61 protein-coding genes and 7 pseudogenes (1 of these 68 cut by a window edge) are annotated in these 55,598 nt (G+C 56.3%); 49 read left to right on the top strand and 19 right to left on the bottom strand.

Annotation, left to right across the window (positions count from 1 at the left end):
* Positions 1 to 97: 97 nt before the first annotated feature.
* Both guaA and VDP79_RS09835 read left to right on the top strand, forming a co-directional pair.
* A complete protein-coding gene (gene guaA, locus VDP79_RS09830; RefSeq protein ID WP_323018088.1) occupies positions 98 to 1,690 on the top strand; it encodes a glutamine-hydrolyzing GMP synthase in 1,593 nt (530 codons plus the stop codon).
* A gap of 307 nt (positions 1,691 to 1,997) precedes the next feature.
* Positions 1,998 to 3,200 carry a tyrosine-type recombinase/integrase gene (locus VDP79_RS09835; RefSeq protein WP_323018026.1) on the top strand — a complete coding sequence of 401 codons (1,203 nt, stop codon included), beginning with the start codon at positions 1,998 to 2,000 and terminating at the stop codon, positions 3,198 to 3,200.
* Here the strand turns inward: VDP79_RS09835 and VDP79_RS09840 are convergent.
* Together VDP79_RS09840 and VDP79_RS09845 are read right to left on the bottom strand one after the other, a co-directional pair.
* A complete protein-coding gene (locus VDP79_RS09840; protein ID WP_416233097.1) occupies positions 3,187 to 3,369 on the bottom strand; it encodes a helix-turn-helix transcriptional regulator in 183 nt (60 codons plus the stop codon). The two genes, VDP79_RS09835 and VDP79_RS09840, sit on opposite strands and share 14 nt — an antisense overlap.
* Before the next feature lie 182 nt (positions 3,370 to 3,551).
* Complete coding sequence (locus VDP79_RS09845) at positions 3,552 to 4,676, bottom strand: hypothetical protein (RefSeq protein WP_323018027.1); 1,125 nt, start codon at positions 4,674 to 4,676, stop codon at positions 3,552 to 3,554.
* Positions 4,677 to 4,753: 77 nt separating this feature from the next.
* Here VDP79_RS09845 and VDP79_RS09850 point away from each other — a divergent pair, with 77 nt between their 5' ends.
* Positions 4,754 to 5,626, top strand: coding sequence for a replication protein RepA (locus VDP79_RS09850; protein WP_323018028.1), 873 nt, complete (start codon positions 4,754 to 4,756; stop codon positions 5,624 to 5,626).
* Between the two features lie 535 nt (positions 5,627 to 6,161).
* On the opposite strand, the gene VDP79_RS09855 is transcribed toward VDP79_RS09850, so the two are convergent.
* Positions 6,162 to 6,371: a hypothetical protein gene (locus VDP79_RS09855; protein ID WP_323018029.1), complete on the bottom strand. Its 210-nt coding sequence runs from the start codon at positions 6,369 to 6,371 to the stop codon at positions 6,162 to 6,164.
* Positions 6,372 to 6,670: 299 nt separating this feature from the next.
* On the opposite strand from VDP79_RS09855, the gene VDP79_RS09860 reads away from it, so the two are divergent.
* From VDP79_RS09860 to VDP79_RS09870, 3 genes are all read left to right on the top strand, one after another.
* Entirely contained in the window at positions 6,671 to 7,042 is a 372-nt protein-coding gene (locus VDP79_RS09860; protein ID WP_323018030.1) for a plasmid mobilization protein, read from the top strand.
* Between the two features lie 81 nt (positions 7,043 to 7,123).
* Positions 7,124 to 7,396 (top strand): DUF1778 domain-containing protein, encoded by a 273-nt coding sequence (locus VDP79_RS09865; protein WP_323018031.1) that lies wholly within the window; start codon positions 7,124 to 7,126, stop codon positions 7,394 to 7,396.
* A 3-nt stretch (positions 7,397 to 7,399) separates the two neighbouring features.
* Positions 7,400 to 7,882: a GNAT family N-acetyltransferase gene (locus VDP79_RS09870; RefSeq protein ID WP_323018032.1), complete on the top strand. Its 483-nt coding sequence runs from the start codon at positions 7,400 to 7,402 to the stop codon at positions 7,880 to 7,882.
* A 171-nt stretch (positions 7,883 to 8,053) separates the two neighbouring features.
* Here the strand turns inward: VDP79_RS09870 and VDP79_RS09875 are convergent, their stop codons facing one another.
* A complete protein-coding gene (locus VDP79_RS09875; protein ID WP_323018033.1) occupies positions 8,054 to 8,476 on the bottom strand; it encodes a hypothetical protein in 423 nt (140 codons plus the stop codon).
* 120 nt (positions 8,477 to 8,596) lie between these two features.
* Between VDP79_RS09875 and VDP79_RS09880 the strand changes: the two genes are divergently transcribed.
* The 3 genes from VDP79_RS09880 (at position 8,597) to VDP79_RS09890 (ending at position 11,554) form a co-directional block, all read left to right on the top strand.
* Positions 8,597 to 8,788, top strand: coding sequence for a hypothetical protein (locus VDP79_RS09880; RefSeq protein WP_323018034.1), 192 nt, complete (start codon positions 8,597 to 8,599; stop codon positions 8,786 to 8,788).
* A 512-nt stretch (positions 8,789 to 9,300) separates the two neighbouring features.
* On the top strand, positions 9,301 to 10,269 hold the full coding sequence (locus VDP79_RS09885) for an SDR family NAD(P)-dependent oxidoreductase (RefSeq protein ID WP_323018035.1): 969 nt from the start codon (positions 9,301 to 9,303) through the stop codon (positions 10,267 to 10,269).
* Positions 10,270 to 10,403: 134 nt separating this feature from the next.
* Positions 10,404 to 11,554 (top strand): IS3 family transposase gene (locus tag VDP79_RS09890; RefSeq protein WP_323016337.1). Its coding sequence is split into 2 segments (ribosomal slippage): positions 10,404 to 10,653 and positions 10,653 to 11,554, totalling 1,152 coding nucleotides; the frame shifts between segments, so codons are not numbered across the junction.
* Between the two features lie 43 nt (positions 11,555 to 11,597).
* Here VDP79_RS09890 and VDP79_RS09895 read toward each other — a convergent pair.
* The gene (locus VDP79_RS09895; protein WP_323018036.1) at positions 11,598 to 12,509 is read right to left on the bottom strand and encodes a LysR family transcriptional regulator; all 912 of its coding nucleotides are present in this window, start codon (positions 12,507 to 12,509) and stop codon (positions 11,598 to 11,600) included.
* Between the two features lie 91 nt (positions 12,510 to 12,600).
* On the opposite strand from VDP79_RS09895, the gene VDP79_RS09900 reads away from it, so the two are divergent.
* Positions 12,601 to 13,284: a glutathione S-transferase family protein gene (locus tag VDP79_RS09900; RefSeq protein WP_323018037.1), complete on the top strand. Its 684-nt coding sequence runs from the start codon at positions 12,601 to 12,603 to the stop codon at positions 13,282 to 13,284.
* A 37-nt stretch (positions 13,285 to 13,321) separates the two neighbouring features.
* Positions 13,322 to 14,314 (top strand): MBL fold metallo-hydrolase, encoded by a 993-nt coding sequence (locus VDP79_RS09905; RefSeq protein ID WP_323018038.1) that lies wholly within the window; start codon positions 13,322 to 13,324, stop codon positions 14,312 to 14,314.
* A 52-nt stretch (positions 14,315 to 14,366) separates the two neighbouring features.
* Here VDP79_RS09905 and dbpA read toward each other — a convergent pair whose 3' ends face one another.
* Positions 14,367 to 15,764, bottom strand: coding sequence for an ATP-dependent RNA helicase DbpA (gene dbpA / locus VDP79_RS09910; protein ID WP_323018039.1), 1,398 nt, complete (start codon positions 15,762 to 15,764; stop codon positions 14,367 to 14,369).
* A 197-nt stretch (positions 15,765 to 15,961) separates the two neighbouring features.
* Between dbpA and VDP79_RS09915 the strand changes: the two genes are divergently transcribed.
* On the top strand, positions 15,962 to 17,128 hold the full coding sequence (locus VDP79_RS09915; protein WP_323018040.1) for a GGDEF domain-containing protein: 1,167 nt from the start codon (positions 15,962 to 15,964) through the stop codon (positions 17,126 to 17,128).
* 29 nt (positions 17,129 to 17,157) lie between these two features.
* On the opposite strand, the gene VDP79_RS09920 is transcribed toward VDP79_RS09915, so the two are convergent.
* From VDP79_RS09920 to VDP79_RS09965, 10 genes and pseudogenes are all read right to left on the bottom strand, one after another.
* Positions 17,158 to 17,520, bottom strand: coding sequence for a hypothetical protein (locus tag VDP79_RS09920; protein ID WP_323018092.1), 363 nt, complete (start codon positions 17,518 to 17,520; stop codon positions 17,158 to 17,160).
* 110 nt (positions 17,521 to 17,630) lie between these two features.
* A pseudogene (locus tag VDP79_RS09925) lies at positions 17,631 to 17,861 on the bottom strand (DNA-3-methyladenine glycosylase I); the annotation flags it as partial.
* Positions 17,862 to 17,936: 75 nt separating this feature from the next.
* A complete protein-coding gene (gene rfbC / locus VDP79_RS09930; RefSeq protein ID WP_323018041.1) occupies positions 17,937 to 18,482 on the bottom strand; it encodes a dTDP-4-dehydrorhamnose 3,5-epimerase in 546 nt (181 codons plus the stop codon).
* Positions 18,479 to 19,357, bottom strand: coding sequence for a glucose-1-phosphate thymidylyltransferase RfbA (gene rfbA / locus VDP79_RS09935; protein ID WP_323018042.1), 879 nt, complete (start codon positions 19,355 to 19,357; stop codon positions 18,479 to 18,481). Before rfbA ends, rfbC begins: the two co-directional genes overlap by 4 nt.
* A gap of 63 nt (positions 19,358 to 19,420) precedes the next feature.
* The gene (locus VDP79_RS09940; protein ID WP_323018043.1) at positions 19,421 to 20,701 is read right to left on the bottom strand and encodes a TIGR02679 family protein; all 1,281 of its coding nucleotides are present in this window, start codon (positions 20,699 to 20,701) and stop codon (positions 19,421 to 19,423) included.
* Positions 20,691 to 22,316 carry a TIGR02680 family protein gene (locus VDP79_RS09945; RefSeq protein ID WP_323018044.1) on the bottom strand — a complete coding sequence of 542 codons (1,626 nt, stop codon included), beginning with the start codon at positions 22,314 to 22,316 and terminating at the stop codon, positions 20,691 to 20,693. The genes VDP79_RS09940 and VDP79_RS09945 overlap by 11 nt, the downstream gene beginning before the upstream one ends.
* 14 nt (positions 22,317 to 22,330) lie before the next feature.
* The gene (locus tag VDP79_RS09950; RefSeq protein ID WP_323018045.1) at positions 22,331 to 23,197 is read right to left on the bottom strand and encodes an NYN domain-containing protein; all 867 of its coding nucleotides are present in this window, start codon (positions 23,195 to 23,197) and stop codon (positions 22,331 to 22,333) included.
* 205 nt (positions 23,198 to 23,402) lie between these two features.
* Positions 23,403 to 24,490, bottom strand: a protein-coding gene (locus VDP79_RS09955) for an IS3 family transposase (RefSeq protein WP_323016664.1) whose coding sequence is annotated in 2 segments (ribosomal slippage) — positions 23,403 to 24,238 and positions 24,238 to 24,490 — 1,089 coding nt in all. Because the reading frame shifts where the segments join, the coding sequence is not laid out codon by codon here.
* A 96-nt stretch (positions 24,491 to 24,586) separates the two neighbouring features.
* Complete coding sequence (locus VDP79_RS09960) at positions 24,587 to 25,531, bottom strand: nucleotidyl transferase AbiEii/AbiGii toxin family protein (RefSeq protein WP_323018046.1); 945 nt, start codon at positions 25,529 to 25,531, stop codon at positions 24,587 to 24,589.
* Complete coding sequence (locus tag VDP79_RS09965) at positions 25,524 to 25,928, bottom strand: hypothetical protein (protein ID WP_323018047.1); 405 nt, start codon at positions 25,926 to 25,928, stop codon at positions 25,524 to 25,526. The genes VDP79_RS09960 and VDP79_RS09965 overlap by 8 nt, the downstream gene beginning before the upstream one ends.
* Positions 25,929 to 26,325: 397 nt before the next feature.
* Between VDP79_RS09965 and VDP79_RS09970 the strand changes: the two genes are divergently transcribed.
* The 34 genes and pseudogenes from VDP79_RS09970 (at position 26,326) to VDP79_RS10120 (ending at position 48,717) form a co-directional block, all read left to right on the top strand.
* A complete protein-coding gene (locus VDP79_RS09970) occupies positions 26,326 to 26,568 on the top strand; it encodes a helix-turn-helix transcriptional regulator (protein ID WP_323018048.1) in 243 nt (80 codons plus the stop codon).
* 299 nt (positions 26,569 to 26,867) lie between these two features.
* A complete protein-coding gene (locus VDP79_RS09975; RefSeq protein WP_323018049.1) occupies positions 26,868 to 27,134 on the top strand; it encodes a hypothetical protein in 267 nt (88 codons plus the stop codon).
* A 252-nt stretch (positions 27,135 to 27,386) separates the two neighbouring features.
* Positions 27,387 to 27,692: pseudogene (locus tag VDP79_RS09980) on the top strand (transposase); the annotation flags it as partial.
* A gap of 280 nt (positions 27,693 to 27,972) precedes the next feature.
* Positions 27,973 to 28,200 carry an NTP transferase domain-containing protein gene (locus VDP79_RS09985; RefSeq protein WP_416233098.1) on the top strand — a complete coding sequence of 76 codons (228 nt, stop codon included), beginning with the start codon at positions 27,973 to 27,975 and terminating at the stop codon, positions 28,198 to 28,200.
* Positions 28,201 to 28,464: 264 nt separating this feature from the next.
* Positions 28,465 to 28,779: a hypothetical protein gene (locus tag VDP79_RS09990; protein WP_323018051.1), complete on the top strand. Its 315-nt coding sequence runs from the start codon at positions 28,465 to 28,467 to the stop codon at positions 28,777 to 28,779.
* A gap of 51 nt (positions 28,780 to 28,830) precedes the next feature.
* Positions 28,831 to 29,211, top strand: coding sequence for a hypothetical protein (locus VDP79_RS09995; protein WP_323018052.1), 381 nt, complete (start codon positions 28,831 to 28,833; stop codon positions 29,209 to 29,211).
* Positions 29,208 to 29,876 (top strand): hypothetical protein, encoded by a 669-nt coding sequence (locus VDP79_RS10000; protein ID WP_323018053.1) that lies wholly within the window; start codon positions 29,208 to 29,210, stop codon positions 29,874 to 29,876. The genes VDP79_RS09995 and VDP79_RS10000 overlap by 4 nt, the downstream gene beginning before the upstream one ends.
* A gap of 2 nt (positions 29,877 to 29,878) precedes the next feature.
* Positions 29,879 to 30,499, top strand: a complete 621-nt coding sequence (locus tag VDP79_RS10005) for a DUF711 family protein (RefSeq protein WP_323018054.1) — start codon at positions 29,879 to 29,881, stop codon at positions 30,497 to 30,499.
* Positions 30,500 to 30,519: 20 nt separating this feature from the next.
* Positions 30,520 to 30,771 (top strand): DUF711 family protein, encoded by a 252-nt coding sequence (locus tag VDP79_RS14950; RefSeq protein ID WP_416233089.1) that lies wholly within the window; start codon positions 30,520 to 30,522, stop codon positions 30,769 to 30,771.
* Positions 30,705 to 31,010, top strand: coding sequence for a DUF711 family protein (locus VDP79_RS10010; protein WP_323018090.1), 306 nt, complete (start codon positions 30,705 to 30,707; stop codon positions 31,008 to 31,010). Before VDP79_RS14950 ends, VDP79_RS10010 begins: the two co-directional genes overlap by 67 nt.
* A gap of 4 nt (positions 31,011 to 31,014) precedes the next feature.
* Entirely contained in the window at positions 31,015 to 31,146 is a 132-nt protein-coding gene (locus VDP79_RS10015; protein WP_323018055.1) for a hypothetical protein, read from the top strand.
* Positions 31,143 to 31,388, top strand: a complete 246-nt coding sequence (locus VDP79_RS10020; RefSeq protein ID WP_323018056.1) for a hypothetical protein — start codon at positions 31,143 to 31,145, stop codon at positions 31,386 to 31,388. Before VDP79_RS10015 ends, VDP79_RS10020 begins: the two co-directional genes overlap by 4 nt.
* Complete coding sequence (locus VDP79_RS14955) at positions 31,337 to 31,609, top strand: class I SAM-dependent methyltransferase (protein ID WP_416233090.1); 273 nt, start codon at positions 31,337 to 31,339, stop codon at positions 31,607 to 31,609. The genes VDP79_RS10020 and VDP79_RS14955 overlap by 52 nt, the downstream gene beginning before the upstream one ends.
* Complete coding sequence (locus tag VDP79_RS10025; protein WP_323018057.1) at positions 31,609 to 31,842, top strand: hypothetical protein; 234 nt, start codon at positions 31,609 to 31,611, stop codon at positions 31,840 to 31,842. Before VDP79_RS14955 ends, VDP79_RS10025 begins: the two co-directional genes overlap by 1 nt.
* 79 nt (positions 31,843 to 31,921) lie before the next feature.
* The gene (locus VDP79_RS10030; RefSeq protein ID WP_323018058.1) at positions 31,922 to 32,155 is read left to right on the top strand and encodes a hypothetical protein; all 234 of its coding nucleotides are present in this window, start codon (positions 31,922 to 31,924) and stop codon (positions 32,153 to 32,155) included.
* A gap of 28 nt (positions 32,156 to 32,183) precedes the next feature.
* Complete coding sequence (locus VDP79_RS14960; RefSeq protein WP_416233091.1) at positions 32,184 to 32,414, top strand: hypothetical protein; 231 nt, start codon at positions 32,184 to 32,186, stop codon at positions 32,412 to 32,414.
* Positions 32,377 to 32,907 carry a hypothetical protein gene (locus tag VDP79_RS10035; protein WP_323018059.1) on the top strand — a complete coding sequence of 177 codons (531 nt, stop codon included), beginning with the start codon at positions 32,377 to 32,379 and terminating at the stop codon, positions 32,905 to 32,907. The genes VDP79_RS14960 and VDP79_RS10035 overlap by 38 nt, the downstream gene beginning before the upstream one ends.
* 182 nt (positions 32,908 to 33,089) lie before the next feature.
* Positions 33,090 to 33,569: a hypothetical protein gene (locus VDP79_RS10040; RefSeq protein WP_323018060.1), complete on the top strand. Its 480-nt coding sequence runs from the start codon at positions 33,090 to 33,092 to the stop codon at positions 33,567 to 33,569.
* A 635-nt stretch (positions 33,570 to 34,204) separates the two neighbouring features.
* Positions 34,205 to 34,611, top strand: a pseudogene (locus VDP79_RS10045) (sugar 3,4-ketoisomerase).
* Positions 34,612 to 34,703: 92 nt separating this feature from the next.
* On the top strand, positions 34,704 to 36,347 hold the full coding sequence (locus VDP79_RS10050; protein WP_323018061.1) for an HAD-IIIC family phosphatase: 1,644 nt from the start codon (positions 34,704 to 34,706) through the stop codon (positions 36,345 to 36,347).
* Between the two features lie 11 nt (positions 36,348 to 36,358).
* Positions 36,359 to 36,499: a hypothetical protein gene (locus VDP79_RS10055; RefSeq protein WP_323018062.1), complete on the top strand. Its 141-nt coding sequence runs from the start codon at positions 36,359 to 36,361 to the stop codon at positions 36,497 to 36,499.
* A gap of 212 nt (positions 36,500 to 36,711) precedes the next feature.
* On the top strand, positions 36,712 to 36,879 hold the full coding sequence (locus VDP79_RS10060) for a hypothetical protein (protein ID WP_323018063.1): 168 nt from the start codon (positions 36,712 to 36,714) through the stop codon (positions 36,877 to 36,879).
* Between the two features lie 347 nt (positions 36,880 to 37,226).
* A complete protein-coding gene (locus tag VDP79_RS10065; protein WP_323018064.1) occupies positions 37,227 to 37,643 on the top strand; it encodes a VOC family protein in 417 nt (138 codons plus the stop codon).
* Complete coding sequence (locus tag VDP79_RS10070; protein WP_323018065.1) at positions 37,636 to 38,103, top strand: class I SAM-dependent methyltransferase; 468 nt, start codon at positions 37,636 to 37,638, stop codon at positions 38,101 to 38,103. Before VDP79_RS10065 ends, VDP79_RS10070 begins: the two co-directional genes overlap by 8 nt.
* Positions 38,081 to 38,353 carry a hypothetical protein gene (locus tag VDP79_RS10075; protein ID WP_323018066.1) on the top strand — a complete coding sequence of 91 codons (273 nt, stop codon included), beginning with the start codon at positions 38,081 to 38,083 and terminating at the stop codon, positions 38,351 to 38,353. Before VDP79_RS10070 ends, VDP79_RS10075 begins: the two co-directional genes overlap by 23 nt.
* 13 nt (positions 38,354 to 38,366) lie before the next feature.
* A pseudogene (locus VDP79_RS10080) lies at positions 38,367 to 38,579 on the top strand (DegT/DnrJ/EryC1/StrS family aminotransferase); the annotation flags it as partial.
* An 85-nt stretch (positions 38,580 to 38,664) separates the two neighbouring features.
* A pseudogene (locus tag VDP79_RS10085) lies at positions 38,665 to 38,988 on the top strand (DegT/DnrJ/EryC1/StrS family aminotransferase).
* A pseudogene (locus VDP79_RS10090) lies at positions 38,928 to 39,503 on the top strand (DegT/DnrJ/EryC1/StrS family aminotransferase); the annotation flags it as partial. The pseudogenes VDP79_RS10085 and VDP79_RS10090, both read left to right, overlap by 61 nt.
* 42 nt (positions 39,504 to 39,545) lie before the next feature.
* Positions 39,546 to 43,928, top strand: a complete 4,383-nt coding sequence (locus tag VDP79_RS10095; RefSeq protein WP_323018067.1) for a glycosyltransferase — start codon at positions 39,546 to 39,548, stop codon at positions 43,926 to 43,928.
* A gap of 522 nt (positions 43,929 to 44,450) precedes the next feature.
* Positions 44,451 to 44,930 (top strand): annotated as a pseudogene (locus tag VDP79_RS10100) (glycosyltransferase family 2 protein).
* 536 nt (positions 44,931 to 45,466) lie between these two features.
* Positions 45,467 to 45,895: a hypothetical protein gene (locus VDP79_RS10105; protein WP_323018068.1), complete on the top strand. Its 429-nt coding sequence runs from the start codon at positions 45,467 to 45,469 to the stop codon at positions 45,893 to 45,895.
* Positions 45,896 to 46,054: 159 nt separating this feature from the next.
* Positions 46,055 to 47,416 carry a hypothetical protein gene (locus VDP79_RS10110; protein WP_323018069.1) on the top strand — a complete coding sequence of 454 codons (1,362 nt, stop codon included), beginning with the start codon at positions 46,055 to 46,057 and terminating at the stop codon, positions 47,414 to 47,416.
* Between the two features lie 13 nt (positions 47,417 to 47,429).
* Complete coding sequence (locus tag VDP79_RS10115) at positions 47,430 to 47,666, top strand: hypothetical protein (protein ID WP_323018070.1); 237 nt, start codon at positions 47,430 to 47,432, stop codon at positions 47,664 to 47,666.
* A gap of 34 nt (positions 47,667 to 47,700) precedes the next feature.
* A complete protein-coding gene (locus tag VDP79_RS10120) occupies positions 47,701 to 48,717 on the top strand; it encodes a CDP-glycerol glycerophosphotransferase family protein (RefSeq protein ID WP_323018091.1) in 1,017 nt (338 codons plus the stop codon).
* Positions 48,718 to 48,734: 17 nt separating this feature from the next.
* On the opposite strand, the gene ispD is transcribed toward VDP79_RS10120, so the two are convergent.
* From ispD to VDP79_RS10135, 3 genes are read right to left on the bottom strand one after another with little or no spacing between them, the layout of a single operon-like run.
* Positions 48,735 to 50,108, bottom strand: coding sequence for a 2-C-methyl-D-erythritol 4-phosphate cytidylyltransferase (ispD, locus tag VDP79_RS10125; RefSeq protein WP_323018071.1), 1,374 nt, complete (start codon positions 50,106 to 50,108; stop codon positions 48,735 to 48,737).
* A 33-nt stretch (positions 50,109 to 50,141) separates the two neighbouring features.
* A complete protein-coding gene (locus VDP79_RS10130; RefSeq protein WP_323018072.1) occupies positions 50,142 to 51,419 on the bottom strand; it encodes an ATP-grasp domain-containing protein in 1,278 nt (425 codons plus the stop codon).
* A complete protein-coding gene (locus VDP79_RS10135; RefSeq protein WP_323018073.1) occupies positions 51,416 to 52,534 on the bottom strand; it encodes a DegT/DnrJ/EryC1/StrS family aminotransferase in 1,119 nt (372 codons plus the stop codon). The genes VDP79_RS10130 and VDP79_RS10135 overlap by 4 nt, the downstream gene beginning before the upstream one ends.
* A gap of 146 nt (positions 52,535 to 52,680) precedes the next feature.
* On the opposite strand from VDP79_RS10135, the gene VDP79_RS10140 reads away from it, so the two are divergent.
* The 3 genes from VDP79_RS10140 to VDP79_RS10145 all read left to right on the top strand — a co-directional run.
* Positions 52,681 to 53,331: a class I SAM-dependent methyltransferase gene (locus VDP79_RS10140; protein WP_323018074.1), complete on the top strand. Its 651-nt coding sequence runs from the start codon at positions 52,681 to 52,683 to the stop codon at positions 53,329 to 53,331.
* A gap of 53 nt (positions 53,332 to 53,384) precedes the next feature.
* Positions 53,385 to 53,540, top strand: a complete 156-nt coding sequence (locus tag VDP79_RS14965) for a glycosyltransferase family 2 protein (protein ID WP_416233092.1) — start codon at positions 53,385 to 53,387, stop codon at positions 53,538 to 53,540.
* A 476-nt stretch (positions 53,541 to 54,016) separates the two neighbouring features.
* Positions 54,017 to 55,598, top strand: the 5' portion of a protein-coding gene (locus tag VDP79_RS10145; RefSeq protein WP_323018075.1) for a glycosyltransferase. 1,409 nt of this gene lie beyond the right edge of the window; 1,582 of the gene's 2,991 nt are visible here — the first part of the coding sequence; it begins with the start codon at positions 54,017 to 54,019; its stop codon lies beyond the right edge, outside the window.

A 55,598-nucleotide genomic window follows, 5' to 3' on the forward strand; every position in this document is an offset into this window, starting at 1 on the left:
TTGCGGACCCGACTACTGTAACGGTTGCAGGGGCTTCAGGCCAAGCCTGTCCATGGGTTACATTAACGCCTTGAACAGCCCTTCGATATTACCCGCCATGCATCAGCGCATCCTCATCCTGGACTACGGTTCACAGGTCACCCAGCTCATTGCCCGCCGTGTTCGTGACACAGGCGTCTTTTGCGAGATCCATCCAGGCGACGTGAGCGACGCCTTTATCCGTGAACAGCAAAACCAGGGTCTGAAGGGCATCATCCTGTCGGGCAGCCATGCCTCGGCCTATGCCGACGAGTCCCTGAAAGTACCTGGCGCGGTCTTTCAGGCAGGCGTGCCGGTGCTGGGCATCTGCTACGGCATGCAGTCCATGGCGGTTCAGCTGGGCGGCCAGGTCGAATTTTCGGATCACCGCGAATTCGGCTACGCTGAAGTCCGCGCCCATGGCCATACCCGGCTGCTGGACGGTCTGCAGGATTTTGCCACCCCCGACGGTCACGGCATGCTGAAAGTCTGGATGAGCCATGGCGACCGCGTCACTGCGTTGCCGCCCGGTTTCGTCCGCATGGCGTCCACCCCTTCGTGCGACATCGCCGGCATGGCCGACGAAGCGCGCGGCTTCTACGCTGTGCAGTTCCACCCCGAGGTCACTCATACGGTCCAGGGGCAGGCGATCCTGCAGCGTTTCGTCACCGAGATCTGCGGCTGCGCCGGCGACTGGAACATGCCTGACTACGTGACCGAAGCCGTTGCCCGCATCCGCGAACAGGTCGGCGCCGACGAAGTCATCCTGGGCCTGTCCGGCGGCGTGGATTCCTCTGTAGCCGCCGCCTTGATCCATAAGGCCATCGGCGACCAGCTGACCTGCGTGTTCGTCGATCACGGCCTGCTGCGCCTGAACGAAGCCAAACAGGTCATGGACACCATGTCCCGACACCTGGGCATCCGTGTCATCCACGTCGATGCCAGCGAACAATTCATGGGCAAGCTGGTCGGTGTCGCCGACCCTGAAGCCAAGCGCAAGATCATCGGCCGCGAATTCGTCGAAGTCTTCCAGACCGAATCCGCCAAGCTGAAATCCGCCCGTTGGCTGGCCCAGGGCACCATCTACCCGGACGTGATCGAATCGGCTGCATCCAAGACCGGCAAGGCGGTCGCCATCAAGTCCCACCACAACGTCGGCGGCTTGCCCGATACTCTGAACCTGAAGCTGTTGGAACCCTTGCGCGAACTGTTCAAGGACGAAGTCCGCCATCTGGGTCTGGCCCTGGGCCTGCCGCCCGAAATGGTCTTCCGCCATCCTTTCCCCGGCCCCGGCCTGGGTGTGCGCATCCTGGGCGAGGTCAAGCAGGAATACGCCGATCTGCTGCGTCGCGCCGACGATATCTTCATCACCGAGCTGCGCGATACCATCGATTCGGCGTCCGGTAAATCCTGGTACGACCTGACGTCACAGGCTTTCACCGTCTTCTTGCCCGTGAAATCCGTGGGTGTGATGGGCGATGGCCGTACTTACGATTATGTCGTGGCCCTGCGGGCTGTGCAGACGACCGACTTCATGACGGCGGACTGGGCGGAACTGCCGTATGCGCTGTTGAAGAAGGTCTCGTCGCGCATTATCAACGAGGTACGCGGGATCAATCGGGTCACGTATGACGTGTCGAGCAAGCCGCCCGCGACGATTGAGTGGGAATGATTCCGCGTCTGGCAAGGACTAGCACCACATAGCAAGAAATTTTCATAAGCCCGTGTTATCACGGGCTTTTTTCGCATCTCTCTTGGCAGTGTCTGGCATTGTCGGGTAGCTACAAGTACAAATTTTTCATGGTACGAACGATGGTATTATCGACGGCGATACCATGATCCGTGCGCGATACCATGATTCCATGTTGTGGATACATCATGGTATCAAGTTTATAAAAATCCATTGGATTCAATGCGTTATAGATAATTTTTAGGCCAATTCTCATCATGGTATCGCAGCTACGATCAGGAAGCCCGCCATGTTGACCGATACCAAGCTTCGTAACCTCAAGCCGCAGGACCGGATGTACAAGCTGCCCGACCGTGACGGCCTGTATGTTGCCGTCACCAAGGCGGGGGCGATCTCCTTTCGCTATAACTACCTGATCAACGGGCGACAGGAGACGATGACCTTCGGCCAGTACGGCGTAGGGGGTATCACGTTGTCAGAGGCGCGAGAGCGCCTTGCAGAGGCCAAGCAGCTGTTGGCCGAAGGAAAGTCACCGGCACGAGAGAAAGCCCGCGAGAAAGCCCGTGACAAGGACGCAAAAACGTTTGACGCCTGGGCGGAGAAGTGGCTGCGGGGCTACCAAATGGCGGATTCCACCCGTGACATGCGTCGGGCAGTCTACAACCGCGAATTGAAGGCCAAGTTTGGAAAGCTGAAGCTGGCCGAAATCACCCACGAGGACTTGCGCATCCTGACAGATGCGATTGTGGCGCGTGGTGCACCAGCGACGGCTGTGCATACCCGCGAGGTGGTGCTGCAGGTGTATCGCTGGGCCATCGAGCGTGGGCAGAAGGTCAAGAACCCCGCAATGCTGGTGCGTCCGACCAGCATTGCCCAGTTTGAACCACGGGATCGGGCACTGACATCGGACGAAATTAGCCTGATGTATCAGTACATGGAGCGGATCGGCACCACGCCGTCGATTCGAGCGGCGGCAAAGCTGTTGCTGCTGACCATGGTGCGGAAAAGTGAACTCACCAACGCAACTTGGGATGAAGTCAATTTCAACGAGGCGTTATGGACCGTCCCCAAAGAGCGGATGAAGCGCCGTAACCCTCATTTGGTGTTCCTGTCCCGACAAGCACTGGACATCTTCATTGCCTTGAAGACCTTTGCCGGAGGATCGGACTATGTCCTGCCATCACGGTATGACTCAGACCGGCCCATGAGCAGTGCGACGCTGAATCAGGTGCTGACGCTGACTTACCGGCTGGCCCAGAAAGAGGGCAGGTCGCTGGCCAAGTTTGGCCCGCATGATCTGCGGCGGACGGCCAGCACCTTGCTGCACGAGGCGGGATACAACAGCGACTGGATCGAGAAATGCCTAGCCCATGAGCAGCGGGGCGTGCGGGCCATCTACAACAAGGCAGAATACCGGGAGCAGCGAACTGGCATGCTGCAGGACTGGGCGGACATGATCGACGAGTGGACAGGCCGCACTACGATGCCATAGGCGTTGCGCCGGGTCGCGTGGCCTGGGCGCCGCTGGTTCTGCGATGTTCGATCCAGTCTTCGACTTCGCTCAAATCCCAGGCGACGCTGCGGCTGGACAGGGCGATTCGTTGTGGAAATTCGCCCTTGCGTTCCAGGTTGTAGATGGTGCGGTCGCACAGCGGCACCATGGCCAGCAGGTGCTTGCGATTGATCAGTACGCGTCCAAGTGTAGAGGGCCGCTGGGCTGGCAGGCCGAGTGAGCTGTTCAGGCCGTCGTGCGGATTCGGACTTTGCATTGCCGTCATTCCATGTGTTCTGCGATGGAGACAGAATGCCGGATAGTGCCAGACGGTACAGCCTATTAAGTTTCCTATTTGGTTGTCATCCTCAAGGTATTGAGTCGGTATTCGTCTGGGATGGCTTGCAATGCCTTGGAAACTGCTTGTCGGCTGGTGTTCAGTGTGGCGGCGACCTGGGACTGGTTCAGGCCCTGAGCCAGTAGCGCGACAATCTCCTTCTTCCGGTCGGTCATACGCCAGTCCACCAATTTCCGGGCTTCGGCATGCAGGGGGCCATCCAGCGACTGCACAGCTTCGTTTGTCGTTTGTTCCTCGTGGTGCAGCTTTCGTTGAGCGACAAGCATTCTGATGAATTCGTCAACCAATGGGTTGCCGGATCGGGCGTAGGTGGCAGTATGTCCACCGATGCTTTGGCTATGCAGCCTTTTCAGTTCCGCACTGAACGCGCCTTCGCTGCGCTTGGCACGTTGGTAGGCCAGTCTCATAGCGGGTGATGTCGGACCCTTCGATTTGTGGCGACTGCAATATTTGGCGCTCAGTCGCGTGTTGTCAGGAAGACCGCGCAGTGCTTCGCTGCCCCGTGCATGAAAGTCGGCGGCTTCGGTGGGATGACCGCAGAATCGACAGACGGAACTCTGATGCCGGTTGGTCAAGCGCCGGTCTGGTCGCCGCTTGGGCAGTTTAAGGCTGCAGGCCTCGGCAAGATGGCGCAGTACGTCGATGGTCTCAATGACGGCCTGGTCAGCCAAGGTTTGGCTGTGCTTGCTGGGGCTGGTGCGCTGCACGAAAAACAGAAATCGCTCCAGCCGATCCATGCGGTAGTGATGGGCGATTGTGGAAAGTGCGCTCCAGTCCTTGGGTCTGCTGCGCTGCGTGAACAGCTGTACGGCTTCTGCGTTTGAGCCTTGGACGATGTCCCCATCGTTGCCGGGGATGGTGCCGGGCTGCAAGGCGCTCAAGGTGTACTTGGTCCAGGCGAGTTCCATGATGTTGGTGGACAGGCTGCGTGGGTTGCGTTGCACCAGTTCCCGCCATGCCGGATCTATGTGCTCTCGGAATAGGCGGTAGATCGAGAATTTGCTTCCCTTCTCGGTGTAAGGCCCCCATTCCAACAAAAACGTATGAGTAGCGTCGGCGACAGCGGGGTCACAATGTGACTCGGTCAGGAGATGCCGTAAGACGGCAATGTCAACCATAGAAGATACTTTGTAGACTGCATTGTCAGGCACTATCCGGCATTCTCGGTGCTGTTGTCAAGCACCTGAGCCGGTTAATGTCCGACGCCGATAGCGCCCTGATTGAACGATCTATAGAAATCGCCAGCATTCCCCCGGCTGGCGACGATATGGCGTTCACGCATGCGATTCTCTGTCAGGTTGGCTTGCCTCGGGCAAAGGTGCAAGGCCATGAGTTCATGCGCCGGTCAGGCGCGGCCTGGGTTAGCGTGCAGGCGGGATGGTTGGACGAGGGCAGGGGGCCGGTGCAGCAGTTGGTTCCGTACGGGGCGATGCCGCGTTTGGCGTTGGCATGGATTTCGACCTATGCCGTACGGCACGGGACACGGGAGATTCCGATTGGCGATAGCGCGTCTGCATTTCTGCGTTCAATGGGCACGGATATGGGCGGTCGCCGCTATCGGACATTGCGCGCGCAAATGCACGCCTTGGCAGCCTGCCGCTTGCAACTGGGCTTCAAGGGCCGAACCTTCAACGACCAGCCCGTGGAACAGTTTGATGCCTGGATCGCTGACCGGGACAGCACACAGCGATCGCTGTGGCCGGGTTTGATGGTTCTGTCAGAGTCGTACTACCGGGAGTTGCGGGAAAGCGCGGTGCCACTCGACAACAGGGCATTACAGGCCCTCAGAGGCTCCGCATTAGCTTTGGACGTCTACGCATGGCTCGCCCATCGTTTGCATCGTCTGGAGGGTCATAGGGCCCTCCTGCACTGGAAACCGCTGCGAGAACAGTTCGCCCAGGAATACACCGGGAAGACGGCCGCAACCGATTTCAAGAAAAGTTTCCTGGCGGCGCTGCAGAAGGTGTTGGTGGTGTACCCCCAGGCCGAAGTGCGTGTCGTGCGCGGTGGCGTACAGCTGGCTCCTTCGCCCGCTCCGGTGTCGCGTCGCTGCTTTCCGGTCGGATAGCCGTCCGGCTACCGGAGTGCCAAAGATAGCCCTGTGCTTGTCCCCTGGCCGAGGATGCTGATTCGGGTGTGGGCATGTCTGTGGATTGGCCAAGTTATCCCCGTGCAATCGCCCCTACCCCTTTCGTGCGATCACCCCTACCTTTTCGTGCAATCACCCCTACTTTTTTCGTGCAATCGCCCCTACCCTAAAACCGATACCTTTACCTGTAATTCTTACCTATACCTTTTTACTGGTAAGAAGAGCACGAAAAATGTGGATAACTGCCCTGCAGCAGTGCTGAGGGGAGGGCGTTTCGTAGGCCTGGAAGGCAGGATGAGCACCAAAAGAAGAAGCACGGCGTTCGTCGCTCGTGAAAGCGGGTGTGTAAAGTACGGCTGCAGGTGCGTCTGGGACGCTGCGCAAGGCTCGAAATAGCTGCGGCGGCGCCGATATGGGGTAAATTCCCCCGGATTCGTCTCAGCGTCCGTACATTACCCACCGGGCAGTGACGCTTTCATTTTGTTTGTTTTCGGGCGTGTACCTGGGGCCGGTCTTAGCGTTCCGATTTGTCGGCAGAGGCATCATCCTTCGACAGGTGGCTTGTCAGGGATCGCCACCGAGCGCGTGCCCGTTCTGCGTCTTGTCGCGCTGCGGCCATCACCGACGGGTCGCCGTCTTCCTCTGCAGCCGCCAGATAGGCTGCAATATCGGCTTCGGTTGCAAGGTAGTCCACTGTGTCGTATCCGCTGAAGGTGATCGTCATATCTGGCCCCCGCTAGGCAATTTTGCGCAATTCTGCGCAAATGTAGGTGATTATTTTGGTGCTTTTGATTGTTTTGTGCAATTCAACGCAATTCAAGGAAATTTAGCGCAACTTAGGGCAATTTTTCCCGATGCCCATAGCGATTATCGTTAAGTTGCACCATACTGGATGGCAAGATGTGTAATGTACCGGTACACGCTGCGCATGAGCCCGTACATTACCGCCTCTTACTCGCCTGTGGCTCGACGGAATCTTGCTCTGCAAGGCACACTGTCGCCGCCGCGACCAGGATCAGAAGCATGGCAAAACAAGAAACAGGTACGAAGGAAAAAAGGGCGGGGCGACCCCGCCGAGAACGGATAGAAGTGTGGGCCACAGGGGAGGAAAAAGCGGCGATCACCGAGTCAGCAGAGGCAGTGGGCATGACCGCGTCAGCCTACCTTCGGGCGCTGGCCCTGAACACACCGATCCGATCCAAGGCCGACTATCAGGCGATTGCCGACCTTGTAAAAGTGACTGGTGATCTGGGCCGGGTGGCGGGTTTGTTGAGGCTCTGGCTTGCTGAAAAGCGCGGACAGGGGGCACACCCGTCTGATGTCGAAGCGATGATGCTGGGCTTCCGTAAGCTGCAGCGTGAGGTGAGGCAGGCGACCGCTCTAGTGATGAAGTGAAGATGCTCGGCGGTTGATTTGAAATATGTTCTTGGCTCAGAAAATTGTACGGTATAATAGCGTACAAATCGGAGATGAATTATGACTACTGCCGCTGCCCGTCTAGACCTGCGCCTTGAGCCGCGTGACAAAGACCGTATCACCAAGGCCGCCGCCTTGCGCGGCCTACCTGTGTCGTCGTTCGTTCGCGATGCTGTCTTGCGCGAAGCCGATGCCGCCATTGCAGCCGATACAGTCGTCACTTTGTCCGCTGCGGAGTCACGTCGCTTCCTGGCAGCGCTGGATACCCCATTTCAGCCCAATGCTCGCCTGAAGGCAGCAATGGATGCTGCCGCCTCTGTGGCACAGCGTTGATCCATGTCGCTGGCCTTTGTTGTCCTGGATGGGCATCGGCATGACCGCGCCGGGTTTTCCTGTGGTGTCGCAGCCCTGGATGACTACCTACGCCGTCGGGCCGGACAGCATCAGCGCGACGGTATCGCTACCACGCATGTCCTGGTAGACGACACTGATCCTACACGCATTCTTGGCTATTGCTCTCTGTCAGCGGCACAACTCTACCTGCACGAGATGCTTGAGCAAGATCGCAGGCGACTACCGGCATATCCCGTGCCCGCCATACGGGTAGGGCGCTTGGCCGTGTCCCAGGAGCTGCAGGGCAAAGGGTATGGTCAACTGCTATTGGGCCATGCAGTGAATCTTACTGTGGCTGTGCGGCAAACCATAGGTGTGCGGGTGTTGATCGTGGATGCAAAGGATGCAAAGGTAGCCGCGTTTTACGAGAGTTTTGGCTTTCGGCGCACGGTCAGTGCTGCGCTGACGCTCTATTTGCCGATATAGGGCTGACGCTGTCATGCAGGTACCTATCGTGTGCCGTCATTTAAACACGGAGAACGCTGAGCTCGGAAGGATAAAATGAGGACAACGTCAGCGCGGTATCGTGTGCCGCAATGTTCAAGATGAAACGGCTGCTGCGCGTGGCTGCCCGAAAGGGCTCTGCCGAACAGTAAGTCAAGAGACCCTGCGAGCAACTATAGAAACGCCTTCCGTGTAGCTATAGCCGTAGCCAAACCCATAGCTTGCCCCACCACTAACCTTCTCCGTATCTCCTAGAGCTCGTTGTGAACTCGAAATGCCCTGCGCTTGATATTTATAGGCATATTTTCCGGAGATTATTGGGAGTATGGAAACGACTTCGTAGCCTTCCCGGTTCAGAGAATCTATCGCTGTCGAAAGGTCCTCGGAAAGCTTTTCCCCGTCGATTTCGCAGTCTGACCACCCTGTTTGCTCCCATCGTGACTCCTTGGAGAGGACGTCCTTCTCTTTGCCAAAAAAACCCTTTTTCTTCTCTCCGGTGGGTACCTTAATTGTTACATTTTTCCCCACGGGCTTGAAGGGTGCTTTGATATAGACGATTTTGTTGGAGGGCAGCATTACAATCTATTCCTGCGGAATTCAGCAAATTTCTCTTCGATGGTCCATAAAGGCATCTTATCAGATAGCTTTTGATCAAGCTGATATCGTCCATCGGCACCTACACAACGAGGCAGGCCTATGAAGCCCCAATATGATGAAGACACGCGCAAGGCGCTGGAAAGCCTGCGCAGCTCCGTGGCCAAGGCACTGGATCGCAAGCGGCGCTTGGGCCAGTACGCCGTGGTGTGGAAGGATGGCAAATCAGTCTACATCGGGCCGAATCCGCCCGATTCAAAAGAGCCGACCCGCAGCGCCACCGAGCGGCGTTAAACGGATGTTCTGGCAGCGTCTGGCATTGTCGGGCACGATCAGGCGTTATGCTGAACATGGTATTTTCAATGGTGCTGTCGCTACATTGATTGAAAATTTCTATTTAAATCAATGAAGTATGTTGCTCATTGACAATCGAGTGGGAGTGATTTCCCGCCTGGCAGCCTGATGCGATAACCCGCATCAGAACTCGGAGAGCCCCTGCTTTGGTGGCTCTCCATTTTTATGCCTAATGCATCGGCTACTTTTCAGTAGCTGCCTGACGTCAGCACAGCTTTCTTAAGTCTTAAGCGTGGTTACAGGCGGATTTCCGACAAATTGTTCTATTTTTATAAATAGTGATGGCATGTTTTCCATGTTTATGAATTTACATGGAACAGATAGAGTGAAGGCTCGCCTCATTGGTGATGTGCTCGGCGCGCGCGACGACTGGATCAAGCGCAAGCGCGTGTGACCAGCAAGGGTCCGCAGCGCTGCCCAATCCTGCTTTTTTCTCAATTAAAAATACATCTATGACTCAACAATTTGGTTCCAAGACAAGCGCCGACGAAGTGCTGGAAGGCATTGATCTCAAGGGCAAACGATTTTTTATTACGGGTGCATCTTCGGGAATTGGGTTTGAAACTGCCCGCACGCTGCTTGCTCATGGCGCCAGCGTGATTGCTGCGGTCCGAGACCCTGTTGCGGCTGATCCAGCCACCGCAGCGATCCGTGAGCTTGCATCTCAAGGGGTCGGCAGCCTGATGTTGGTCGAGCTTGACCTGGCATCCTTGCAAAGCGTTCGCGCCTGCGCGGATCAACTGCTCAGCGGCGGCCAGTCGCTGGACGTCATTATTGCCAACGCCGGTGTGATGGCGATTCCATTCGGTCGGACGGTTGATGGTTTCGAAGCTCAGTTCGCAATTAACTATCTTGGGCATTTCGCCTTGACCAATCGAATCGAGCCGCTGCTGGTCGATCATGGGCGCTTGGTCGTGCTGTCGTCTCAGGCGCATCGCATTGCGGATGTGAATCTGGATGATCCCAATTTTGAACAGCAGGCCTACGATCCATGGATCGCCTATGGTCGCTCAAAAACTGCGGCTTGTCTTTTTGCCGTGGAATTTGATAGGCGACATCGTGAGCGCGGTATCAGGGCCGTATCCGTGATGCCCGGCAACAGTTTCACGAATCTTGTTCGCCACTTTTCGCAGGCGGATCTGCAGGGGCTGTTCGAGATGGTTGGCAGTGCGCGCCTTGAAGCGGGCCTTCCCCCTGCAGAGCTGAAGGAAATCCCACAGGCGGCGGCCACGTCAGTCTGGGCTGCGGTAGTGGCGGACAAAGACGCAGTCGGCGGTCGCTATCTTGAGGATTGCGCGGTCGCGCCGATCAATGACGCGCTCAATCCATTTGCCGATGGCGCCAGGTCATATGCGTTCGATGCACACAAGGCCAGACAGCTTTGGGAAAAGAGTGAAGCATTACTAAACGCTGTTTCGTGAAGGCAATCGGATGATCGATGTGGCATCACCCCGATGGCCAAAGCATCGGCTATCGGGGTGAATCGGCCCGGAACCTCTAGACACCCATATGCCTCATAATGGGGCGATGAGGAGTCATCATGAGCACGAAGGCCATGCAGAAGCGTTTTTCCGAAGAGTTCAAGATCGAGGCTGTGCGCCAGACGACCGAGCGCGGCCACAAGGTGGCCGATGTTGCAGCGCGTTTGGGGATCAGTACCTGGAGCCTGTATCAGTGGCGTAAACAGTACGCTGGTGACGAGGGCAGCCGCCGCGAGGCCGGTGAACAGGCTCAGGAAGTTCGGCGCCTGAAGGCCGAGCTGCGGCGTGTGACCGAGGAGCGCGACATCTTAAAAAAAGCGGCGGCGTACTTCGCGAAGCAGTCCCAGTGAAGTACGCCTTCGTTCGGGACCACACGACCGTCTTTCCGGTGCGACGTATGTGCGCGGTGCTCGGTATCCATCCCAGCGGCTACTACGCCTGGCGCCGTTCTCCACACAGCGCTCGCACTCTGGAGGATCAGCGGCTCGTAGGGCTCATTCGTCAGAGCTGGCAGGACAGCGAGTACATCTACGGCTATCGCAAGGTGACCCACGACCTACGGGATCTGGGCGAGATCTGTGGCAGGCACCGGGTGGCGCGGATCATGCGCGAGCATCACCTGCGTTCTCAGACGGGTTACAAGCGCCGGCGGCCGGGTAACCGAGGCGGGCACCCCAGCTTGGTGGCTGAGAACCTCTTGCAGCAACAGTTCGACGTGGCTGCGCCCGATCAGGCGTGGGTGACCGACATCACCTATATCCGCACTCATGAGGGATGGTTGTATCTGGCGGTGGTGATCGACCTCTTTGCGCGCACCGTGGTCGGGTGGTCCATGGGCAGTCGCATCGATAGCGATCTGGTGCTCAACGCCTTGTTAGCGGCCGTCTGGCGCCGCCGTCCGAAGACTGAGGTCATCATCCATAGCGATCAGGGCAGCCAGTTCGGTAGCCACGATTGGCGTGATTTCTTGAAGTCCCATCGGCTCAAACCAAGCATGAGTCGGCGCGGCAATTGCCATGACAACGCCGTGGCCGAGAGCTTCTTCCAGCTGCTCAAGCGCGAACGGATCCGCCGTCGCGTCTACGCCACCCGGGAGCAGGCCAGGGCTGATATCTTCGATTACATCGAGATGTTCTACAACCCGAAACGGCGCCACAGCCATGCCGGTGATCTCTCACCGGTAGAATTCGAGAACCAGCATTTTTTGAAGACCGGGACCGTCTAGAAAACCCGGGCCGATTCAGGGTGAGGTTTAGCGCAATAGAAAATTATTTGATTGAATCTGCTGCGTCGGTAAAACATTTTCGTAACCAGCAATGGCCTTCGTCGAACTGTGCTCGAGCATGCCACGCCATGGCTAGGTTGAAAGGTGGGATCTCGAAAGGAAGATCAAGGATATCGATAATCGATGCATAGCGTTTGAGTAGCTGGCTGGGAAGCGTAGCTACACATTCGCTATGCGCCAGGACCACAGCTACCTGGTTGTAATTCGGCACGACGACAATCACATTCCGGGATTTGGATAATGTCGCGAGGACGTCGTCTACCGGGCTATGAAATTGGGCCGACTGCGAAACCATGACATGCGGTAGCGTGCAGTATTCGTCGAGATCCGCGCAGGTATTGCCCCGTGGATGTCCGATTTTCTGGGCCATCTGAAAATGGTCGCTGAGTAAAAAACGGACTTTCAGCGAATCAGGCACTTTAGAGATATCCCCCAAAAAGAGATCGACTTCGCCGAGTTCCATTTGTTCGGTCAGCTGAGCACTGGTTGCGGGGATGACAGCAATGCGCAAACCGGGATTTTTCTGAGCTACTACGGCTTCCAGAGCACCCAGGCCCACCATGGTGAAGACGCTGTCATGTGCGGCAACGATGAATGTGCGATTGGTGGTGCTGGGGTCGAATGAGGGGGCGGAGTAGACCGCATCGCGTAGATGGGTCAGTGCGTCTCTTAAACGAGGCCGCAGATCCATGGCGCGCTGCGTGGGCACCATGCCGCGACCGCTTTCGGATGGCACCAGCAGGCGGTCATCAAAGAGATCTCGAAGGCGTACGAGTTGGCCTGACAGCGCAGACTGACTGATATTCAAGCGCTTGGCCGCCCGGGTGACATTGAGTTCGTCGAGTAGAACGTCAAGTGAGATCAGCAAGGGAAGGTCGGAGCGTTTTATATCCATATAGGTGATACCTCGTATCGGGAATTCCAACTAACTGCCCAGGCGCATTCAGCGTAGATTAGGACCTGTTCTTTCAAAGTGAGAAACTGTCATGATTGATTTTTATTATCACCCTACGCCGAATCCATCAAAGGTCGCATTATTTCTGGAGGAGGCTGAGATCGACTACCAGTTGATTCCTATCGATACATCGCGCGGTGAACAGCATACTCCAGCATATCGCGCCATCAATCCCAACGGCAAGGTCCCCGCCTTGACCGATGGAGACGTCACGTTATTCGACAGCAGCGCTATTTTACTCTATCTAGGTGAAAAAACTGGGCGCTTCATGGGAGACCCCAGCCCTGAATCGCAAGCCGAATTGATGTCCTGGATGATGTTGATCGGCACCGGGGTGGGGCCTTTTACCGGCCAGGCGATCCATTTTAAGCACTATGCGCCCAAGCCTAATGATTATGCCCTGCATCGTTATGTCTTCGAGGCTGAACGGCATTGGGATCTGATCGACCAACGGCTGGCGACCCGCCATTACATGATGGGCGAGCACTACACAATCGTTGATATGTCGCTTTGGGGGTGGTGCAGAGGCATTGATTATCTGATGGGTGACGCAGGCTGGGTCAGGTTTCCAAACGTGAAACGTTTGTACGATGAATTGAACAGTCGGCCTGCTGCGCAACGAGCCAATGCGCTGAGAACACGCCATGCATTCAAGACCGAATTGGATGATGAGACCAAAGCCAGCCTGTTCCAACATGGCCAATTAGCGGCCTGACTACGGTCAATGATTCTCCATTACTTTAGGAATTTTAATGTCTTATTACTTGAAACCGTTCGCTGCTGCGTTGGCAGTGGCAGCTTTGACAGCCGGCACCTTTTCCGTTGCCGCCACTACAGCCGAAGTACGAGCGCCCGCCGTCGAGGCTGCAGCGCAGCCTCAGCAAAGTGGCGTCTATCGTTATCGTCTGGGTGATTTTGAGATTACTGCCTTGTCTGATGGCACCGTTCCGCTGGATGTACATGCGCTGCTGCAGGGCGCTACCGCGAAATCCATCGACGGGCGCCTGTATCGCGCTTTCCTGAGCAACCCTGTCGAGGAATCGGTGAATGCGTTCTTGATCGATACCGGGGAAAAATTGATCCTGGTCGACACCGGTGCGGGGGACCTCTTTGGGCCTGGCGCCGGGGGAAAGTTGATCGCTAATCTGAAGCAGGCCGGATACGAGCCGTCCCAGATCAGCGACGTGCTATTGACGCATGTCCATACAGATCACAGCGGTGGACTGGTTCACAATGGCAAGATTGTCTTTGCCAATGCAGTCGTCCATGTGGGCAAGCCGGACGCCGATTTTTTTCTGGATGCCGCTCATCAACATGGCGTCAACGGCTACGCAAAGGAATACTTCGAACAGGCAACCCTGTGCTTGGCGCCGTATGTAAAAACAGGGCAGCTGCAGCCATTTTCAGGTTCCACGCAGATTCTACCTGGCATCCGTTCGATCTCAACGCCGGGGCATACGCCTGGTCATAGTTCCTACCGCGTCGAAAGCCAGGGGCAGTCCATGACGTTTATCGGCGATATCGTGCATGTTGAATCGATTCAATTTGAAAAACCCGACATCACCATCCAGTTCGATGTGAGCCAGTCCGAGGCCGCGAAGCAACGCATCAAACAATTTTCCATTCTCTCCAAGAGCCGCGAACTGGTGGCGGGCGCGCATATTCCTTTTCCAGGTCTAGGCCATATCAATGCCGATAGCCACGGCGCCTATCGCTTCGTGCCTGCCAACTACAGAAATCGCTAGGCGCTATTCAGGTAGCGTTGAAGACTAAAACGGGCAAGCCGGAGATGAACGGTCACAGATCTGTGTTTTGCTCTAAAAACCGCATGCGAAACCGGCGCCCCTTGATATTGCTATTGGAAAGCCGCGCAAATGCCTGTTCGGCGATCCTGCGGTCCAGCGCCACATAAGAATTGAACTCGGTGATGTGGATCTTGCCGACTTGTTCAAACGTCAGGCCGCCGTCGCCGGTCAGGGCGCCCACCAGATCGCCGGGGCGCAGCTTGTCTTTCTTGCCGCCCTGTATGCACAAGGTGGTCATGGGCGCATTCAGGGGGCGGTCTGAGGTGGGGCGCAGCGATTTGAGGTTGGCCCATTTCAGCGGTGCGCCCTGGTATTGTTCAATCAGATTGGCCCAGCGCATTTCTGCCGGCGAACACAGGCTTAGCGCCAGACCTTTCTGATCTCCGCGGCCGCAACGGCCGATACGGTGGACATGGACTTCGGTGTCTTTGGTCACATCCACATTGATCACGGCGCCCAGGCTCTGGATATCCAGTCCGCGGGCAGCCACATCGGTCGCCACCAGGACCGTGCAGCTTTGGTTGGCGAACTGGATCAGGATTTCGTCGCGCTCGCGCTGTTCCAGGTCGCCGTTCAGCGCCTGGGCCCGGATGCCTTCGGACAGCAGCTGTTCGACCAGTTCGTGGCTGCGGATCTTGGTGTTGCAAAAGACCAGGGTAGAGACCGGACGAAAGTGCTTCAACAGCGTGACCACCGCGTTCAGTCGCTGGTGATCGTCGATTTCATAGAAAATCTGCTCGATGCGGCTGGCATCGTGCAGGGCTTCGACTTTGACCTCGGCCGGATTGCGCAGAAACCGGGCGCTCAGCTTGCGGATGTTGTCCGGGTAGGTGGCGGAAAACAGCAAGGTCTGGCGCTTGTTGGGGCAGTGCGAGGCGATGGCGACGATATCGTCATAAAAGCCCATGTCCACCATGCGGTCGGCTTCGTCCAGCACCAGGGTGTTCAGGCCGGACAGATCCAGGCGGCCGCGCCCCAGATGATCCTGGATACGGCCAGGCGTGCCCACCAGCAGATGGGCGCCGCGCGCCAGTGATTCGGCCTGGGGCCGCGCCGCGGCGCCGCCGCACAGCGTCAGCACCTTGACGTTGGGGATCTGCCGGGCCAGCCGGCGCATTTCCTGAGCGACCTGATCGGCCAGTTCGCGGGTCGGGCAGACCACGAGCGCTTGCGGGGCCAGGCGGTTGACGTCCAGGTGCTGCAGGATGCCCAGGCCGAAGGCCGCCGTCTTGCCGCTGCCGGTCTTGGCTTGTGCGATCAGGTCGCGGCCTTCCAGGATCAGCGGCAGGCTTTGCGCCTGGATGGGCGTCATCTGCGCGAAGTCCAGGCTTTGCAGGTTATCCAGCAAGGCGGGCAAAAGGGGCAGGGAAGAAAAGGCCGTGTCGGTCACGATAGGGGCGCTCGCAAGACTGCGAAAAGTTGCATGGACCGTCAGTGTAGGCTTTTGGCTCGTCCGCCGTCTCGAACCACAGGAAGCCGTAAATAATTTACTATCGCCCCACGACAGCAAAGGGTCCCGAAACCCGCGCGCAGCGCATGACACCATGCTGGAACTTGCTCACAAGGGCCGAAAGATTTCACTGACCCATGAATGCGACCGTCATCCTAGGCATGCTCTGCGTGCACCTGATGTGCTTTTGCGTAATGTTTCTGCTGATCAGCGTCCGGCTGAAGGGCGGGAAAATGGGTACGGACGTCTTTGCCGCCGGCCATCTTCTCTTGGGGCTGGCCTATTTTCTGCAGCTTCTGGGAGGCGCTCCGGAATGGGGGGTAGCGAGTGTCGTCAATCACACACTGACCTTCTGCGCGCCGGTCGTGTATGTATTGGGGGCGATCCGATTCTTTGATCGCCACGTCCCGGTGTGGGGGCCATTGCTGACGGTGGCTGGCCTCTATACCGGGGCGCAAGTACTGGTGCAGATGGCGCTTGGGACCGAAGCGCGCCATGCCTTGCTGGCCTGTGCCTGCGCCGTGTTGTTTCTGGGCATGGTGGTGACCTTGCTCTACAGCGCGCGTACATTTGCCAGAGATCTGCGCGTCGAAATGATGCTGTTCGCCGTCCTGATCGGCGGCATCTGTGTGTTGAACGCTGCGAAGTTCGTCATGATTCTGACGGGGGGGCTGCAGGCCCTGGACATGAGTAGTCCGTTTCAGATGGCGTTCTACCTCTATATGTCGTTTTTGGGTACAGTGCTGCCGCCGGCCGTCGTCTGGCTCGTACTGAGCCGTCTCGTCGATCAGTTGCGGATTCTGGCGGTCAATGATCCGCTGACCGGCTTGTTGAACCGGCGCGGCCTGACGGAAGGGCTGGCCAGGCATTTTCGGTCCCGGATGGCAGCGTCTGCGCATCTGCTGATCGTGGACATCGATCACTTCAAGCAGATTAATGATACCCATGGCCATCAAATGGGCGATGCCGTCTTGGCCCGCGTGGCTGAAGCCCTCAAAAGTACGGTTCGGCAGGGGGATCTCGCCTGCCGGTTCGGCGGCGAGGAGTTTGTTGTGCTTGCCTTGAATACTGACCATAGCGGCGCCGTGCATTTGGCCGAGCGCATGCGCGAGGCGGTGGCATCCAGTCAGATGCCTGGCGGCAAGCCGCACGAGCTGATTCGATGCACGGTCACCATCGGGGTTTCAATGGGTTTTGCCAGCGCCGCTGCGCTGGACGAGGCCTTGCAGCAGGCGGATGCCGCGCTCTATCACGGCAAGACCTCAGGGCGCAATCGCGTGGAATGGGCGCCGGCCTGGGGTTGAGCACCGAGCTTCGTGAGTGTTCACCGCCCTCAGGAATCGCGCAGGCTGTCGGCAGCCGGGTGGATGCTTAGCGCCAGCATGGACGACAGTTGGCATAGCGGCCTGCCGGACACCTGCTGCAGGGCATTGAATGCGGCCTGCGCGGCCTGCAGATCGCCTTGGCTGGTAGGGGTCTTGGCAATGCAGCCTGCCGTCACCAGGCGTTCGACGACATGGCTGGTCAGCAAAAAGGTATCTTTGCCGACCAGGCGCAGAAATCCGGCCCCGGATCGCCCGCCCAGGCGGACGCCGCGCTGGGCCAGCAGGCGCCATAAGCCGATGATGTCGGTGACCGGCCAGCCGGCGACAAGCGCACCGAAACTGTCGCCGTGTTCCTGGCGGGCGTCCAGCACAAAGCGGGCGTTTGCCGGGATGGTCTGCAGTTTGACCAGGTGGCGGACAAGGCGTGGGGATTTTGCATGTGGCGCTGGATGTCCGCTTCAGTCAGCATGACCATGGCCTCGGGGGTGAAGCCCGAAAAGGCTTCTTCGAAGGCGGGCCACTTGGCGTTCACCACGGAATGCTGCATGCCGGCCTGGAATATCCGCTGCGTCATCGCAGACAGATAGCGGTCGTCACCCTTGCATTTCAGCTCGCCGGGTGTCAAAGCTTTGGGTAGAAAGGCTTCCATGGCGTCGTCGGAATCGAAGCGCGCACGCACGGTGTCGTAGAGCCATGGGTAGCTTAAGTTCATGGTTATGCCTCTTGGGATCGTAGGCGGGCGTGAAGCGTTGGGACGTCAGGTGTGAACAGCGCCTGCCGTCTGTCCTTAGCGCCGCTGCACCAGCAGATCGTGCAGCCCCGGATAGCGCCGGTCCTTGTCCGATAGCATCGGATCATCGATCGGCCAGGGGATGGCCAGATCCGGGCAATTCCAAGCCAGGCCGCCCTCGTCGGCCGCATCATAATAATCCGTGCACTTGTATTGGAAAATCGCCGATTCGCTGGTGACGCAGAAACCGTGTGCGTAGCCAGGTGGAATCCAGATCTGACGGTGGTTGTCGGCGGATAGTTCCGCTACCACATACTGGCCGCATGTCGCCGACCGGGGGTCGATGTCCACCGCGACATCAAAGACGGCGCCCTCGACCACCTGAATCAGCTTTCCCTGCGGGCGTTGACGCTGAAAATGCAGACCGCGCAGCACCCCGCGGGCGGATCGGGAGATATTGTCTTGTACGAAATCCAGTTCGATGCCGGCGTCTTCGCGGTAGCGGCGGGCGCTGAACGATTCCAGAAAAAATCCGCGTGAATCCCCAAACACCTGTGGTTCGATCAGGCGCACGCCGGGCAGGGTGGTCTCGATGACTTTCATTGTCCGCCGCCCTCGCGACCCAGCGCCAGCAGGTATTGCCCGTATTCCGTCTTGGACAGGCGCTGGCCGCGTTCGATCAGGCCGGCCTGGTCCAGCCAGCCGTTGTTGAAGGCGATTTCTTCCAGGCAGGCGACCTTTTGCCCCTGGCGGTGCTCGATCGTCTGCACATAGGTGCCGGCATCCAGCAGGCTTTCATGTGTGCCGGTGTCCAGCCAGGCGAAACCGCGCCCCAGCACCTGCACGTGCAGGTCGCCCCGCTGCAGGTAGGCGTTGTTGACGTCGGTGATTTCCAGTTCCCCGCGCGCCGACGGACGGACCTGACGGGCGATGTCCACGACGTCGTTATCGTAGAAGTACAGGCCGGTGACGGCGTAGGGGGATTTGGGCTGCTGCGGCTTTTCCTCGATCGAGATCGCCTGACCGGCGGCATTGAATTCGACCACGCCGAATCGTTCCGGATCCGCTACCCGGTAGCCAAAGACTGTGGCGCCGGAGGGGCGTTGCGCGGCTTCGCGCAGCATCCGGCTGAAGCCGTAGCCGTAAAAGATGTTGTCCCCCAGCACCAGGCAGACACGTTCGTCGCCGATGAAGTCCGCCCCGATCAGAAAGGCCTGGGCCAGGCCATCGGGCGAGGGCTGTTCCGCATACGACAGGCTGATGCCGAAATCTGACCCGTCGCCCAGCAGGCGCCGGAATCCCGGCAGATCATCGGGTGTGGAAATCACCAGCACATCGTGGATGCCCGCCAGCATCAGCACCGACAGCGGGTAGTAGATCATGGGCTTGTCGTAGATCGGCAGCAGCTGCTTGGACACGCCGCGCGTGATGGGATGCAGCCGGGTGCCGGAACCGCCGGCCAGGATGATGCCTTTCATGGGGTTTGCACAAGGAGGGGGATGAAGCACGTAGTGTACCGGTTAGGGATCGATAAATAGCGGCTATCCGGTTCGTTTGGAGGGGTGAGTCCGGCGCAGATCCGGCATCAGAGAATCGGCCACGGCTTCTTCGGCAACGATCAGGCCATGGGTCTGCATGGCCAGGGTCAGAGCAGGATCCCATCGGGCCTGCGCCGCTGCGTCTCCCAGGTCCGGGGGGCGGTGCGGCGCGTGCTGCAGGGCATTTGCATAATCTGCAGCGCTCATCCGCCAAGGGCGGGCTTGCCAGCGTTGTTGGACATAGTTGGCGATCTGCAGTCCGGGCCAGTCGAAATCCCCGTGATAGGCCAGTTTGGCGCCGGCTGCGGACAATTGATCCAGCAAGGTGCGTTGGGCGGCCGACGGCATGCCATCGGTGCACACCAGCGGGGTGCAATGATCGGCCAGTTGATCGGCGGCAATGGCCAGCAGGTTGGGATTTTCGCAGACATGAACCGTGATCCCCGCCACGGCCCATCGGGGCGGGTGGCGCAACAGTTGGCGCAGCGACAGATATGCGGGTATTCCTGGCTGCCAGGTGGCGTTGGCGATGTCCTGGACGGGCAAATTCAGACACAGGGCGGGACGAGCCAGTTCATTGACCAGAATACCGGCGCGCGCCCAGATGGTCCGGCTGTGTTCGTCGCTGACTTCAGGTTCCGATAAGGGGGCGGCTTCTGTCTGGGCCCATACCGCCAGCACAAGGCGAGCCACCGCCCGGCCATCATCCAGGGCATGGGCGTCGCCCAGGGTGCGGGCTGCAAGCTGCGCCCTGGGCATGCCTTGGGCCGGCAGTTGCTGCATGACAGCATGGGCTTGTGACAGCAGGCTTGCCGCATGGTGGATATCGGATCGGCCAAGCCGCTTCAGCAAGCGGGTGGACAAGGGCGTTTGCAACCAGACTAGCAGCCGTGTGTCCAGCCGATCGCCACAGCCATCGGCGTGTCTCTGGCCGCTTGTCAGAGCCGTCCAGGCCTGCATCTGTTCAGTTTTAGCTGCCTGCCGGTCGATCAATGGGCCGTCGATGTATTCCAGCGCTGCGCGCAGAGACGCACACACCCCGGCCTGATGCAGTGCCATATCAATGCGGGTCAGATCGATGCGGACGGTTTTTGCCGGTCGGGTCGGCTTCCCCATCAGTTCGGCCAGTCTTTCCTGTTCCTGGGGTGACAATCCGCCTAGCTGCAGATAGGAAGGGTGCTGCCCAGCCGGGTGGCGTTCATAGTGACGCCGCAGCCGTTGACGCAGTTTTTCCAGGTCAGGGCCGCCCAGCAGACGCTGCAGGCGTGCATCATCAGGGGGCATGTCCATTATCTATTGCGTCCGTTTCGACATCAGGCGGGAATCGCTGCCCAGGGTCCGGTGCGTGTCGTTTGGTGCGCCCGTCCCAAATCCAGCGTGATATGTGGACGGCGTCGATGCCTTCGCGACGCTGCAACTGGGCGATGGCGACGCCGGGCAGTTCGACCGAGCAGGCCCATTCCCGTTCGCTGGTGACGACAAAGTCCAGATCGAACTCCCGGATCAAGGCCCAGCAGTGAGCCCGGGCCGGCTCGTCAATCCCGGCGAAGACCTCGTCCAGCAGCACCAGGCGCGGCGCATGGCTGCTGCCGCCGCGGGTGTAAAAGCTGGAAACCGCCGCAAATAGAGGGACTGTCAGGCCCAGCGCCCGCTCGCCGCTGGATGCGGGGCCCATCAAAGAGCGCCATTCCCCGGCAGCCCAGCGCTCTATCCGGAAGCGGTGCCAGCGGCGGTAGTCCAGCGCCCGGTCCAGTTGTTCCTGCAGGCTGGATCCGGGTAAGATGTCGCTGCGGCTGCGTTCGGCCTCGATGCGCTGCTGCAGCATCTCGCCCACTACCCGGCGGTCGTCGGCTGACCATAGATCGGTACTGGTGTTCAGCAGGTGTTGGCGGGCGGCTTCCAGGCCGACAGGCGCCCCATCGACCCCTTCCGGCAGCGTTTCCCATTTCAGGCGGAAGCGGACGCCGGTGCTGGTAGGGCGTTGATGCAGTTCTTGATTGATCGCCAGAATCTGCTGTTGTGCATCGCGCAGGCGCTTCTGAATGGCGCTTGAAATTTCCGCCTGCAAATGCGTTTCCAGGATTTCACGTTCGCGGGCGCTCAGCAGTTCCTTGCGCTGTGCGATTTCGGCAGTCAGGTGGGCCTCAAGACGGTCGGGGCGTTCCGGGCGGTTGTGGTAGATGATGTGCACCACCAGACCGAAATCGCTGGTATCGGCCTGCGCCTGGTGGCCCAGCGCGCTCAGGGCCTTGCCCAGTTCGGTGTAGTCCTGGGAAATTTCACCCTGGATGCGTGTCCAGGCGGCGTCATCGTCCACGGTTTGACTCAGGTGCCGTTCGGTACGCCGTGCCAGGCCCAGGGCGGTTTCGATCGACCAATTGTCCTGCGGCGCGGGCAATTCCAGATCCGGCAGCGCCGAGGCCAGCAAACCTGTCCCGGTGAAGTCCCGCCACTGCGTCATGGTCTGCTGGCGCGCCTGCATCCGCTGTTCCAGCACTTGATTGGCCGCTTCGGCTTTTTGGGTCATGCGGGCATGGTTTGCAGAGGCCAGGCGCAGCTTGTCATGGCAATCCTCCAGGGTCTGCTCGGCTTCCTGGGACAGACGGTACAGATATTGCGCCCGATAATAGTCGCTTAGGCTGGTGACCCGCGAGACATCAGGCTGGGATTCCAGATTGCCCCAGTCGGTCAGCTGATTGAGCGCCGCCTGGATGTCGATGAGTTTGGGGCGTGAGGCCGGCGGCAAAGAAGACCAAGCGCCTTCGGCCAACACTTCGTCCGGGCGCAGATGCAGACGAAACTGGCGCTTGGCAGCAGCAAAGCAATCCATTATCTGGCGGTACAGGTCGGCCTTCTCGACGCTGAGATGGCGAAAGAGGTCGGCTTGCTGAGAGGGCATGCGAGGTATCGTATTCAGTCCTGAGAGCGACCTTGTACCGCCCGCACAAACAATCCGCGGATGCGGCGCATCTGTGCGCCGGTCAAGCGTTGACCTGAAAGGGCATCGGAAGTTCTGGCCACCAATGGGCGGTCGTACTCTGGGGGAACCGTTTTCTGAGTTGAGAAGTGCAGGGTCAACTGTTCTAGTTGCTTCTGCTCGATGGATGTCAGCAGGCTTTCGATGATGGCGATAGCAGCTGTGTCGATTTCTCCGATTGTTTCTGCACCGGCGGTTGATGCGGGAGCCATGGTCGTTGAATCAACGGGGCCCGCAGCGGCGGCAGGTTTATGCGTAGGTGAAAGCAGGTCAAGGTGCTTGGCGAACCAAGCGCCATCCAGTGTCGTCACAGAGTCGGCTTCCATCTGCAGCGTGGGGCTTACGTTCTTTGATGGGTCGCCAGCTGCGAGAATATGGACGCGGACACCGAATGACTGCGCCACCTGAACCGCTATGCGCAGATCTTCATCGCCGGTCACGACAACCGCGTCTGCGGTGGCCCGGTTACGAGCAAGGTCGATAAGGTCCGTTACGATCAGAGAGTCGACACCCTTTTGCTCGCCTGCACTATTGAGAGCGCCAAGCCGTAGTTTGATGCCCGCCAGCATGGCAAGTGTCGATTGTTCCAGCGACAGGCGCGGACCAGGCATCGCATCGTACCAATAGGCACGCAGAAGAGGGAGGCCGCCGACTGCCAGGGAGGCTTTTTTGCAGAGGTCATCCAGCATTGCGGCAGGTGCTTTCAAAGCGACCTGCTTGCGGGGGATATGGTCCCCAAAGGCAGCCTGGGCGCCAGCGGCAAAGAAGTAGCCGGCGTCGACGAAAATGGTATAGCGATCCATGCAAGGTCCTTTCGGAACTCTGTAAAAGTAAAAGCCCCTTTCGGGGCTTTGTGTAGGCCGCCGCGCCAAATACCGTAGTGAACGCAAGCGACAATGGCACTACTCTAGGGCTGGCGGCGCAGTTTGTCAACCTGTTTTTGGCGCGTTGTTGGCGCATGTTGGTGGGTAATCCCCCCATTTTTAGCGATTGCCAGAAGTAGGCAGGCTATGCGGCCATGGCCAGCCGCTGTTTTGGGGTGATGCCGCCCAAGGCCATATTTGGGCGTTCGTGATTGTAGGACCACATCCACTCTGTCGCTACGCGCTGGACCTGATCCAGATCTTCCCAGTGATATTGGGACAACCATTCGTAGCGCACAGTTCGATTGAACCGCTCGACGTAGGCATTTTGTTGCGGCTTGCCCGGCTGGATGTATTCCAGCTTGATGCCCCACCGGCGTGCCCACTCTGTGATCGCTGAACTCAGGTATTCAGGGCCGTTGTCACAACGAATCGCCAAGGGTTTGCCGCGCCAGGCAATGATCTGTTTTAACGCACGGATGACCCGCTCCGAGGGCAAGGAGAAGTCAATCTCGATGCCCAGCGCTTCGCGGTTGAAGTCATCGATCACGTTGAACAGCCGGATACTGCGTCCATCGGACAGTTGATCGTGCATGAAGTCCATCGACCAGACCTGATTCGTGGCGGCGGGTACCGTCAGCGGCTCGGGCGCCTGGCGCACCAGGCGTTTGCGCGGCTTGATTCTCAGGTTCAGCTCCAACTCCCGATAGATGCGGTAGATCCGTTTGTGGTTCCAACCGAAGCCCTTCACGTTGCGCAGATACAGGTAGCACAGCCCAAATCCCCAGTTGCGGTGGTTGTCCGTCAGGCGCAGCAGCCAGTCGGCGATTTCGTCGTTTTCAGCCTTGTGCTTGCCCTCATAGCGATAGCACGTCTGGCTGATGCCAAACGTCTCGCAGGCCAACCGGACCGATACCCCGCACTCCTGCACCACACGTTGAGCCATCTCGCGGCGGCGAGATGGCTTCACCACTTTTTTTCGAGAGCCTCCGCGCGCAGCTCGGCCTTGAGCTTCTCTTCGACGTACATCTTGCGTAGCCGGGCGTTCTCCGCTTCCAGCTCCTTCATCCGCGACATCATCGGCACATCCATGCCGCCGTACTTGGCGCGCCACTTATAGAACGTCGCGGAGCTGATGCCCAGTTCACGGCACATCTCAGGCACCGTCATGCCGGCCTCTACCCGTTTGATCGCGTCCAGGATCTGGCTGTCTGTGAATCGTGACTTCTTCATGCTGTAGAACTCCTCAATGAGAAAATTCTACTTCTGATCTCACCGCCTTTATGGGGGGATTACCCATGTCGTTTTTTGGAAGAACTGACCAGCAGTTCACATCACGTCGATGTGCTCATGTATTCGAGCCACCAGAGCCTCGAAATCTGGCTGACCCTGGTAATACAGCGCTTCCGTCTTGCGGTACTCCAATGCGAAGCGCTCGCGTTGTGCGGTGTCAGCAAGGACAAAGGCTTGGTTTCGTGCAATCACCTGCTCATCCCCGCTGCGAAAGCGCTGCGCCTTGCGCTCCTGATAGGCCGGCTCCCGCATGAATGCCTGCACCTCCTCCAAGCCCAGAAGGCAGTACACGTCATAGTAGTGCCGAAGGAAATTGCCCGGAAACACCTCCGACTCACTCAAGCGACGGTACTTGGTGGAAATTGTCTGAAGCTTCTCGACGAAAGTGTGCGTCGGCGCATAGCAAGGTACCGCGACTGCACGGTTGTCGAACACGTCTACGCCGCGATCTCTGGCAACATCGAAAGCCCATGACGAGATCGTGACAGCTCGATTGGGTGCCGTGTCGTCAAACCCAAGCTCTAACAAAATTCCATCTTTGACGCCTGCCAATGCCGATACGCGCTGCGTGTATATCAAGCGGATGCCAGCGCTGCGCATCTTGTCGTCGTCAAATTGCGTGTCGCGCTCAACATTGTCGATGCCTGGGATACGGATACGCGCCGCCAGTTCGTCGTAATACGTACGGCGCGAAAGGACGTGCGTTGGCTTATCTTGATTACGCCCCGTCTTCACATCCATGTCGGCGGGCGGCTCGACGCGAATGTCGATGTCTTCGGAAAAACGATGGATAACGCCAAAGCCCTTCGAGAGCGACGTCCCTCCCTTTAGTTCGAACTGGAAGCCCTGTGCCTGCAAACCCCACAGGCAATGCATGATCCAGTAGTCCTTCTCGACCAACATAGGATCAAGCCCTCGTTCATCAGCGACAAGCGCAAGCAACTGATCAAAGTCCTTTCGCGCGTGCAAGAAATCAAGCACTTATCCACTCCCGCAGGCGCTTGCGCGTCGCCACATTGCCAAAACTGTCGGCGGCCCGCTGCAGCCGGACTGAGTCGAACGAGGACAGCTTGCCGCGCGCTTGGCGCAAAACGGCATCGCGATCCTCGGCCAACTCTTCAAGATTATTTATCAGATCGACATACAGAAACTCGGGGGTCAGCTTCTTTGGGAAGCGCGGCTTCATTCGAAAATCGAACTGCCGGTTGCCAAGTTGGAAAACACCATGACGCTTGTGGTTGTAGACCAGCGTGCGGTTATAGAGCTGAGTGGTACCAAGACCCACGGCGTTGTAGGCCGAGGGTGAAAACACCAGAAAGTCCTTGTCACGAAGAAAGCCTCCCACCACTTGGTCATCCGTTGGTGGCAGCGGGCCCAAAGCTGGACTGCTTCGGCGCGTGGTAGAGGCCCTGAGCGAGTTTTTTCAGCTTTCCTGTAGCTACCAACTCACGGAGATGCCTATCCACTGCGGTGGACAGACGTGCCAAGTCCTCGCGCCGATAGACACGACCGGCTTGCAACTCATCCGCAAGATGAGCTGCGGCCCCTCGAAGGGGATCAACGGTAGATGGAGTAGCTGCAGGCACGTCGAATTTCTCATTGAAATTTCATGCATTTTATCGCATTTTGCCGACTATGTCGGCCCCCAAAAAAGTGTCCAAGAGACGCCCGGCTATCGGTGTTTACGATATCGTTGTTTCATCGGCATCATCGATGTTTGCATTTAATCGATAATATCGATATATTGTGAATATCGATCTCAGCGATATTTCATCATGCAAAAATTATCGACGACTGATCAGATGGCCCATGTATTGATTGCGCGGCGTAGGGCTTTAGGATTGACCCAGGCCGAAGTGGCTTCGCGTTTGGGCATCAGCCAGAATCGCCTGTCTGAGCTAGAGAATCAGCCTGCCGCGCTGACCGCAGATCGTTTGCTGGCATTGGCTGGAGTCCTGGGGCTGGAATTGACGCTCCAAGAGCGCGCTCAAAGCGCACCTGCGCAAGACGAGTGGTAGTCATGGCGCGGCGATCCAGAAGCAGATGCCTGGACCTTTGGGCTAATGGCGTTCGGGTGGGGCAGTGGCAGGTGTCTGGCAAAGGCATGGACACTCTGACCTACGACCCGCAGTGGGTGGCTTCGCCGCAGGGGCGGCCCTTTGCCTTTCACGTTGGACAATGCGCCGTTGCGCGGTGCGGCTGTTCACAGCTACTTTGATAATTTGCTGCCCGACGCTATCGCTTGACGCCTTTGTATGACGTGCTCTCTGCTTGGCCCGTGACCGGGCGCGGGCCCAATCAATTGGACGCCAACCGCTTGCGCCTGGCCATGGCTGTCAAGGGAAGCAATACACACTACCGCCTGCGGGACATACAGCGCCGGCATTTCAACCACATGGCGTACCTGTGCGGCTGGGGGGTGAATATGGAGGACCTGATCGCCGAGGTGTTGGATCCGTTGCCGCAGATTCTGGAAACCGTGGCAGCTGACTTGCCGGCAGGATTCCCGGCAGCGGTGTTTGCTGCTGTGCAGGCAGGCATGCGTGATGCGGCGGATCGATTGGCAAGGATGCCTGCGAGATGAATCCTGGAATCGGTCCGTGATCACTAGGTACTCACTCATCCGCGAGCGACCAGAGTTGTGGGGTGAAGATACCGGGGTGGATTGGGGCGGTCCGATGCTGCTCCCAATCCCTGCCTTTCCCCCATCTATTCACTAAATTACCCTTCTTTCTTTTTTGCTGGATCGGCCCCCTGAAGCACCGGACACAGTCATCTACTTAAAATAGTAGGTAGGCATACGACTGTGTTTATGACCAACAGCAAGCAGGAAGTGATGGAGTTACTGACCCAGCCGGAACGTCGGCGGCGCTGGTCAGTGGAGCGGAAGCTGGCCATGCCATGGTGCGCGAGAGCAATGAGTCTGGCCAGACGGTGTCGATGGTAGTGCGCCGCCATGGCGTGAACCCGAACCAACTGTCCCACTGGCGCAAACTGTACCAGGACGGCGGCCTGTCGGCGGTGAGGGCTGGCGAGCGGGTGGTCGTCGCCTCGGAGCTGGCCAACGCGCTCAAGCAGATCCGAGAATTGCAGCGGATGCTGGGCAAGAAGACCATGGAGAACGCAGATTCTGCGCGAAGCGAAGCTGACGGGGTGAGTCGGCTCGGGATGACTAGGCATTCGCTGAGTCGCTCTGGGAATAACAGGTTCTCGAGTCTTGTTCGGATCTTCTCTGGTGGCTCCGAGCCGACTCACAGATTCACCTAGTGCGCCATTTTTAGAAACTGGATGAAGATCATGATGATGTTACCCCTAATACCCCTCTTTTTTTGTCATTGCTGGTCTTCGTTCGCTGCTATCCTCTTCGTTGTGGAAGGGGAGGTATCGTAGGTAGATGAACAGACTGGATATGGAGGGTGGTTGTGCAGGGTTATGAGGTAGGTAGGCAGCAGGCAGGCCCCTCGGTCGTCCTTTTAGCTGCTGGCCGAGGAAGCCGCATGGGCCCGTTGACCGAGCAGATTCCCAAAGCGTTGCTGGAAGTTGGTGGGCGGCCCGTTTGGATTGGATTCTGGATGCAGTGCTCGCTAGGACGACCGGAGAGGTTGTGGTTGTGCTGGGAGATGGTGCTCAATTGTTATCCGAACACCTAGCGGCGCGGTACGGGGGCCGAGTGCGTACGACTGTCAACGCTCGGTATCGCGAGGATGTCAATATTTGTCGGTCGAACAGGGCGTCCAGACGCTGATGCACCCTGAGTGGGGCTACCTGATCGTGGAGACCGATTTGCTGGTTAATAGCTGGGTCTGGGATCGGGTGTTCGATCAGATGCGGGTATCATCCGATTGTTCTGGGTGTGTCGCGGACGGTACAGTACTGGGCTGACCGGGGGGATCGTCCGTACGCCTGTTGGTGATGTGATTGATGCCATTGACTACCAGCCGGTGTACCAGTCTGAGTTCGAGGGGTGGCGCAAGATGCTGGGCATGCTGTACGTTGGTCCGAGAGAGGTCGGCCCTGATTGTCGGTACCGTCAGGCGATGCTCGGCGATGTGAGGCAATACTATATGCGGCCATGGATCGTCCACAGGGATGCATTGCCTTGTCGTGCGTTGCAGGTGGACGGTGGGTTTGCAGCATCCTTCAATACGTCTGCCGAACTTGATACCGCCACCCAGGCGTTTTTGACTGATGTTGGTGCGGAAGTTGCCGGAAACGGTGAGGTTAAATAACCTTTTAATGATTACAGCTGATTATTCATGAGCACAGAGAATTCATCTTTGATGATTTGGGTCCCAGTGGGGCGTCTTAAGCATATCGAAGGATTCAGCAAGAAGCGAGTCCAGAGCCTGATCGACAAGATCTGGTCCGAGGGGGTCTGGATCAAGCCGCTGGCGCTGGATGACATGCATGATCTGGTGCTGGATGGTCAGCATCGCATGGAAGTCGCCAAGACCTTGGGGTTGAAATGGGTGCCGGTCGTGCGCTACCGCTACGCCGACGTCGATCTCTGGAGTCTGCGCCCGAACCATGCGTTCGACTGGCGCGAAGTGACTCGGCGTGCGTTGGCCGACGAACCGTACCCCTACAAGACTGTTAAAGATCGGTTTCCCGATGGCGGTTTGCCGGCCTGCCGTTTCCCGCTGGCGGAGCTATTCGAATGAGCACGGTGGAGCACGTCATCATCCTCGCGGTGGGCAAGAGCCTGCAGCTTGACGGGATCAGCAAGATCCTGATCCGCCACCCGACCGACGGTCGCACGATTTTGGACTGGGCCATCGAAGCCTTTGCTGGCAAACGAATCACGGTCGTTGTGGGTTTTCGGGCAATCCAGATCATGCAGGCCTATCCCAATCTGGATTACATCCATAATCCGGAATGGGCGTTGACCAACAATGCCATGAGTTTGGGGCTGGCCCTGACCGAGGCACCTACCTATGTGGTGTCAGGCGACATTTTCATTGAACAACGGTTGATTGAGCGTCTGGATCGGGAGGCGCCGGACCTAGTGCTCACCTCTCGGCGCGAGAAGCGCAGGTTGACGGCGGTGTATTGCGTACTCGACGATGCGGGGTGTGTGATCGAGCCCTATCAGGGGCCTGTGCGCGACATGGCGCACCCAGAGTCGGTCGGGCTGTTCAAGGTTTCTTCTCCCGAAGTGCTATGGCAGTGGCGCAGACGCTGCATCGAACACTCGAACCTGTTCGCCGGTCAGTTGCTGCCTTGCGATCCGCCTCGTGTGCGGTCTGTGTGTTTGGCCGATGACGAGTTGTTTTTCGAGGTTAATACGCCCACTGACTATATGGAACTTATCCGGAGCCGCGCATAGCCATGATTCGTTCTCTGACGATGGGCGTGCCCATGACTCTCGGTCGAAGCAGGGGTCCTATCCGCCAATTGGAGGCCTTCAACCGTCATCTGGCTCTCCTGGGACAGGAGCAGGGCATCCAGACGCGCACGGTGCGTCTGACGCGACCCGCGGGCCCCTCCGAGGAGGAAGGCCACCAGCCCGGCGCCCTGTCCTCCATCATGGATGGTGTGCGGGGTTCAGCCGATGTGCTCGGCGCGCGCTGGTATTGCCTGCCGCTGGACCTGTTGCGGTCGGGTATGCATGGCGCCGTACTTGATGAGGCGCAGACCCTGGTGCTGCGCGGAAAACGCCTGTTTGTCAATCTGATCGCTGCCGACCCGGAGGTCATTTCCATCAAAGGGGCGCATAGCGCCAGCCGGTTTATCCTGAGTCTGGCTCGGCGCGGCAATACCGGCGTCGATAATTTCAGAGTAGGCGTATTGGCGGCATGCCCGGCAAACACGCCTTTTTTTCCGTTTTCGCGCCATGAGGGCAGCGAGCCTGGATTCAGTCTGGCACTGGAGACCGGATCTCTAGCGCTGCAATGCGCTGAACGCGCGCGCTCGGAACAGCTCTCGTTGCTGGACTTTAGGAGCGGCTGATCAAGGCCCTGGCCGATGAGATGAGCCGTGTGGATGCCTTCGGCCAGTCCTTGGAGGAGAAGTCGGGGATCGAATACCGAGGCCTGGATGGTTCGCTGGCACCTTTCCCCGATGGGGTAACTTCCATCGGTCATCTGGTCGAACTGCTGGGCCCTTCACCTGTAGGTGCCCTGAATACACGGCACGCTTTTCATCACCAGCGTCTCTGGGAGCTGCTATTAAGACCGCGTGCGCGCGAGCGCAGGCCAGGACCGTGGGATTCAACGGCGTGATGTACTCCCTATTGGAAGATAACGGCCTGGCTGAGGCGAACAATCTGCGAGCGGTGACGATTGAGAAGCTTGCTGTTTTTTCGAGCGTATGTGGTTGCGGCATTGATATGGTACCGGTGCCGGGCATGATGTTTGCCGAGGATCTGGCGGGCCTAGCGCTTGGGGATTTCTGCGTTGGCCGTGCGACTGCGCAAGCCTTTGGGAGTGCGGGTTTTGCCGATACCGACACGAACGATTAATGAGATGACCCAATTGAACCTGGATTTCCTGTGCGACAGTCGGGTGATGGATGTGGGAATGAGCGCCTCCGCGCTGATGCTCTCGGGTGATGTCTGGCGCTATGCTGCCAGTCGGGATGAGTTGGAGCAAAAATGATTGATGCGGATAAAGTGAAGGCTTTTTGGGACGGACGGGTCGATGCCTATCGGAAGGTCGCACTCAAAATGGTGGCAAATCTGGAGCAGGATGAAAATAACCTGCATCTGAAGATCAACGACGAGACCCAAAAGGTCTTCGACTGGCTGCCGCCGGTCGATGGGCTGGAGGTCCTGGATTGGGCGCCGGGGTGGGGCAGTGGAGTTTTCGCTTCGCTGAGCGCAATGCGCGTCGCGTCCTAGCCGTCGAGTACGCGCAAGGGCTGGCGGAGATCGGTCGCAAGGAAGCGCGGGATCGAGGTCTGGAGCAGGTCGAATTCCATACGCAGGCGGCCGAGGCCTTGGAGGTGGGTGCGCCGTTCGATCTGGTATTCATCTCGGGCCCTTGCGCCCACCCGAACGACGACGGAAAAACGGCCTTCTGGCTCATGTCCCGGGGTTTCTGCACCCAGGCGCCTTGCTGATGCTGCGCGATGGCATGGGGGTGGCCGGGCGTCATGAGATCAATGACCGCTTCTCTGAACACCTGAAGGAGCAGTATTCGGCGACCTACCGTACGCGGGACGAATATGTCCGGCAGTTCGAGTCCGTGGGTCTGTCCCTGCTGCGCGACGAGAACATGTTTCTCGAGGGACACCCGTTGAACAAGTATCCGGAAACCCGGTTGCATCTGTTTCTCTTCGAGCGGAAGCGCTGATGCCTCGGATCCAGCCGCTGAGCCGGGAAGTCGATTGGCCGCGCGATGAAGGGGTAATTGGCGTGGTGGGTGTGGCGCCTTGGGCGACGTTGGATTTTCTGGGGCGCTCTACAGCTTGGTGCCCGCGACCAAGGATTGGCATTATCCCCGCGTGCTGACCGATATCAATACCAAACTACCCAGCCGAGGGCGGCATCTGGATCTGGGTGAGCGCAATCCCGCACCCTATATCCGGGAAACCATTGAAGAGTTGGCCGTCCAGGGAGCGACTTGCGCCGTGGTTACCATGCAATACGGCGCATATCCTTTTTGATCAATGGGGTATCGGGACTTCGATTCCGGTGCTGAGCATTGTCGATGCGGTACTAGATGAATTAGTTGGGGACTGTGGGGCCGTGGCGGTGCTGGCCTCAGGTTCGATTGCGCGTTTTGGCCTGTACGAGCGAGCATTGAAAGCGCGAGGGCTGGCGCCTATGGGGCTGTCGGAGGATCAACAGGCTGTGGTCAACCGGGCGATTGCAGAGGTGAAAGTCGATGGACAGGTATCAGCTGTCATGCATAGGGCTGGTTGAAGTATTGCTGAGAGATTTTGTTGCGCACGGTGTCGGTGGGATTATCCTCGGATGTACAGAGTTGGCAGGACTGCTGACTACCTGCAAAATGTGTGTACCGGTGGTTGTGGAGTCTAATGCGGCGTTGGCGGGACCGGGGCGGTTCACGGTATCGGCTTGCTTTCAGTTGATGCTGAATAACTGTACGCGTCTCAGGTGTTTATCTAGGAATAAGGCATTGAAACTGCAGAGCCAATCTCGCAAACGCTTGGTAATTCTGTACCAGATGCCCGAGTCTTGGCTGAATGTGCTCTCGGTTTGGGAAGCGGCGCAGGCGGATCCTACATGGGATGTGCGTGTTATTGTGCTGCCATTCCTACATAAAGAGCATGACTGGAAGCCTGAACTGTCTAAAAATCATTTAGATGGTTTCGGGAGTTGTACACCAATTTTGGAATCGTTTCGACCTGCAGGAGGCATCTGGGTCAATCTTTCTTTTTACATCGCCTTATGATTCCACGCGTCCGCCAGAATATCATTTTGATAGAATAAAAAAATTATCTGTGGCGACGGCTTATATCCCCTACGGGTTGGAAATAGGCGGAGGGGAGGTGAATCTTTTCTATCAATATGGGCAGCCTATCGCAGAGGGCGCCTCTGCTATCTTCGTGCGAGGAGCAGATTCACGAGAAATGTATGCAAGGCATTGCGCAACGGGTGCAGGGCATGTATTTGCAACTGGACTGCCCAGAATGGATGAGCGGCTCAGATTTTTCCAACTTCCTTATAGACCCAAGATTGAGAGCCGAAATCGGCAATAGGAAAGCTGTCCTATGGAATGCTCATTTCAGGTTTGACGCGGAATTGTGGTCGACGTTCGATTTTCTGGGGGGAGGGATTTTTGAGATCTTCGAGGAGCAGCCACACCTTTTCCTGCTGTTTCGTCCCCATCCTTTGCTCTGGAAGCAATTAAACAATATGGGCGTCCTTGATAGGGCAGGTGTGCATGCATTTAAGCGCGAACTGATAGCAAGGGGTGTCATCATCGATGAACGCCCGGACCATCGCCACGTTTTTGCTGCCAGCGCGGCCATGCTGAGTGATGTCGGTTCTTTCCTGCTGGAATATCTTGTGACGGAAAAGCCAGTATTTTATTGGAAAATCCAGACGGGCTAGGTGTTAATGATGTGGGAAAAGCTCTTATTCCTTTATATGATAAGACTTCAAGGATAGAAGGGGTTCGGAGATTTCTGGACCAGAGTTGACAAGAGGGGATGATCCTCCAAAGCAACGGCGGCTCTTGGCAATAGATAAATTCTTTCCTCAGTTTGATGGCCAAGCCGGACAAAGAGCGCTACGGCGACTTGACATGTTTTTCCAATGAGGTGCAGTCATATGTCAATCCAGAGCGACCTATTCCAGCAGCTGGCCTTGATACGGAAACGTCGATAGTGCGGGCCTGCCCGTGGATTGGAGAACGATGGCGGTGCTGAAGCCTGCGCCCAGTGTTGACACTTATTCTGGATGTGGATACTCCTTCTGAAGTAAGAGAAATCTTGTTATGTCTGGATTCTCAGACATACAGACGATTTCGAGCTGATTCTCATCAACAGAGGTGCTGAAGGGCTTGAAAGCTTCCTTCAGGATATCTGCTTGCCCGTGACGTATCTGCATCTTGCTGGACGGGACACCCCGGCAGCAGATCTGGCCACTCGCTTTGGCCGTAGCAGGCGCATGGTGCAGATTGAACGAGGGAGCACATATCCGTTGGATTACACGGCGAAGCTGATCGAAGCTGGAGCAGAGCAAAGATGAGTTTTATTGAATGGATTGAATTTCCTCCATTGGGCGATGCCCGTGGCTCCCTCGTTGCTCTAGAAGGTCAGAAGACAGTGCCTTTTACCATTCGTCGAGTTTATTACTTGTTTGGTACGAAGGCTGGTGTGTCGAGGGGGTTTATGCGCATCGGCATTTATCGGAGGTTGCAGTTTGCGTCACAGGAAGCTGCCGAATAGTATTGGATGATGGTTCTAGACGCGAGGAGGCATTACTCGACGCACCTACGCGCGGCTTGATGATCAGGCGCATGGTCTGGCGGGAAATGCACGACTTCACATCATATTGCGTCCTGTTGGTGCTGGCCAGCGAACACTATGACGAGGCGGATTACATCCGGGACTATGGGCAGTTCCGGTCGGAGTTGGGTGGGAAGGAATGATGTCTGTGCTTGAGCAAGATGATAGGGTGCCCGCTTCTGGATCAGGGGCAGATGGGCCAGTCGGACTCGTCGACAGTCTCCTGGCGCGATCCTTGGCTCAGGAAGTCCTGTTTGCGGAAGCACCTTCCAGGCTGGATCTTCAGGCGCTTGATCTGCCGTCCAGGCCATTGGGGCGGTATCGCGCTAATGTATGGCGTAATCAGAACTTCGAGACTTTCGAGGGCTTGCTGAGACCGTTTCTAAGCTATGCGAGGCTGGAGCTTGAGTGCCGTGTTCATGGGTATGACGATACGCTGGATTTCTCCCTCTGGGAGTCGGCTGACGTCGAGATCCTGTGGTTGGACAGCTCTCGGTATGTCAGTCGGATGGTACTCGAGGATTGGCTGGGCTGGCTGCGTAACCGGCTGCTGGATCTTCGGTCCAGGACGACCGCACCCATTCTGGTTGCAAGCTGGGATGCATGGGGGCAAGAGAGTGATGCCCAGGACTTGAGCGTGCTGGTTAGTGGTGTTCCAGAGGCGCATGTGGCAGATCTCGGTGCTGTGTGCCATGAAGAGGGTGTCGCTTTGCTGGACTCCCGGGTGGTGAAGGTTTCCGGATCTCCCATTTCCCGTTCCGCTCAGACGGTTTTGGCTCGTCGGCTGGGCTGCCAGTGGCTGCCGGGATTGTTGTTGCCCCCCATCAAGGCGGTTGCGGTGGACTTGGACAACACTCTGCACGCTGGAGTCTTGGGAGAGGATGGGGTAGATGGCGTATGGCTGAGCACGGGCCATAAGGCTTTGCAGAACGCATTACGGGTATTGAGGACTCAAGGAGTCTTCCTGGCGCTGGTGTCGCGCAATGAGCGAGAGGACGTCGAGGCTCTATTCGTGCAGAGGGCCGATTATCTTTTGCGTTGGGACGATTTTTCGATTGTCGAGGTTTCGTGGGGCAGTAAAGCCGATGCCGTGAAGCGTGTAGCACAGCAGTTGCGGATCGCACCCAATGCTGTGCTATTCATTGATGATAATCCGGGCGAGCTGGCCAGTGTGGCCGCCGGTTGCCCTGAAGTTCGCACATTGTTTGCATCTCCAAAAGGTATGGGGACATATCGCGCTTTGAGCTATTATCCCGGTCTGTGGCGCTGGTCTGTGTCGACTGATGATGCCCTTCGAGTCCAAGACATGAAGGCCAATGTCGAGCGCGACAGACTTGCTCGGACGGCAGAAGATGCGGGACAGTATTTCCGAGAGCTGGGCATCGCCCTGACCGTGCGCTATGATGCTGCCGCCGATCTTCCGCGTTTGGCGGAGTTGTGCCGCAAAACCAATCAATTCAATCTGACGTTACGCCGCTACAATGAGGCCGATTTGGCGGCCTTCATGGCGCGCGATGATGCCTGTGCTGTGGCGGTGTTGCTTTCCGACCGTTTGTCCGACAGTGGCACGATTGCTGTTTTGGTCGCGGTGCGGGAGCGTGATGCGCTTGTTATCGAGGAACTCTGCATCAGTTGTCGAGCACTGGGTCGCCAACTCGAGGATACGATCGTGCTTGCCTCTTTGCGTGGGATGCGGTTATTTGAAGGGTGCCGATATGTCCGGTTCAACTTCGTCGAAGGGCCTCGTAATCAGCCTGCTAGAGACTGGCTTAATGGATTGGTGAGCCGCTTTGGCGGACCGCCCGGAGGCGGCGAAATTGGGGTGGAGCAGCTTACTTACTTTACACCCCCATCGGGCGTGACGCTTGCGCATGAATAAGGAGAAATAGTATGGATCGTCAGCAAGTCGAGGCGGTGGTGCTCAAGATCATCAGTGCCGTTCTGAAGGAGTCGGTCGGTCCGGGACGAGTCGCGCGCCGGATTGGCGAAGTGGGACTCTCTCAAACATATCGAGATCATGTTCGCGCTTGAGGACGAATTTGGGATCGTATTTTCGGAGGAAGAGTTGTCCGGTTTGGATGGCGTGGCGGTGATCATTGATCGGGTTGCGGGCTATGCGACATGATATTCGTGTCGAAGGCTCTGGCTTTCGTTTGCGTCCAGTGGGCTTTTCGGATGCTGAATTGATAGTGGGGGTGCGGGAGATCCCGAACTGAACCGGTTTCCTGCATCCCTCGCCTCCCATGCTGGATTGCCAGCTGGAGTGGTTGGCTGCTTATTATGAACAATCAGGAGACTACTATTTTGTCGTTGAGCGTGGCGTGGATGGGCGTGCCGAGGGGATCGTCGCCCTTTATGATCTGGATGATATGAATTTGGTAGCGGAGTGGGGGCGCGTGGGTCTTGAGTAAGTGGGTCTCTGGCTGCGGTCGAAAGCGCAGCGCTTATTTATCGTTGTGCTTTTGATCGCTTGGCGTTAGCTGCGGTGTACTGCCGCACCGTGGCTGACAACACGAGTGTAGTGGCATTTCACGATTCCTGTGGCTGCGCTGAGCGACATGTGCTGCACCGTCACGTTGAATTGGGTGACCGGATTTTTTGATGCGATAGAGCATCGCGTAGATCGAAGCAACTAGCGCGAGACGGTTGGGCCTTATCTCGAGCGGCTGGCTGCCAGGATTGCCACCAGGGTCTTGCATGCCTGACTTTGATCTTCAGCCGGACAAAGGTCCACCATTCGACTTTCATCATATTGGCTATGCATGCCATTCCATTGATAAGGCGCGTATTCCTTTTGAAAGCTTGGGGTATGTACAGGAGGGGAGGTCGTTTTGTTGACCCTATTCAAGGTGTGGCGGGTTGCTTTCTGATAGGGGCTGGGCCGCGTATTGAGTTGCTGGAAAATATTGAAGGTTTTGAAACTTTGACTCCCTGGCTTGATGCTGGCGTATCGATGTATCACTTAGCTTACTTGGTCGAGCGGTTAGAAGAAGGAATTGCGTGGGCCAGACGGCGGCGAGGGAAGTTGCTTGTGTCGCCTGCTCCGGCCGTTGCATTCAAGGAGCGGCTGGTTTGTTTCGCCATGCTGCCTGGTGGTTTTTCTTTATTGAGTTTATTGAGAGGGTGGATTGAAGGGCCCTATTTCCTCAACACTAAGGAACTCGTTTATGTCTAAAAAAGAGTTGTCGCACTTGGAAAAAATTTCCGAGCACTCCCTGTATGCTGCTGGTGTGAACACGGCTTCAATTCTCTATTCCTTTCAGAGTGACCGTCGTCACTTGCGTGGTGTAAATATTTTGGAGATGGGGCCGGCAGAAGGCGTTATGACTGAGCGCCTAGCGACTCTGGGTTTGAAGATGACACTGGTTGAAGGGTCGGCTAGATTCTGCGAGGACCTTGCAGATGGGTTCCCCGATGCGACGATCGAGCATACATTGTTCGAAGAGTTTGATCCATCAGATCGGTTTGACAATATTGTGCTTGGTCATGTGCTGGAACACGTTCAGGATCCGGTGGATATTTTGGCCCGTGCGCGACGTTGGTTGACACCGGGTGGACGGATTTTCGGGGCAGTTCCCAATGCCCGTTCGCTGCGCCCCAGGGGCTGCTGTCATGATGGGCATAGTGCCGACTGAGGACGCGCTGAATGAGACGGACAAGCGTCGTGGTCATCGCCGGGTCTTTACGCCAGAGACCTTTCGCCAAGCTTTCTCTCAGGCGGGTTTGAGTATAGACTTATTCGGAGGATATTGGATGAAACCCGTGTCCAATGCGCAGATAGAATCAGATTGGACGCCACAGATGGTCGAGGCATTCATGGCGCTGGGCGAACGCTATCCGGATATTGCTGGAGAAGATCAAAATCTTGGCCTCCAACGGGTCTGACTTTTGATCTCCTATGTCTCGATCTGAATCTTCCGTGCCGTTCCTGGATCTACGGGTTGTCAATGCTCGCTATCGAGATGAGTTGCTTGAGGTCTGCGCTCGAGTCATTGATTCCGGGTGGTATATCGGCGGCGCAGAATTGGAAGCCTTCGAGCAGGAATTTGCCGCATATTGTGGCGTTCAACATTGTGTAGGTGTCGGTAATGGGCTTGATGCCTTGACTTTGACGCTCCCGTGCCTGGAAGGGTCTGGGGCGCTTGAAGGAAGGCGACGAAGTTCTGGTCCCAGCAAATACTTATATTGCTACAATTTTGGCGATTACCGAGAACCAATTGAAACCGGTCCTGGTGGAGCCGGGTGCCTGAAGACTTTCAATATTGATTCGGGAAGAAGTCGAGGCGGCCGTTACCCAGCGCACGCGCGTGATGATGTCGGTACATCTATATTAAAAGGTGGCGCAAATAGCTGTCATCAAGGAGATCGCAAATCGCCGCGATTTGCTGGTGCTGGAGGATGCAGCGCAGGCCCATGGCGCCAGCATCGGCGGTCGTAAGGCCAGAGCTGGGGCGATGCGGCGGGGTTCAGTTTTTATCCTGGCAAAAATTTGGGTGCCCTGGGCGATGCTGGAGCAGTGAGGACAGATGATACCCGGTTGGCCGAGCGTTTGCGTGCTTTGCGGAATTATGGCTCTTGTGCGAAGTATAAACACGATTTTCAGGGGGTGAATAGTCGGCTTGATGAAATCCAGGCAGCCATTCTTCGGGTAAAGCTCCAACATCTAGACCAAGATATCCGGCTGCGGCGCGAGGTGGCGCAAGCCTATATGGATGGTATTGTTAACGAACATATTATCTTGCCTTCAGTCCAGGACAAACCACAGGTCTGGGATGCGCATGTTTGGCATCTATTTGTAGTGCGATCTAATTATCGCGAGTGCCTTCTCAGGCATTTGAAACGCCTGGATATCGGGACTCTGGTTCATTATCCGATCGCACCGCATCGTCGACTGGCTTATAGTGGGCAGTGGGCTACATCGCTTTCGGTAACAGAGGTTTTGAGTCGTTGCGTGTTAAGTCTTCCCATGGGGCCGACGATCAGGGAAGATGAGATCAATAAAATTGTGGATGCGTGCAATGATTTCGTTCTTTGATTCAATATAAAAATCAAAATCCTGTGAAGCGAAGGGAAATGTATGCAAGGTCAAGCCCTGAGGCAGAATGGCGATATTGATGTATCTGTCATAATCATGTCTTACAATAACGCCGCCTTTCTAGGGCAGGCGATAGAGTCTTGCTTGGCGCAAGAAGGTGTGTCCTTGGAGGTAATCGTAGTTGATGATCGCTCTCAGGATGAAAGCCTGGAAATTATTCGGAATTTTCTTGAAGATTATAGATTTAGTTACTCTGTAAATGAGCGTAATTTAGGGCAAACCGGGAATTATAATTATTGCGTCCGACAGGGCAGGGGGCGTTATGTGGTTGTCCTCGGATCTGATGATTTACTTTATCCAGGGCATTTGAAATCCTTGTGCCAGGCGCTTGATGCATTGCCATTGGCCATGCTGGCTTATACATTGTGCAATTGGATCGATCAGGATGGCCAACTGATCCAATGTGCCATACATGCGGGGCATAAATCGGAATCTTACTTCGGCGGACGAGATGAGATTGTTGATTTATTAACCTATGATTGTTATGTGACCCCCTCTGCTGCGATGTTGCGTCGATCAATGCTCGATGATGTCGCTCTCGAAAATGGAAATTTGGCCAGGGAAGGCATGATGGCAGGCGATTGGGAACTTTGGCTTCGTATCGCCAGGGTTCATCCAGATTTTGTTTTCATCCGGCAAGCAAGTGTAGGCTATCGAATCCATGCTGGACAAGTGTCCATGGAATTCTATGCGGATGCCCGCCCTTTGTATGAACATACTACGATTCTTGAGCATTGCCTGGGTGATGGCGAAACCTTGGCACGGATGAGGGTTGCGCCACTGCCGATCTGGCGCTTGTATCAGAAACGCTTAAACGCTTATCCGGTGCCTGATCGTCAAAAAATTCTCGATCAGGCGCAGAAGATTAGCGAAAGATTATTTGAAGCATTGACGCCTCCTGTGAGTGTGGAAGGGCCGTTGTTTTCCGTTATTGTGACGATTACTCGGGCGCCGGAACGCGTGCTTGATATCTTGGCCTGTCTGCAGGCGCAAGTCTGCCATGACTTTGAGGTCATTTTGGTCAATGTCAGAGATAAAATGCTTGAGCCTCTGCCGGTCGAAGTTGATTTTCCTTTGATGTATGCCAAATTGCCTCATGGATCGGGGCTTTCCGCTGCGCGCAATGCTGGTCTGAAGCTTGCGCGCGGCCGCTACGTCGTTTGTCTGAGCGATGAAGGGGTCTATCTGCCAGATCACCTCCAGGCTTTGGCGGATAAATTTGAAAAATATCCTGAATCTATTGTTTATTCCGATGCCTTGCATATTATTAAAATACTGAAAGGTGAGCATTCTGTTGATTTGTTTCAGTCTCGGTTGGTTGGTTCTGAGGTATTGGATTGCGATGATCTTTTTGTTCATAATCATATCCCCGTCAATACTTGGGCATTTCCCCGTGCGGCAGTATTCAGATTTGGGAATTTTGATACAGGACTGAGCGTCCTGGAAGACTGGGATATGTTGTTACGCTTGGTGCAGAGCTATCCTGTGTATGGAACCAAGCAGGTGACAGTCGAAAATCATCAATGGGTGACGGACGAAGAGGATACACAATCGATCCAATTGAGGAATCGTAATAGTTTGCTGCCTTTTTATCAGAAATTATATGCGCTTCACCCGGTTGCTCGTCGTGGTCGTATCCAGGCAGAACGTAATAATATCCTGTCAGGTCAGCCTCCTTCGGAACACCCTTGGGACGTCGAGGCATGGTTGTCAGACCGCACTCCATCAGTCTCTCGTATTCAATCCTCTTTGGCTGCATTGAGGGCCAATCCGAGCGTCAGCACACTAGGGATTGTGATCATTGCTGGGGGCGTGGCGTGCTCGCGGCTATTGTTGGATACGCTTGACAGCCTGAAGACTCAGCATCGACCTGTGGATGCGGTCTGGTTGATCGGAGATCAGGGCATTCAAACGGTTGCGGTTCAAGAAAGTGTCGAGATTTTGAATGGCATGACCAGTTGGCCGCAGCGTTTGTCTGATCGGATCCTTCAGGGGCATTCACCGGGTTTTCTCTGGGTCCTTCATGCTGGTGACAAGCTGGTGCCTCATGCCACGCTCACGATGAGTGAATATCGTATGCGTCAGCCAGATGCGCTGATATGGTATGCGGATGAAGTGATGCAGCAATCGGGAGCGCCAAGCTCTTTGGCATTGAAGCCCGATTTCAACGCTGATCTGTTGTGCAGCTATCCTTATGTGGGTAGGAATTTGATCGTTAGTAGCGAAGCGATCCGGGTGGCGGGTGGCTTGGATGAACAGATGGCTGACCTGGCTCTCGTGGATTTGCTCTGGCGTGTTGTGGAGCAGCAAGATCAACCTTTGGTGGGCCATGTGCCGGAGGTGTTGCAGCATATGTCTGTTGATTTGATGGCTTGGGCACAATCCGTCACAATCATGAATCAGTCGGCGGCTTCTACCAATGCCCACCTTGATCGAGCGGGCACTGATGCCCAGGTCAGTTTACAGCCCGCGTTGGGCGTGTCTCGTGTGGATTACCGATTGACGTCCAGTCCGCTGGTTTCCATCATCTTGCCTGCTTCAGCCTCGTTGCTTGGATCGCAGGTTTTCATCCAAGGACTCAAGAAGCATACCGGCTATGTTCGTTATGAATTGCTGGTGATGGATCGTGGGGATCAGGATTCTGACGCATTAGACACCTTTTCGAGTCTCGAAGAGCCGGGGGTGGGTCGGGTGCGGCTATTGTGCTGCCCTCAAGCGATCAACCCTGCAATGGTCAGTAATTTTGCCGCAGCACAAGCACAAGGCGAGATCCTCTTGTTCTTGGGGGATGATATCCGATTTTCGGATCAAACCCGCTCAGACTGGTTGGAGCGTTTATTGGTATTGGCGCTCAGGCCAGAAGTTGGCATGGCAGGTTCGCGCCTGAATTGCCTGGATGGCAAGAGGGTGGATCAATGCGGCCAGATCTTGGGGTTGAACAACGGGGCTGGGGCAGGATTCCGGGGAGAGTCAGCGGATGCATTCGGTTATATGAGCCGTCTGGTCGCCCAGCAGAATGTCAGTGCTCTCAGCGCTTCCTGCCTGGTGATGAGGAAAACGGTGTTCGATCAACTGGGGGGGTTCGATGCCGGCGCCTTCCCTGACCATCATTACGACATCGATTTGTGCTTGAAGGCGACACGAGCCGGTTATCTGCTGGCACTGGAGCCCGATACGGGTCTGGAACGTATGGGTAAGGCAGCGTCTGCTTCGATGGTGGAGAGCCTCCAGGCCGCGGCGGATGATGAGCATTCAGCCAGGTTGCGTGCGCGATGGCTGCCTCAATTGGTGCGGGACCCGAACTATCATCCGGCATTTAAGAAATATTCCCCTGGATTCAGGTTGAGCCGTAATGCTTCCAGGCTCGAAGAGCCTCTTCCGGGGAGGCCGCTGCCAGTGGTGTTAGCGGCGCATGTGGATTGGCAAGGGAGTAGCCATTATCGGATCCTTCACCCCTTTGAGGCCCTGATGAATGAGTTTCGGCTGGATGGAGGGTTTGGGGTGAGCGGCTTCGATTGGTGTGATGCTGCGCGGATCAGGCCGGACGTGATCGTGCTGCAAGGCGCATGGCAGAATGAGGAGATTCTGGCGCAAATCCGACGTTACCGAGAGATCATGGGAGTCAAGATAGTCCTTGAGTTTGACGATTATTTTCCGAACCTTCCCACCCGCAGTCTTTCCCGCATCATGCAGTTTCCCGTTCTCATCAAGAAAATGCATGCTTTGATGGAACATGTCGATTGGCTCGTGGTTTCGACGCCCATGCTAGCCAGAGAATATGAAGACTATCATCCTGATGTTCGTGTTGCTATGAATGGCTTGCTTCCAGCTCGCTGGGGAAATATTTCTGGCCAGCGTAGAGCAGGAAAGAAAATGCGGGTGGGCTGGGCATGCAGCTCAAGCTATGCTGTTGACTTGGCTGTAATTTATTCTGTGATCAAGGAATTGCAAGACGAGGTCGAGTGGGTTTTTCTGGGCGATAAATCGGAGGGTGTTCTTTATGAACACCACCGTAGAGGGTCTATGGAAAATTATCCGGAAAAACTGGCTAGCCTCAACCTCGATTTGGCCGTGGCGCCATTTCAAGAGAATTCTTATAATCGTTGCAAGAGCAATCTTAATATTCTGGAATTGGGTGCTTGCGGCGTGCCGGTCATCTGTACGGATGTCGAGGCTTATCGGGGTAGTTTGCCAGTCACTCGTGTGACGAATAGACATGAGGATTGGATTGATGCCATTCGCTCACATATTTCTGATTCCGATGGCATGGAGCGGGCGGGGGATGAGTTGCGCAATATCGTTATGAAAGACTGGATGTTACAAGGGTCATTCCTGGATCAGTGGATAAAGGCCTGGGGAGTCTAACGTGAATCCAGAGTCTTCGGCATTTCTCTATGCTGAGCGAGAGGAGTTCGCCCGGGCGCTCTCATTGACGCGTTCTGAACCGAATAGCGAGCGGGGTATATGGCAGCCTTGGGCTTATTTCAGGTTAGGTATGTATGAAACGGTTGCGTCCTTGGGTATTGATCCATGTCATCCAGGGTATGCGGAACGCCAGCTCCTGCCTGCTATTTTGTCGCAGGCCGCTTTGAGCAGGTTTGCTTTGGTGCACGCGCTGCTGCGATACCAGGCTCCCTGGGGGGATCGCCTGCCTACGTCTTTGCGTGTTGCTGTCGCTAAGCACTTGTCGAGCTATATGCCGCAAGAGGCCTTCCGACTGCTTGAGAGTGTGGATGAAGGCCAGGTGCCCGCGGCTGTTCGCGCTTTGAGTCCTTCTTGCGGGCCGGTTGCAAAGAACGCGCTCGGGATTTTGTTCGGATGACACTGGATCGGGGGGAAGAGGGGGATTATGCAGTTCTTCATCTCTACCGAACGATAACCGAGGTGATGTCGCCGCAACAGCAATTGGATTGCTTCAATCGAGTGCACACAGCATATGGTTTGCCGGTACTGGCTCTTTGTTGTGACGATAAACCTCTCAGCCCCCTCAATGTACACGCCCCTGGTCTTCATAATTTTTTTGATGGCCCATTAGTATCGGTGCTGATGACAACCTTCAATGTGGGAGGACGAGTTTCAACTGCAATTGGGTCTGTCCTAGAACAAAGCTATCGTCATCTGGAGTTGATTGTGGTTGATGATTTCAGCTCCGATGATACTGTCCCAGAAGTCGTGAAATGGACACAGAGAGATTCACGGGTTTGCGTGCTGAAGTTGGATTGAAATGTAGGCACCTATTGTGCCAAGAGTGTTGGTCTGAGATATGCTGGTGGAGAATTTGTAACGTGTATGGACGCAGATGATTGGGCGCATCCTTTGAAATTGGAACTGCAGATTATACCTTTGCTCGAGGATATCACTCATTGATGGCAACCACTTCGAATTGGATACGTGTTTCTGATGCGGTGATAGTGGATAGTAGTGGAAAGGGTTGATCTGGTTCATATCAATTATTCTTCTCTTGCTTTTTAGGCGTAGAAATGGATTTATTTCGGCAATTGGCGGGTGGGATCCATGCGCTCGGACGGGGGCTGATGTTGAGATTATCCGGCGTATAAATTTAATTTATGGAAATTCTGCGGATCATCGTAATATTTCTGCTCCTTTATCCCTCGCCTCGCGTCGTGATGACTCATTGACGATGGCGGGGGACGGCACTGGTTTTGGCGGACAGCTAGTTCCCTCCTGAACTCTTGAAGTACATTGAAGCATTTAATAGATGGCATATAGAGAATTATTGAAGTCCGGGTGTGTGCCGGAAATTTTCCACTCCCCAATACCTTGGGCTGAAAATCACCCTTTCAGGTTTTCTTCAAGTGTATTTTCTGCTGCGGGCGATGTTGCAGTCGTTCTTGATTCCTGTGCATGAATCTGGTGATTCCGATGTTTTAAATGGATGACACGTGGATCGATTAAAATATTCCTCATTGAATGACGCTAAGGAATCATCACCTGAATTCTATTCTTTTGATGTGTTCGACACACTTATTCAGCGCACTACACTAGAGCCGATCGGGATATTTTTCCGCGTCCGAGAGCAAATGCGTGTGTCGGACCTTGATTTTCCGCTCGGACTGATCGAAGATTATCCCTCCGCGCGTATGGGTGCTGAGTCTAACGTGCGTTACGCCTACCGTTCAAATTTTGGCGTGTCCAGAGATATCTCCTTTGTCGATATCTTCCGGCGCTTGGTCGATGTTTACGATTTGAATGCGGCACAGTCGGACTTCCTCTTTCCCGGGCTGAACTGGAATGCGAGCTGGCAGCCTGCCAGCCGCGACAGGCTGGGATCGATCAGATACTGGCTTTGTTGCAACGCAATGTGCGTGTAGTCCTGATATCGGATATGTATCTGCCTGAGCCTTTTGTCCGACGGTTGCTGGTTAAGGTAGAGCCGCGTCTGGCGGATATTCCGCTTTACCTGTCTTCCACCCAGGGAGCGCAGAAATCGACCGGCGCATTGTTCGATCTGGTTGCAGAAGGCGCAGGATGTGGATTTTTCAGATTGGAGGCATTACGGCGACAACCCAGTGGCGGATGGCGTACTTCCGGGCCGTTTGGGGATCACACCAGTGTTGCACTCGATTCCTCGGTTTAATGAATATGAGCGGTCTTTGGTTCGTGATCTTGGTAGCTACGATGCCTATTGTATTGCGACATTGATGGCGCGGTACCGCTTTGACCACGAGCCTTCTACTGCACAAGAATTCGCATATACGCGGGTTTCTTTGTACCTGGTGAGTTATGTGTTATGGGTACTGAGTGACGCCGTCAATCGAGGAATCGAAAATCTTTACTTCATTTCCAGAGATGGTCACCATTTAAAGCGTATCGCGGATGCGGTCATCAAGGAACAGAACCTGGGCATTGCCACCCATTACCTGTATGGCTCTCGAAAAGTCTGGTGGATTGCTTCCTTCGTCGATCATATTGATGCTGAGTTTTTCCTGGGTCTTGAAAGCTTGAAGGAATCCTGCCGGTTTTCGGATATTCTGGATTCCCTGAGCCTCGATGCCCGAGCTTTTCATCGTATTTTTCCGCAATTCCCCGAGTGGAGCCAACGGACCCGGCTACCATTACCGGACGTCAAATCTATTGTTCAGGCAGCTAAGGCATCAAAAGCCTACGAAAACCACATCCTGGAACTGGCCCGATCAAGGCGTCCTATGGTGTGCCAGTATCTACGAGAGTCCGTGGATCTCGAAAAACGCTCGGCATTTGTCGAGTATTGGGGCCGTGGCTTTACCCAGACCTGCTTTGGCCGCTTGCTGGCATGCGCGCACGAGACACCGCTATCTACAGAATTCTATTACGCCCGCAGCATCTATCAGAGCGATGCAACCGGGGTTCGTCGTAATTTCACAGTCAGCAAGAGCTCCTTGCTGCCTGTTGAACGCTTGTTTGCAAATTTCCCTCGGAGCACGGTGACAGCCTACGAGCGTGGGGATATGGGCAAAACCCAAGCTGTGACATATCCTCGGCAGCATGACGAAGCGCTTTTTTCAGCGATGGAGGCATTGCTGCCACAGTTCGCGCTTGACCTGTGCAGGGCTGGTTTATTTGACAAGGCCGACACCTTGCGCAGGGTGTTTGACTGGTCGATTGGGAGGTTTTCAACCGATTTATCGGATCGTGTTGTGTGGGAGCCGTTCGCCCGCCTGAAGTACGTCAATCGCTCCTTTGGTGAAGAAACTGAGTTTGCCCCGGCTTTTGGTCTGCGAGCCCTCTGGCAAGCTCTGCTGGGTCGAAAGCCTGAGAGCGAGTCGGTTGAGATATCGCTGAAGCGCAGTGTTTGGCTCATCAGGATGGCGTACTCTGTGGTTTTTTCACTGCGGCGTCATAAGTCTTTGTAGCTGATTTTGTCCGATGGATGCGGACTGGATGATATTGATGATGATGGGTATTTATTCCAGATGGTTGCGAGCCCTGTGGGGTATTCTGGACCTGGTTTCCAGGAAAGAAGCTGCTTGGTGGGCTTTTTCGACGCATCATATCCGCACAGGCGAGTTCATCGAAAACCAGCGTGCGGTGTTCGAGAGTATAAAGGCTGATCCGCAAAATCAGAAAAATTATTTTTTATCGGGGAAAACTGTCAAATCCTGACGCGCAGGGCGCCGCCGAATATGAATTCGTCAGGCTGGATACGCTGCGGGGATTGAGGCTGCTGGCCAAGTGCAAGACCGTGTTCCTGACACACTCGATTTCGATGGATTATTCTCTGAGATGGGGGGCGCGATCATTCCTTGTATTGCCAATTTCTACTAAAAAAAGAGTGGTTGTCAATCTGTCTCATGGCGTCTCCATCAAACGGCTTTTATACACATCGAACAAAGCCATGCTGGCCTATCATGACCGAATGGCGTATCGAGGCGCTGAACGACGCGGCTATGCCGGGATGTTGGCGGCATCCGATGTAGATGGTTATGTGATGGCATCGATGTACTATCCCCTCAATTATCAACAAATCTGGACTACAGGTATTCCCAGGCATGATTTTCTGTCGATGGATGAGGCAAGACTGCCAAATTACATCCGCCAGTCCTTGTCCAGAATCCGGGGGGTTGTGCAGGGCAAGCGGCTGGTGTTGTATGCACCCACTTATCGGCAAACGAATGTGTCGACCAGCGCGCATTACTATCATTTTTCGGACGACGAGATCGCCCGGCTGCGGGCAGTCCTAAAGTCCCATGGCGCAGTCCTGGGCTACCGGCCCCATTACTTCAAGAACTCCAATGATTACTTCAATATGGATCAGTATGTGGATGGCGACTGCATCCTGGACATGTCTCAGGCGGTCGTGTCGGACATTTCCGCGCTGATCCGTGAGTGCGAGGCCGTGATCACGGATTATTCCAGCGTTTATACAGAGGCCCTGTACTTGAACAAGCCGGGGCTGTGCTTTGCCTACGATCTGGAGGAATACAACCAGAATCAGGATGGTCTGCTGTATGACCCGAACCTGATCTTTTCAAATCGGGTATTCAAGGACTTTGATGCGTTGCTGGCAGGCCTGGAAAATTGTCTGAAGGATCCGCCGCATGCAGACGGTGATGCCGGTCTGACCCGCAGCCTGTTCTTCAAATTCAACGATGATCACAACGCGGAGCGGGTCTGCAACAGGGTCAAGCAGGAGTTGGCCCGGATGGGTCATTAGTCAAAGGACGGGGGCCCTCAGCGCCCATCCTTTCTCACATCCACAATCGCGCCGGTCAGGTGACTGGTCAGGGTCCGGATGGACGCGCGGGCCACCGTTTCAGCATCCAGCAGCAATTCGGGGGGTTCGATACCGAAATTGGCTTGGCGCATGGGCGTGTTCGTGCGTTCAGGGTTGATGCAGTTGACGCGAATGCCGTCCGGCGCCCATTCCGCTGCGAGGCCTTGCGTCAGGTTGACGATGGCGGCATTGGCCGAGGAATAGATCGTGTACAGCGGGCGTCCCCGGGTGTAAGAACTGGACGTGAAGTTCAGCAGCATGCCCTTGCTGAGCAGCAGATGCGGCTTGGCGGCGATGGCCACGTTGATGGCGCCGGTATAGTTCGTGTCGATCAGTTCGCTGATTTCTGATTCTTCCAGCCAGTCGATCGGTTTCTTGATCAGAAATCCGGCGGTATTGACGATGTAGTCGATCTGGCCCAGTCGCGCGCGGGCGGTATCCAGAAAGGCCCGGACATCCGCCAATTTACGAATGTCCACGCCGTTGAATCGTCGGCTGGCGACTTCCACACGCGCCCCGACCGCCAGCGCGACGTGCTTGATTTCCAGACCGATGCCGCTGGCGCCGCCGAAGATGACCAGGTTTTTGCCGCTGATTTTTCCGGTTCCTGGATCATCGGATGGATCAACATCCAGCCCGGCTTGCAGCAGTTTTTCCGCCAGGAACAGGTCGATGGGCTGGGTGACCTTGACGTTTTTTTCACTGCCCTGGACTGTCATGATCTTGACGTTCGGTAGGGTCGCGCGCACGACACCGCAGTCGCAGGTAAAGCTGTCCCGCCGCTGCTGTGCTGCTTTTTGATAGGCGGCCTGGATGCAGTCTAGCTTGAAGGCTTGCGGCGTTTGGCCGCGTCGCATGGAGGTCCGATTGGGAATGTTGTCGATGCTTTCGTCATCGGCGACCCGGACCAAGGTGTCGGCTGACGGGATGACAACGTCGACCGCGTCGAATTGATCCAGGGCGTTCAGGCAATCGTCGATGATCCTGCCGTCCACCAGGGGGCGCACGGCGTCGTGGAACAGCACCTTGCTGTCGGGTGGTTCCTGCGCCAGCGCCTGCAGCGCGGACCGCGTGGAATCCATGCGGGTGTTGCCGCCGTGCACGACTTTGGTGACTTTGGTCCAGCCGTTCGACTTGATCAGATCCCAGACCTGGGCGATGTGTTCGTCCTGGGTGACGATATGGATTTCGTCGATGCGGGGGGCGTCGTGGAAAACGTCGACGGTATGTTCGATGATCATGCGGCCTGCCAGCTTGGTGAATTGCTTGGGCAGGTCGCCTCCGAATCGCGTGCCGCTGCCGGCGGCCAGGATGATGGCAAAATTTTTCATGACTCAGGCTTGCCGATGGCGGTTTTCAGTGAATTAGAGCAGGGTTTCGATCATATCCGGCGCGAAGACCGGGATATGCAAGGTGTGGGCAATGTCCGCGCGTTCCTGGAAGGAATCATCGATGAAGATGGCGGAGTCTTGGCGGATATGGCGTGCTTTTGGGGCGCCGTCCTGAATATGCACGATGTGGTCGAATAGGTGCTGCAGTCGGGCCTTCTTCAACGTTGCATCCAGATCCCCCGCATGCCGCGTCAGCAACGTGATCGTGCAGCCGTCATCAATGGCCTTGTACAGGAATGCCAGCAGCGTGGTGTTGACCCGCCCCTTGATGAGCAGGCAGTCATCCAGATCGACATAGACATGCCGGTAGTCGAGCCGAATCCGGAACCGGTTTTCCAAGGCGCGATCCAGTTCGATCGGATAATCATTGGGGGCGATGGAAACCGGCCAGTCAAAGGCGTCAAAGGCGCTGAGCAGTGGCAGGTTCACCCCCAGGCCGCGCTGCAGAGCCGATGATCCGGCGAAGCGGGCGGCGACTTCGAGTAGCTTGGGTTGGCCGGTGTGGTCCAGTTTCGCCTGGAAGAACCAGGCGCCGCGCGGTCGCAGGTTTTGGTTGATGACAGCGGCCCAGCTGGCGAATAGGTCGCTGAATTCGGCGCTGGGCGAGGTATTGACGCTGATGCCGTTGCTGACCCGGTCTCGTCCTCTGGCTGCGTGAAACAGTAAGGCGCCGTGGCGATCCGAAAAGCAGTCAACGGTCCATTCGCGGCCAGGCAGGTACTCCAGGATCAGCATCTTCTGGTCGGGCTGTCTGGCCAGTAGCGCGGCGGCGTCGATCGCATCGTCGGCCCGCGCCGCGTGGCGTGACCCATAGCCCCTGTCTGGCTTGATGAAGACTGGATAAGCGGGGACAGCCTGTGGGTCAATGTAACGCGCCGGCGAGGGGACCAGGCCGCGCAGTGCATCGTAGGTCGAAGTCTTTGACGCGCAGATGCGGGTGGTATCTGACGGGCTTCCGATGACCCGCACGCCCAGGCGCTCAGCCAGATTCTGCAAGGTTTCAGCCACTGCATCCATCGTCGGATAGAGGGCGTCGATCCCATGCGCCTGAATGATTTCGGCTAGGCGTGCGGCAAAGTCTGGGCTGTCGTGAAAAGGCAGGCTGCCCACGTAGTCTTCATAGACGAAGCGGCCGTGGTCTTCTACGCTGGAAGCGCCGACCAGGTCGAAGTGCGCGGAATAGCGCAGCGCCCGGTGGATCTCCAGGCCGATTTCCGAACCGCAAGGAAAGACCAGGATGCGTTTGCTCATAGGGCGGTCTGCCGGATCAATTCGATGATCCGTTCCTGATCTTCAGGTTGAAGCGTGGCGGAGATGGGCAGGCAGATGACCTGCTCGGCCAGGGTGTGCGCATGGGACAGATGCCCATCGGCGGCGCTGGGTAAGCCGCGATACATGGGGAACGAGCTGACCAGAGGGTAGAAGTAGCGCCGGGCGTGGATATGGTGTGATTTCAGCAAGGCGTATATTTCGTCGCGGCTGGCGGGATGGTCCGGGCCGACAAACAGAGGGCAGTAGGCGTGGTTCCATTCCAGTCCGGCCGGCCCCTGCAGCAGGCGCAGGCTGGGGATGTCCTGGAAGGCGGCCTGGTAGCGCCGGTAGATGGCCATCCGGGTATCCAGCGCCTGGTCCATGTGCTTGAGCTGCAGCAGCCCCATGGCCGCGCAGACCTCGTTCATCTTGCCGTTGATGCCAGGCGCTACCACGGTGACTTCGTCGGCGAAGCCGAAGTTCTTCAGGTAGTCGATGCGTTGTTTGATCTTGGCGTCGGGGCAGACGATGGCGCCGCCTTCAAAGGTGTTGAAGACCTTGGTGGCATGGAAGCTGAGAACGGCCAGATCGCCGTGGTTCAGTATGCTGATGCCACCCTGTTTGACACCGAATGCGTGCGCCGCATCGTAGATGACTTTCAGGCCGTAGGTATCCGCGATCCGTTGGATGTGATCGACGTCGCAGGGAATGCCGTAGCAGTGCACCGGCAGGATAGCGCTGGTGGCGGGGGTAATGGCTTCCTCGATCCGGCTCGGGTCCAGGTTGCACGTGGCTGGATCGACGTCGACAAAGACGGGTTTGATGTTGTTCCACAGCAGTGAATGGGCAGTAGCGGCAAAGGTATAGGGCGTGGTGATGACTTCGCCGCTGATCCGCAGGGCCTGCAGGGCGGTGACCAGTGCGATGGTTCCGTTGGTGAACAGGCTTAGATGCTGAACGCCCAGATAGTCGGCCAGTTCGCGTTCCAGTTGTTCATGGAAGGGGCCGCCGTTGGTCAAGCGCTTGCTGGTCCAGATTTTTTCCAGATAGGGGATGAATTCCTGCAGGGGGGGCAGGTGCGGCTCGGTGACGAAAATGGGGCGCTGTGAGATCATGTCGTCCTATGCTGGAGAGGGCCGCGCGGATGCTGTGAGAAACCCTGCTGATGATACTCTACCGGTGAAGCAGGCATCCATTGGATATCCCATGTGGATAGGCGTCATTTCGATCGTTAAGGGCAAAAATGATTAGCAGAAAGCAATTGTATGAAGTCCTGGAGAATCCGCAATTGAATGAGATGGTAGCCACTGTTTGGGATCTGCTGGGGCAGAGTTTCAAGCAGGCCCAAACGTTGCTGCCGGTCGAACAGGCGATGGATCGCAAGGAACTCTCGTTCCACGACCAGATCCGCCTGCTGGCCTATCTATGCTTCTTGATCGGAGATTTGCCGGGTGACATCGTCGAGATCGGTGTCTGGAAAGGAAAATCCCTTTCTCTGATGAACGAGGTGTGCAACCGCGAACGCAGAGTCATCGGCATCGATCCTTTCGCTCTGCCGAAGCAGTACGAGGAATTCAGTCATTACAAGCGCTTGCTGTTCCAGAATGCCGTGGTGCTCAGGGGGGTTTCAGAACTTTGCGCGGAACGGTTTCAGGAATTATCCCCCACCGTAGCGTTGTTGCATATTGATGGAGGACATGAGGGCAGGAATGTCCTGCTGGACTTTTTGCTGTATTCCCCAAGCGTGGTTCAGGGTGGATTCGTTGTGTTCGACGATTATATGGATGTCAGGTATAGCCCAGAAGTCGGCCCAGCTGTCGATCTGCTGCGGGCGGGCGGATATTTCAATGGATACAACGTGCTTGGGTCTGTGCGTGGGTTTGAAAACAGTTATCTGATCCAGAAGATTTAATTTAATGAATATCGGAAATAGATTGATGGCAATGGATTTTGAAACCTCCCAGGATGAGCGTGCAGCCTCTTGTTTCTGTGGTGATCCCAGCCTTTAGGGTGAAATATCTTCAGGCTGTGCTTGATAGTTTGCTGGATCAAAATTTCTCGGACTATGAAATAGTTGTGGGAGACGATTGCCCCACAGATCGAGGTTTTTGTTTTTGTTGAGAATTTTGTCAAAAACAAAAAAATAGATAATTTCCGATACCACAAAAACGAAAGAATCCCCTTGGGCGGAGGTTGAAATTTTTCTGAGTGCATCCAAAGCAGGGCCAGGGGAAAATATATTAAGCCCTTATTTGATGATGATGTGTTGGAGCCAGGTTGTCTTGTCGAGATTTGTGCAGATTTTTCAGGAACAAAATGCACATGTTTCGGTGGTGGGATCTCGCCGTTTTTTAGTAGATGAGTAGGGGTAGCTCCTTGCCGGATAATATCGCAACTGTGGGGTTGTTCGATGAGGATATTGTTATTCATGGGAAGGATGTTGTTTCGTTTTTAGGTGATATTACCCTGAATTTTATTGGCGAACCGAGCTCTGCAGTCATGTTTCGCCGAGATGACTATATTCCCAGTGGTCATAGCAACCTCTTGGCCTGTATAAGCTAGGGGATCAGTATATCGAGTGGGTGGGTGATTTAGCCATGACGGTCAAACTATTGCGCCGCGGTAACTTGGCCTTGCTGCACGAACCTTATTCCGCCTTTCGCGTCTCAAAAGAGCAGTTCAGCCAGCAAGGCCGTGACCAGCCAGGCATCGGAGAAAAAGGTCATAACGATTTCCGCCGCATGATCCGCGAATTGGGCTGGTATCGTGCCAAAGACAACCATCTCGTCCGCGTCAGACCGCTGAATGATAAAACCCGGGGGTTCGCCCCATTGGACTTGGCTGAACGCATCCGCAGCCGCCAGCAACGCCTGCTGCAAACGCTGAATCAAAAGGAATCCTGGTCTGTCCCGGATTGGATTGCCGACCGGACCCCATCGTCTTCGCGCGTCCTGGCTCTCCGGACCATGCTGCAGGCGAATCCCGATGTCGGGACTCTGGGCGTCGCGGTCATCGTATCCGATACGAATGCACTGCAGCCGCTGGTCGATACCCTGGAAAGCCTGGGCGTCCAGCATCGGCCTGTTGATGGCGTCTGGCTGATTGGCGACGGCATTCCGTCGACGGCAGCGGGCAATGGCATCGAGATCGTTTCCGGCAGTGGCGGGTGGCCCAAGCGCTTGTCTGATCGCATTGCCCAGGGCAATGCGCCCGATTTCTTGTGGGTCCTGCATGCGGGCGACCGCCTGGTGCCGCATGCCACGCTGTTGATGGGGGAATATCGCCTGCGCAGTCCCAATCCTCTGGTTTGGTATGCCGACGAGGCCGTATTGATCGACAAACTGCCGGCCAATCCCATGCTGAAGCCGGATTTCAATGTGGATCTGCTGCGCAGCTACCCCTATGTTGGCCGCAACCTGATCATCAGCACGGCGGCTGTTCAGGCGGTGGGAGGGCTGCAGGACCAGCTGGCCGATCTGGCGCCGGTGGATCTGTTGTGGCGGATGGTGGAACAAGTAGGCCCCCCTGTCGTGGGCCACATCCCGGAAGTCTTGCTGTATGGGGCGGTCAGCTTGCTGGATTGGGTGGAATCGGCCCAGGCGATGCTTTGGTCGCCCGTGGCAACGCAGACACATCTGGTTCGTATGGGTTCGCAGGCCACGGTGGAAACCACTGCACACCAAGGCGTTTGTCGGGTTGCTTACCCGTTGCCGGCCCAGCCGCTGGTCTCGATCATCATTCCCACCCGCGATCAACTGCCGGTGTTGCGCGCCTGCGTCGAAGGCTTGATGGAACGCACGACCTATCCGCATTATGAATTGCTGATTGTGGACAATGACAGCCGCGACCCCGAGGCGCTTCAGTTCCTGGCGCAGCTAGAATCCCTGGCCTCTGAGCAGATCAGGATCTTGCGCTGGCCTCAGGCCTTCGATTTTTCTGCTATCAATAATTTTGCCGTACAGCAGGCGCGTGGCGATGTTTTCCTGTTTTTGAATAATGACATCAGCTTTACCGATCAGACGCGGCCGGACTGGCTGCAGCGGCTTTTGTCCCTGGCCTTGAGACCTGAAGTGGGGGCAGCAGGCCCCAGATTGGATCTGGCCGACGGAAAGGTCGATCAAAATGGTCTGGTGCTAGGGCTTAACGGCGGCGTCGGTGGGGCATTTCGCGGTCAGCCTG

This window comes from Castellaniella sp., from assembly GCF_034675905.1.
Taxonomy (GTDB): Bacteria; Pseudomonadota; Gammaproteobacteria; order Burkholderiales; family Burkholderiaceae_B; genus Castellaniella.

Bases quoted from the DNA above. Each gene is read 5' to 3' on its own strand.
- VDP79_RS09895 (WP_323018036.1), bottom strand. From the start codon at position 12,509: ATGGATATAAAACGCTCCGACCTTCCCTTGCTGATCTCACTTGACGTT.
- VDP79_RS09865 (WP_323018031.1), top strand. From the start codon at position 7,124: ATGACTACTGCCGCTGCCCGTCTAGACCTGCGCCTTGAGCCGCGTGAC.
- VDP79_RS09840 (WP_416233097.1), bottom strand. From the start codon at position 3,369: ATGGTGCCGCTGTGCGACCGCACCATCTACAACCTGGAACGCAAGGGC.
- VDP79_RS10000 (WP_323018053.1), top strand. From the start codon at position 29,208: ATGAGCACGGTGGAGCACGTCATCATCCTCGCGGTGGGCAAGAGCCTG.
- VDP79_RS09970 (WP_323018048.1), top strand. From the start codon at position 26,326: ATGCAAAAATTATCGACGACTGATCAGATGGCCCATGTATTGATTGCG.
- VDP79_RS09880 (WP_323018034.1), top strand. From the start codon at position 8,597: ATGAAGCCCCAATATGATGAAGACACGCGCAAGGCGCTGGAAAGCCTG.
- VDP79_RS10060 (WP_323018063.1), top strand. From the start codon at position 36,712: ATGCTGGATTGCCAGCTGGAGTGGTTGGCTGCTTATTATGAACAATCA.
- VDP79_RS10005 (WP_323018054.1), top strand. From the start codon at position 29,879: ATGATTCGTTCTCTGACGATGGGCGTGCCCATGACTCTCGGTCGAAGC.
- VDP79_RS09940 (WP_323018043.1), bottom strand. From the start codon at position 20,701: ATGCCCCCTGATGATGCACGCCTGCAGCGTCTGCTGGGCGGCCCTGAC.
- guaA (WP_323018088.1), top strand. From the start codon at position 98: ATGCATCAGCGCATCCTCATCCTGGACTACGGTTCACAGGTCACCCAG.
- ispD (WP_323018071.1), bottom strand. From the start codon at position 50,108: ATGAAAAATTTTGCCATCATCCTGGCCGCCGGCAGCGGCACGCGATTC.
- VDP79_RS10065 (WP_323018064.1), top strand. From the start codon at position 37,227: ATGCATGCCATTCCATTGATAAGGCGCGTATTCCTTTTGAAAGCTTGG.
- VDP79_RS09875 (WP_323018033.1), bottom strand. From the start codon at position 8,476: ATGCTGCCCTCCAACAAAATCGTCTATATCAAAGCACCCTTCAAGCCC.
- VDP79_RS09885 (WP_323018035.1), top strand. From the start codon at position 9,301: ATGACTCAACAATTTGGTTCCAAGACAAGCGCCGACGAAGTGCTGGAA.
- rfbA (WP_323018042.1), bottom strand. From the start codon at position 19,357: ATGAAAGGCATCATCCTGGCCGGCGGTTCCGGCACCCGGCTGCATCCC.
- VDP79_RS10020 (WP_323018056.1), top strand. From the start codon at position 31,143: ATGATTGATGCGGATAAAGTGAAGGCTTTTTGGGACGGACGGGTCGAT.
- VDP79_RS10075 (WP_323018066.1), top strand. From the start codon at position 38,081: ATGATGGGCATAGTGCCGACTGAGGACGCGCTGAATGAGACGGACAAG.
- VDP79_RS10025 (WP_323018057.1), top strand. From the start codon at position 31,609: ATGCTGCGCGATGGCATGGGGGTGGCCGGGCGTCATGAGATCAATGAC.
- VDP79_RS14950 (WP_416233089.1), top strand. From the start codon at position 30,520: ATGAGCCGTGTGGATGCCTTCGGCCAGTCCTTGGAGGAGAAGTCGGGG.
- VDP79_RS09945 (WP_323018044.1), bottom strand. From the start codon at position 22,316: ATGCCCTCTCAGCAAGCCGACCTCTTTCGCCATCTCAGCGTCGAGAAG.
- VDP79_RS14965 (WP_416233092.1), top strand. From the start codon at position 53,385: ATGAGCGTGCAGCCTCTTGTTTCTGTGGTGATCCCAGCCTTTAGGGTG.
- VDP79_RS10055 (WP_323018062.1), top strand. From the start codon at position 36,359: ATGGATCGTCAGCAAGTCGAGGCGGTGGTGCTCAAGATCATCAGTGCC.
- VDP79_RS09845 (WP_323018027.1), bottom strand. From the start codon at position 4,676: ATGGTTGACATTGCCGTCTTACGGCATCTCCTGACCGAGTCACATTGT.
- VDP79_RS10040 (WP_323018060.1), top strand. From the start codon at position 33,090: ATGCAAGGCATTGCGCAACGGGTGCAGGGCATGTATTTGCAACTGGAC.
- VDP79_RS09915 (WP_323018040.1), top strand. From the start codon at position 15,962: ATGAATGCGACCGTCATCCTAGGCATGCTCTGCGTGCACCTGATGTGC.
- VDP79_RS09860 (WP_323018030.1), top strand. From the start codon at position 6,671: ATGGCAAAACAAGAAACAGGTACGAAGGAAAAAAGGGCGGGGCGACCC.
- VDP79_RS09850 (WP_323018028.1), top strand. From the start codon at position 4,754: ATGTCCGACGCCGATAGCGCCCTGATTGAACGATCTATAGAAATCGCC.
- VDP79_RS09905 (WP_323018038.1), top strand. From the start codon at position 13,322: ATGTCTTATTACTTGAAACCGTTCGCTGCTGCGTTGGCAGTGGCAGCT.
- VDP79_RS09995 (WP_323018052.1), top strand. From the start codon at position 28,831: ATGATTTGGGTCCCAGTGGGGCGTCTTAAGCATATCGAAGGATTCAGC.
- VDP79_RS09950 (WP_323018045.1), bottom strand. From the start codon at position 23,197: ATGGATCGCTATACCATTTTCGTCGACGCCGGCTACTTCTTTGCCGCT.
- VDP79_RS09870 (WP_323018032.1), top strand. From the start codon at position 7,400: ATGTCGCTGGCCTTTGTTGTCCTGGATGGGCATCGGCATGACCGCGCC.
- VDP79_RS10035 (WP_323018059.1), top strand. From the start codon at position 32,377: ATGGACAGGTATCAGCTGTCATGCATAGGGCTGGTTGAAGTATTGCTG.
- VDP79_RS10015 (WP_323018055.1), top strand. From the start codon at position 31,015: ATGACCCAATTGAACCTGGATTTCCTGTGCGACAGTCGGGTGATGGAT.
- rfbC (WP_323018041.1), bottom strand. From the start codon at position 18,482: ATGAAAGTCATCGAGACCACCCTGCCCGGCGTGCGCCTGATCGAACCA.
- VDP79_RS09900 (WP_323018037.1), top strand. From the start codon at position 12,601: ATGATTGATTTTTATTATCACCCTACGCCGAATCCATCAAAGGTCGCA.
- VDP79_RS10070 (WP_323018065.1), top strand. From the start codon at position 37,636: ATGTCTAAAAAAGAGTTGTCGCACTTGGAAAAAATTTCCGAGCACTCC.
- VDP79_RS09835 (WP_323018026.1), top strand. From the start codon at position 1,998: ATGTTGACCGATACCAAGCTTCGTAACCTCAAGCCGCAGGACCGGATG.
- VDP79_RS09855 (WP_323018029.1), bottom strand. From the start codon at position 6,371: ATGACGATCACCTTCAGCGGATACGACACAGTGGACTACCTTGCAACC.
- VDP79_RS10115 (WP_323018070.1), top strand. From the start codon at position 47,430: ATGGATGCGGACTGGATGATATTGATGATGATGGGTATTTATTCCAGA.
- VDP79_RS10130 (WP_323018072.1), bottom strand. From the start codon at position 51,419: ATGAGCAAACGCATCCTGGTCTTTCCTTGCGGTTCGGAAATCGGCCTG.
- VDP79_RS10135 (WP_323018073.1), bottom strand. From the start codon at position 52,534: ATGATCTCACAGCGCCCCATTTTCGTCACCGAGCCGCACCTGCCCCCC.
- VDP79_RS10095 (WP_323018067.1), top strand. From the start codon at position 39,546: ATGCAAGGTCAAGCCCTGAGGCAGAATGGCGATATTGATGTATCTGTC.